53 protein-coding genes (1 of these 53 running past the window's edge) are annotated in these 56,628 nt (G+C 62.8%); 30 read left to right on the top strand and 23 right to left on the bottom strand.

The window, feature by feature from the left end; all coding sequences use genetic code 11:
- Window positions 1-115: 115 nt before the first annotated feature.
- The gene (gene holA / locus ABID19_RS10595) at window positions 116-1,162 is read left to right on the top strand and encodes a DNA polymerase III subunit delta (protein ID WP_354490254.1); all 1,047 of its coding nucleotides are present in this window, start codon (window positions 116-118) and stop codon (window positions 1,160-1,162) included.
- Between the two features lie 318 nt (window positions 1,163-1,480).
- Here holA and ABID19_RS10590 read toward each other — a convergent pair whose 3' ends face one another.
- The 5 genes from ABID19_RS10590 to mnmE all read right to left on the bottom strand — a co-directional run bounded on the left by ABID19_RS10590 (window position 1,481) and on the right by mnmE (window position 7,334).
- Complete coding sequence (locus ABID19_RS10590) at window positions 1,481-2,365, bottom strand: ParB/RepB/Spo0J family partition protein (protein WP_352936571.1); 885 nt, start codon at window positions 2,363-2,365, stop codon at window positions 1,481-1,483.
- 50 nt (window positions 2,366-2,415) lie between these two features.
- Window positions 2,416-3,216 (bottom strand): ParA family protein, encoded by an 801-nt coding sequence (locus tag ABID19_RS10585; RefSeq protein ID WP_292406110.1) that lies wholly within the window; start codon window positions 3,214-3,216, stop codon window positions 2,416-2,418.
- Window positions 3,217-3,252: 36 nt separating this feature from the next.
- Window positions 3,253-3,888 (bottom strand): 16S rRNA (guanine(527)-N(7))-methyltransferase RsmG, encoded by a 636-nt coding sequence (gene rsmG, locus ABID19_RS10580; RefSeq protein WP_354490251.1) that lies wholly within the window; start codon window positions 3,886-3,888, stop codon window positions 3,253-3,255.
- Complete coding sequence (gene mnmG, locus ABID19_RS10575; RefSeq protein WP_354490249.1) at window positions 3,885-5,759, bottom strand: tRNA uridine-5-carboxymethylaminomethyl(34) synthesis enzyme MnmG; 1,875 nt, start codon at window positions 5,757-5,759, stop codon at window positions 3,885-3,887. The genes rsmG and mnmG overlap by 4 nt, the downstream gene beginning before the upstream one ends.
- A 246-nt stretch (window positions 5,760-6,005) precedes the next feature.
- Window positions 6,006-7,334, bottom strand: a complete 1,329-nt coding sequence (gene mnmE, locus ABID19_RS10570) for a tRNA uridine-5-carboxymethylaminomethyl(34) synthesis GTPase MnmE (protein WP_354490247.1) — start codon at window positions 7,332-7,334, stop codon at window positions 6,006-6,008.
- Between the two features lie 64 nt (window positions 7,335-7,398).
- On the opposite strand from mnmE, the gene ABID19_RS10565 reads away from it, so the two are divergent.
- Window positions 7,399-9,417 carry a thioredoxin domain-containing protein gene (locus ABID19_RS10565; RefSeq protein WP_354490246.1) on the top strand — a complete coding sequence of 673 codons (2,019 nt, stop codon included), beginning with the start codon at window positions 7,399-7,401 and terminating at the stop codon, window positions 9,415-9,417.
- 219 nt (window positions 9,418-9,636) lie between these two features.
- Here ABID19_RS10565 and rho read toward each other — a convergent pair whose 3' ends face one another.
- The 3 genes from rho to hemE all read right to left on the bottom strand — a co-directional run bounded on the left by rho (window position 9,637) and on the right by hemE (window position 12,639).
- Entirely contained in the window at window positions 9,637-10,902 is a 1,266-nt protein-coding gene (gene rho / locus ABID19_RS10560) for a transcription termination factor Rho (RefSeq protein ID WP_027153631.1), read from the bottom strand.
- 169 nt (window positions 10,903-11,071) lie between these two features.
- Complete coding sequence (gene hemJ / locus ABID19_RS10555) at window positions 11,072-11,614, bottom strand: protoporphyrinogen oxidase HemJ (RefSeq protein WP_352936561.1); 543 nt, start codon at window positions 11,612-11,614, stop codon at window positions 11,072-11,074.
- Complete coding sequence (hemE, locus tag ABID19_RS10550; RefSeq protein WP_352936559.1) at window positions 11,611-12,639, bottom strand: uroporphyrinogen decarboxylase; 1,029 nt, start codon at window positions 12,637-12,639, stop codon at window positions 11,611-11,613. Before hemE ends, hemJ begins: the two co-directional genes overlap by 4 nt.
- Before the next feature lie 743 nt (window positions 12,640-13,382).
- Between hemE and ABID19_RS10545 the strand changes: the two genes are divergently transcribed.
- The 6 genes from ABID19_RS10545 (at window position 13,383) to ABID19_RS10520 (ending at window position 17,733) form a co-directional block, all read left to right on the top strand.
- Window positions 13,383-14,204, top strand: coding sequence for a pyruvate, water dikinase regulatory protein (locus ABID19_RS10545; protein ID WP_352936557.1), 822 nt, complete (start codon window positions 13,383-13,385; stop codon window positions 14,202-14,204).
- 166 nt (window positions 14,205-14,370) lie between these two features.
- Window positions 14,371-14,970 (top strand): Maf-like protein, encoded by a 600-nt coding sequence (locus ABID19_RS10540; RefSeq protein WP_352936555.1) that lies wholly within the window; start codon window positions 14,371-14,373, stop codon window positions 14,968-14,970.
- Window positions 14,963-15,805 (top strand): shikimate dehydrogenase, encoded by an 843-nt coding sequence (locus ABID19_RS10535; protein ID WP_354490244.1) that lies wholly within the window; start codon window positions 14,963-14,965, stop codon window positions 15,803-15,805. Before ABID19_RS10540 ends, ABID19_RS10535 begins: the two co-directional genes overlap by 8 nt.
- 5 nt (window positions 15,806-15,810) lie before the next feature.
- Window positions 15,811-16,413 carry a dephospho-CoA kinase gene (gene coaE / locus ABID19_RS10530; RefSeq protein WP_354490242.1) on the top strand — a complete coding sequence of 201 codons (603 nt, stop codon included), beginning with the start codon at window positions 15,811-15,813 and terminating at the stop codon, window positions 16,411-16,413.
- An 85-nt stretch (window positions 16,414-16,498) separates the two neighbouring features.
- On the top strand, window positions 16,499-17,218 hold the full coding sequence (gene dnaQ, locus ABID19_RS10525; protein ID WP_354490240.1) for a DNA polymerase III subunit epsilon: 720 nt from the start codon (window positions 16,499-16,501) through the stop codon (window positions 17,216-17,218).
- 227 nt (window positions 17,219-17,445) lie between these two features.
- On the top strand, window positions 17,446-17,733 hold the full coding sequence (locus ABID19_RS10520; RefSeq protein ID WP_354490665.1) for a GIY-YIG nuclease family protein: 288 nt from the start codon (window positions 17,446-17,448) through the stop codon (window positions 17,731-17,733).
- 241 nt (window positions 17,734-17,974) lie between these two features.
- Here ABID19_RS10520 and secB read toward each other — a convergent pair whose 3' ends face one another.
- Complete coding sequence (secB, locus tag ABID19_RS10515; RefSeq protein WP_352936549.1) at window positions 17,975-18,475, bottom strand: protein-export chaperone SecB; 501 nt, start codon at window positions 18,473-18,475, stop codon at window positions 17,975-17,977.
- A gap of 237 nt (window positions 18,476-18,712) precedes the next feature.
- A complete protein-coding gene (locus ABID19_RS10510; protein WP_354490664.1) occupies window positions 18,713-19,213 on the bottom strand; it encodes an FxsA family protein in 501 nt (166 codons plus the stop codon).
- 198 nt (window positions 19,214-19,411) lie between these two features.
- On the opposite strand from ABID19_RS10510, the gene ABID19_RS10505 reads away from it, so the two are divergent.
- Genes ABID19_RS10505 through ABID19_RS10490 form a run of 4 tightly spaced genes read left to right on the top strand, consistent with a single transcriptional unit; the run spans window position 19,412 to window position 22,163 of the window.
- Window positions 19,412-20,116: a Tim44/TimA family putative adaptor protein gene (locus tag ABID19_RS10505; protein ID WP_354490238.1), complete on the top strand. Its 705-nt coding sequence runs from the start codon at window positions 19,412-19,414 to the stop codon at window positions 20,114-20,116.
- 22 nt (window positions 20,117-20,138) lie between these two features.
- Complete coding sequence (gene mltA, locus ABID19_RS10500) at window positions 20,139-21,245, top strand: murein transglycosylase A (RefSeq protein WP_354490236.1); 1,107 nt, start codon at window positions 20,139-20,141, stop codon at window positions 21,243-21,245.
- Entirely contained in the window at window positions 21,242-21,784 is a 543-nt protein-coding gene (locus ABID19_RS10495; protein WP_354490235.1) for a Smr/MutS family protein, read from the top strand. Before mltA ends, ABID19_RS10495 begins: the two co-directional genes overlap by 4 nt.
- A 10-nt stretch (window positions 21,785-21,794) precedes the next feature.
- Window positions 21,795-22,163 (top strand): helix-turn-helix domain-containing protein, encoded by a 369-nt coding sequence (locus tag ABID19_RS10490; protein WP_292166609.1) that lies wholly within the window; start codon window positions 21,795-21,797, stop codon window positions 22,161-22,163.
- 6 nt (window positions 22,164-22,169) lie between these two features.
- Here the strand turns inward: ABID19_RS10490 and ABID19_RS10485 are convergent, their stop codons facing one another.
- From ABID19_RS10485 to ABID19_RS10475, 3 genes are all read right to left on the bottom strand, one after another.
- On the bottom strand, window positions 22,170-22,787 hold the full coding sequence (locus ABID19_RS10485) for a transglutaminase-like cysteine peptidase (RefSeq protein WP_354490233.1): 618 nt from the start codon (window positions 22,785-22,787) through the stop codon (window positions 22,170-22,172).
- A gap of 161 nt (window positions 22,788-22,948) precedes the next feature.
- The gene (locus tag ABID19_RS10480) at window positions 22,949-24,226 is read right to left on the bottom strand and encodes a polyhydroxyalkanoate depolymerase (protein WP_354490231.1); all 1,278 of its coding nucleotides are present in this window, start codon (window positions 24,224-24,226) and stop codon (window positions 22,949-22,951) included.
- 270 nt (window positions 24,227-24,496) lie between these two features.
- A complete protein-coding gene (locus ABID19_RS10475; protein ID WP_354490229.1) occupies window positions 24,497-24,856 on the bottom strand; it encodes a septal ring lytic transglycosylase RlpA family protein in 360 nt (119 codons plus the stop codon).
- A gap of 304 nt (window positions 24,857-25,160) precedes the next feature.
- Here ABID19_RS10475 and ABID19_RS10470 point away from each other — a divergent pair, with 304 nt between their 5' ends.
- Window positions 25,161-25,409, top strand: coding sequence for a hypothetical protein (locus ABID19_RS10470; protein ID WP_435528707.1), 249 nt, complete (start codon window positions 25,161-25,163; stop codon window positions 25,407-25,409).
- On the opposite strand, the gene ABID19_RS10465 is transcribed toward ABID19_RS10470, so the two are convergent.
- The 4 genes from ABID19_RS10465 to tauA form a co-directional block, all read right to left on the bottom strand.
- Window positions 25,401-25,589 carry a hypothetical protein gene (locus tag ABID19_RS10465; RefSeq protein ID WP_354490228.1) on the bottom strand — a complete coding sequence of 63 codons (189 nt, stop codon included), beginning with the start codon at window positions 25,587-25,589 and terminating at the stop codon, window positions 25,401-25,403. The two genes, ABID19_RS10470 and ABID19_RS10465, sit on opposite strands and share 9 nt — an antisense overlap.
- A gap of 17 nt (window positions 25,590-25,606) precedes the next feature.
- A complete protein-coding gene (locus tag ABID19_RS10460; RefSeq protein WP_354490226.1) occupies window positions 25,607-26,479 on the bottom strand; it encodes an ABC transporter permease subunit in 873 nt (290 codons plus the stop codon).
- Window positions 26,476-27,243 carry a taurine ABC transporter ATP-binding protein gene (locus ABID19_RS10455; RefSeq protein WP_354490224.1) on the bottom strand — a complete coding sequence of 256 codons (768 nt, stop codon included), beginning with the start codon at window positions 27,241-27,243 and terminating at the stop codon, window positions 26,476-26,478. The genes ABID19_RS10460 and ABID19_RS10455 overlap by 4 nt, the downstream gene beginning before the upstream one ends.
- A gap of 111 nt (window positions 27,244-27,354) precedes the next feature.
- Entirely contained in the window at window positions 27,355-28,368 is a 1,014-nt protein-coding gene (tauA, locus tag ABID19_RS10450) for a taurine ABC transporter substrate-binding protein (RefSeq protein WP_354490223.1), read from the bottom strand.
- A 629-nt stretch (window positions 28,369-28,997) separates the two neighbouring features.
- Between tauA and ABID19_RS10445 the strand changes: the two genes are divergently transcribed.
- The 8 genes from ABID19_RS10445 (at window position 28,998) to ABID19_RS10410 (ending at window position 38,707) form a co-directional block, all read left to right on the top strand.
- Entirely contained in the window at window positions 28,998-29,450 is a 453-nt protein-coding gene (locus ABID19_RS10445) for an RrF2 family transcriptional regulator (protein WP_354490221.1), read from the top strand.
- Between the two features lie 46 nt (window positions 29,451-29,496).
- Window positions 29,497-30,831, top strand: coding sequence for an FAD/NAD(P)-binding protein (locus ABID19_RS10440; RefSeq protein WP_354490220.1), 1,335 nt, complete (start codon window positions 29,497-29,499; stop codon window positions 30,829-30,831).
- Between the two features lie 359 nt (window positions 30,832-31,190).
- Complete coding sequence (locus tag ABID19_RS10435; RefSeq protein ID WP_354490219.1) at window positions 31,191-32,615, top strand: pyridoxal-phosphate dependent enzyme; 1,425 nt, start codon at window positions 31,191-31,193, stop codon at window positions 32,613-32,615.
- Entirely contained in the window at window positions 32,612-33,793 is a 1,182-nt protein-coding gene (locus tag ABID19_RS10430; protein ID WP_354490218.1) for a trans-sulfuration enzyme family protein, read from the top strand. Before ABID19_RS10435 ends, ABID19_RS10430 begins: the two co-directional genes overlap by 4 nt.
- Before the next feature lie 298 nt (window positions 33,794-34,091).
- Window positions 34,092-35,069 carry a GlxA family transcriptional regulator gene (locus ABID19_RS10425; RefSeq protein WP_354490217.1) on the top strand — a complete coding sequence of 326 codons (978 nt, stop codon included), beginning with the start codon at window positions 34,092-34,094 and terminating at the stop codon, window positions 35,067-35,069.
- 294 nt (window positions 35,070-35,363) lie between these two features.
- Complete coding sequence (locus ABID19_RS10420; RefSeq protein WP_354490215.1) at window positions 35,364-36,668, top strand: M24 family metallopeptidase; 1,305 nt, start codon at window positions 35,364-35,366, stop codon at window positions 36,666-36,668.
- Window positions 36,669-37,023: 355 nt separating this feature from the next.
- Window positions 37,024-37,704: an isochorismatase family protein gene (locus ABID19_RS10415; RefSeq protein WP_354490213.1), complete on the top strand. Its 681-nt coding sequence runs from the start codon at window positions 37,024-37,026 to the stop codon at window positions 37,702-37,704.
- A 25-nt stretch (window positions 37,705-37,729) separates the two neighbouring features.
- Window positions 37,730-38,707: an alpha/beta hydrolase gene (locus tag ABID19_RS10410; protein WP_354490211.1), complete on the top strand. Its 978-nt coding sequence runs from the start codon at window positions 37,730-37,732 to the stop codon at window positions 38,705-38,707.
- Window positions 38,708-38,728: 21 nt separating this feature from the next.
- On the opposite strand, the gene msrA is transcribed toward ABID19_RS10410, so the two are convergent.
- The 3 genes from msrA to ABID19_RS10395 all read right to left on the bottom strand — a co-directional run bounded on the left by msrA (window position 38,729) and on the right by ABID19_RS10395 (window position 41,229).
- On the bottom strand, window positions 38,729-39,421 hold the full coding sequence (gene msrA / locus ABID19_RS10405) for a peptide-methionine (S)-S-oxide reductase MsrA (protein ID WP_435528713.1): 693 nt from the start codon (window positions 39,419-39,421) through the stop codon (window positions 38,729-38,731).
- A 201-nt stretch (window positions 39,422-39,622) separates the two neighbouring features.
- Window positions 39,623-39,913 carry a pentapeptide MXKDX repeat protein gene (locus ABID19_RS10400; RefSeq protein ID WP_292624703.1) on the bottom strand — a complete coding sequence of 97 codons (291 nt, stop codon included), beginning with the start codon at window positions 39,911-39,913 and terminating at the stop codon, window positions 39,623-39,625.
- Window positions 39,914-40,158: 245 nt separating this feature from the next.
- On the bottom strand, window positions 40,159-41,229 hold the full coding sequence (locus ABID19_RS10395) for a TadE/TadG family type IV pilus assembly protein (protein ID WP_354490207.1): 1,071 nt from the start codon (window positions 41,227-41,229) through the stop codon (window positions 40,159-40,161).
- 212 nt (window positions 41,230-41,441) lie between these two features.
- Here ABID19_RS10395 and lepA point away from each other — a divergent pair, with 212 nt between their 5' ends.
- A complete protein-coding gene (lepA, locus tag ABID19_RS10390) occupies window positions 41,442-43,247 on the top strand; it encodes a translation elongation factor 4 (protein ID WP_354490205.1) in 1,806 nt (601 codons plus the stop codon).
- Window positions 43,248-43,255: 8 nt separating this feature from the next.
- Here the strand turns inward: lepA and ABID19_RS10385 are convergent, their stop codons facing one another.
- Window positions 43,256-44,959 carry a DGQHR domain-containing protein gene (locus ABID19_RS10385; RefSeq protein WP_354490203.1) on the bottom strand — a complete coding sequence of 568 codons (1,704 nt, stop codon included), beginning with the start codon at window positions 44,957-44,959 and terminating at the stop codon, window positions 43,256-43,258.
- On the bottom strand, window positions 44,922-45,923 hold the full coding sequence (locus tag ABID19_RS10380) for a DNA-methyltransferase (RefSeq protein WP_354490201.1): 1,002 nt from the start codon (window positions 45,921-45,923) through the stop codon (window positions 44,922-44,924). Before ABID19_RS10380 ends, ABID19_RS10385 begins: the two co-directional genes overlap by 38 nt.
- A gap of 331 nt (window positions 45,924-46,254) precedes the next feature.
- Here ABID19_RS10380 and ABID19_RS10375 point away from each other — a divergent pair, with 331 nt between their 5' ends.
- From ABID19_RS10375 to ABID19_RS10345, 7 genes are all read left to right on the top strand, one after another.
- Window positions 46,255-46,881, top strand: coding sequence for a CDGSH iron-sulfur domain-containing protein (locus tag ABID19_RS10375; protein ID WP_354490199.1), 627 nt, complete (start codon window positions 46,255-46,257; stop codon window positions 46,879-46,881).
- A gap of 130 nt (window positions 46,882-47,011) precedes the next feature.
- Window positions 47,012-47,383, top strand: a complete 372-nt coding sequence (locus tag ABID19_RS10370) for an endonuclease domain-containing protein (protein WP_354490198.1) — start codon at window positions 47,012-47,014, stop codon at window positions 47,381-47,383.
- A 239-nt stretch (window positions 47,384-47,622) separates the two neighbouring features.
- Window positions 47,623-49,650, top strand: coding sequence for a hydantoinase/oxoprolinase family protein (locus ABID19_RS10365; protein WP_354490197.1), 2,028 nt, complete (start codon window positions 47,623-47,625; stop codon window positions 49,648-49,650).
- Window positions 49,651-49,904: 254 nt separating this feature from the next.
- Entirely contained in the window at window positions 49,905-52,079 is a 2,175-nt protein-coding gene (locus ABID19_RS10360; RefSeq protein WP_354490195.1) for a malate synthase G, read from the top strand.
- Between the two features lie 325 nt (window positions 52,080-52,404).
- On the top strand, window positions 52,405-52,947 hold the full coding sequence (locus tag ABID19_RS10355; protein ID WP_354490194.1) for a hypothetical protein: 543 nt from the start codon (window positions 52,405-52,407) through the stop codon (window positions 52,945-52,947).
- Between the two features lie 199 nt (window positions 52,948-53,146).
- The gene (locus ABID19_RS10350; RefSeq protein ID WP_354490192.1) at window positions 53,147-53,491 is read left to right on the top strand and encodes a DMT family transporter; all 345 of its coding nucleotides are present in this window, start codon (window positions 53,147-53,149) and stop codon (window positions 53,489-53,491) included.
- Window positions 53,492-53,493: 2 nt separating this feature from the next.
- Window positions 53,494-54,051 carry a TetR/AcrR family transcriptional regulator gene (locus ABID19_RS10345; RefSeq protein WP_354490663.1) on the top strand — a complete coding sequence of 186 codons (558 nt, stop codon included), beginning with the start codon at window positions 53,494-53,496 and terminating at the stop codon, window positions 54,049-54,051.
- Between the two features lie 63 nt (window positions 54,052-54,114).
- On the opposite strand, the gene ABID19_RS10340 is transcribed toward ABID19_RS10345, so the two are convergent.
- Window positions 54,115-55,647, bottom strand: a complete 1,533-nt coding sequence (locus ABID19_RS10340) for a YifB family Mg chelatase-like AAA ATPase (protein ID WP_354490191.1) — start codon at window positions 55,645-55,647, stop codon at window positions 54,115-54,117.
- 365 nt (window positions 55,648-56,012) lie between these two features.
- Between ABID19_RS10340 and ABID19_RS10335 the strand changes: the two genes are divergently transcribed.
- Window positions 56,013-56,628: the 5' portion of a glucokinase gene (locus ABID19_RS10335; RefSeq protein ID WP_354490189.1), read on the top strand. Its footprint extends 404 nt past the window's final position; 616 of the gene's 1,020 nt are visible here — the first part of the coding sequence; it begins with the start codon at window positions 56,013-56,015; its stop codon lies beyond the right edge, outside the window.

Below are 56,628 nucleotides of genomic sequence, written 5' to 3'. Positions count from 1 at the left end.
ACCTAACTTGGCCCACGACCAAACCCGCTGGCTGCCCTGCGCCTAAGTCAAGCCGCACTAGCAGTTTGCCCCAATCTCGTTTCACCCCGCGCCCGCATCATGCTAACCATCCCCCATGGCACAGAAGAAAGGTTACGAGGTCGATTCGTGGTTGGCGCGGCCGGATCCGCGCATCTCGATCGTCCTGCTTTACGGGCCCGACCGCGGGCTCGTCGCCGAGCGGGCGAAGGCCTTTGCCGGCAAAACCGGTCTGCCCCTCGACGATCCGTTCTCGGTGGTCAGGTTGGACGGTTCGGAAGTCGATCGCGACGAGGGCCGCCTGCTCGACGAGGCGCGAACCGTGCCGATGTTTTCAGACAGGCGCCTGCTCTGGGTGCGCAATGCCTCCGGCCAGAAGGCGCTTGCCGACGACGTCAAGGCGCTGGCATCAGAACCCGCGCAGGATGCGATCATACTCATTGAAGCCGGCGACTTGAAGAAAGGCGTCGGCCTGCGCGCCATCGTCGAGGCGGCCGACATTGCCATGGCGCTGCCGTGCTACGCCGACGAGGCCCGCGACATCGACACGGTCATCGATGATGAATTGCGCAAGGCCGGCATGTCGATGACGCTGGAGGCCAGGCAGGCGCTGCGCCGCAACCTCGGTGGCGACCGGCTGGCCTCGCGCGGCGAAGTCGAGAAGCTGGTGCTTTACGCCCATGGCCAGACCGAGATCGGCCTCGACGACGTCAAGGCCACATCGGGCGACGTTTCCGGTCTCTCCTTCGACGATGCCGTCGATGCCTTGCTAGAAGGCAAGGTCGGCGACTTCGACATGGCCTTTACCCGCCACTGCCAGTCCGGTGGCCAGGCCTTTCTGGTGCTTTCTTCGGCGATGCGGCAGCTGCAGGCGATCCAGGCGATGCGCGGGCAGATGGACACCGGCGGCCGCAACGCCGCTTCGGTCGTCGCCGCGGCGCGCCCGCCGGTGTTTTTCACGCGGCGCAAACTGGTGGAGAGAGCGCTCGAACGCTGGAACAGCGAGGCGTTGGGCCGCGCGCTCAACCGCCTGCAGACCGCCGTGCTGCAAACCCGCCGGCGGCCGGATCTCTCGGTCGCGCTGGCGCGACAGGCGCTACTTGGCATTGCCGTGGAAAGTGCAAGGCTGGCGCAACGCGGATGATCTCCCCCCTCGAGGGGGAGATGTCGCCGAAGGCGACAGAGGGGGTCGCCGCGCGTGGAACGCAGACATCTTCTTCGCCTCCGCAAGGTGCCGGCGCTTAATGTGAGACGACCCCTTCTGGCCTGCCGGCCATCTCCCCCTCGAGGGGGGAGATCAGCAGCCTCAGCGATTTCGCCACTCACCAGCGCGCTGAAAAAGGAAGGGCCGGCATTCGCCAGCCCTTCGTTGTATTCCCAGGGCGAAGATGTCCGCCTCGGCCGTGCTTAATCCTAAGCCAGAAGATTATTTGCCGGCTAAGAACATGCGTGCCGCAAGCACCTACCGCTCCTGCTTCAGCCTTCGGCACAATTCATCGAGCTGATCCAATGTCCGGTAGGCAACGCGCAGCACGCCGCCGCGCTCCTTGTGCTCGACCGTGACGATCATGCCGATCGTGTCGGTCATCAGTTTTTCCAGCGCCAGCGTGTCGGCATCCTTTTGCGCCGGCTCCGCAGCCTGCCGCTTTACGGTTGGAGCGCCCGCTGGCATCTGCGCCAGCGCTTCGGCCTGGCGCACCGAAAGCCCCTCCTCGACGATCCGCTTGGCCAAGCCCGCCGGATCCTCTGCCGTCACCAATGTGCGGGCATGACCGGCCGACAGCGCGCCATCCACCAGCATGTCGCGAATCACGTCCGGCAGCTTCAGCAGCCTCAGCGTGTTGGCGACATGGCTGCGGCTCTTGCCGATCACCTGGCCGAGATCGGCCTGGGTGTAGCCGTGGTCGTCGATCAGCTGCTGGTAACCGAGCGCCTCTTCGACCGGATTGAGGTCGGTGCGCTGGACGTTTTCGATGATCGCCAGCTCAAGTGCGGTGCGATCGTTGACGTCGCGCACGATGATCGGGATCTCGCTCAGCCCGGCGCGCTGCGCAGCGCGCCAGCGCCGTTCGCCGGCGATGATCTCATAGCGGCCAGCTTGCGTCGGCGAGGGCCGCGCCACCACCGGCTGCACCACGCCATGCTCGCGGATCGACTGGGCAAGATCGGTCAGATCGGCGTCACCGAAATGCCGGCGCGGATTTTTAGGGTTCGGGCTCAGGAACTCGATCGGCACCTTGCCGTCGGCGTTCATGCCCTGCTTTTCCACTGCTGCCGGACGGTCGATTTCGCCGATCAGCGCGGCCAGTCCCCGCCCCAGTCTTTTTCTTGAAAGGTCTTCGCTCATCGTCTGTCCAGATCGTTTCGGTGTCGAATCAGCTTCTGCAAGTCGTTACCCTAGGCGGCGCGCAATTTGCGCTCGCGGCGGATCACCTCGGAGGCAAGCTGCAGATAGGCCTGGCTGCCGGAGCATTTGAGGTCGTAGAGGATCGCCGGCTTGCCATAGGATGGCGCTTCGGAGACACGCACATTGCGCGGGATGACGGTTTCATAGACCTTGTCGCCCATATGCGCCCGTACATCCTGCACCACCTGGTTGGCGAGGTTGTTGCGACCGTCGTACATGGTCAGCACGATGCCCTGGATGATCAGATCGGGATTGATCGAGCGGCGCACCTGCTCGACCGTCTCCAGCAACTGGCTCAAGCCTTCAAGCGCGAAGAATTCACACTGCAGCGGAACAAGAACAGAATCGGCCGCCGCCATTGAATTCAAAGTCAAAAGATTGAGCGACGGCGGGCAGTCTATCAGCACATAGCCGAAGGGCGCACCGCGCTCGCTCGCGGCACGTAGCGCATTGCGCAGCTTGAGCACCCGGTCGGGTGCGGAAGCGATCTCCATTTCGATGCCGAGCAAATCGAGCGTCGAGGGCACGATCGACAAGCCCGGCACAGCAGTCGGGATCGCCGCCGCCTCCAGTTCCAGCTCGCCGGTCAGCACGTCATAGGACGAGACGGTACGGTCCTTGCGGTCGATGCCAAGGCCCGTCGAGGCATTGCCTTGCGGATCGAGGTCGACGATCAGCACCTTTTCGCCGATCGCCGCCAGCGCCGTGGCCAGATTGATGGCCGTCGTCGTCTTGCCGACGCCGCCCTTCTGGTTGGCTACGGTGATGATTCGGGGGCCGTTCTTCATCATGGGTCTATGCCAGAAATTCATTCCGAGGTCGCCGATCTAAGTCAGTTGGCGCAAATCAGACAGTTCGAGGATGACGCCATGAGCGTCGGTCGCGCTGGCATGTTCTACCAGATCGAATGACCATCGTTGAGCGCTTTCTGCCACTTCGGCGCGGTAATCCCGGCCTTTGTGGAACAGGCCGCACGCGCCCGCCGTCAGCCACGGCGCCGACAGGTCGAGTAGGGTCGAAAGCGGTGCGAGCGCCCTGGCGGTGACGATTTGAGGTGTCGAAACAAGCGGATAGGCATCGTCGATCCGCCGCGCGACGACTCTTGCGGGGAGGTTGAATTGCCCGACAACCGCTTGCAGGAACGACGCTTTTTTCCGATTGCTTTCAACCAGATCGATGCTGGCGCCGTCACGCTCGGCAAGCAGAAAGGCAAGAACAAGGCCAGGAAAACCGCCGCCTGAGCCGAGATCGACCCAGCGCTTCGCCTCCGGTCTGATTCGCGCAAGCTGCGCGCTGTCAAGGATGTGGCGGCGCCAGACATCGTCCTGCGTCGATTGCGCGGCGAGGTTTATCCGGCGGTTCCATTTCTGGAAGACCGTCTCGAACGCGACCAGGCGTTCGAATGTTTCACGTGAAACCGGGCCGGCAGCCTCCTGCAGGCTCACCCATGAGGCAGCGCTCACGCAACATTCCTTCGCGCAGCAGCTTCGGCGTTGCGGACATGTGCGACGATGATCGCCAGCGCCGCCGGCGTCATGCCTTCCATGCGCTGTGCGTCGGCAATAGAACGCGGCTGGCGCGCCAGCATCTTCTGCTTTAGCTCGTTGGACAGGCCCGGAACCGTCGCAAAATCGAGCGAAGCGGGGATCAGTCGGCTTTCCTCATGCCTGATCTGCGTGACATCCACCTGCTGGCGATCAAGATAGACCGAATATTTCGCCTCCGTTTCTAGGCGTTCGGCCGTTTTGGTGTCGATTGAGCCAAACTCCGGGGCTATCCGGGTCAACCAAGCCACATCCACACCGGGATAAGCCAGCAACTCATAGGCGGAGCGGCGGACGCCGTCCCTGTTAATCTCGAGCCCATGGCGCGCCGCTTCGTTGGGGGTCATGGTCGTGCCCAGCGCAAGGTTTCTCGCCTTTTCAAGCTCCTGCACTACGTCGCTAAACCGTTGCATTCGCTCTGGCGAAGCGATGCCGAGCTTCATGGCCAGCGGCGTCAGCCGCTCATCGGCATTGTCGGCCCGCAGCGACAGCCGGAACTCGGCCCGCGAGGTGAACATCCGATAGGGTTCGGCGATGCCGCGGCTGGTCAAATCGTCGACCATCACCCCGATATAGGCCTCGGTGCGGCTGAGCACGATCTGGTCGCTCGCCGACGCCTGCCGCGCAGCGTTGAGGCCGGCCAGCAGCCCTTGCGCGCCGGCCTCCTCGTAGCCTGTGGTGCCGTTGATCTGTCCGGCCAGGAAAAGGCCAGCGATTCGCTTGGTTTCCAGCGTCGGCTTGAGCTCGCGCGGATCTACGTGGTCATATTCGATGGCATAGCCAGGCTGCAGCATGGTTGCGCGTTCGAGGCCCGGGATGGTCTTCAGGATATCGAGCTGCACATCCTCCGGCAGCGAGGTCGAAATGCCGTTCGGATAAACGGTATCGTCGTCCAGCCCTTCCGGCTCCAAAAAGATCTGGTGGCCTTCGCGGTCGCCAAATTTGACGATCTTGTCCTCGATGGACGGGCAGTAACGCGGCCCCACCCCTTCGATCGAGCCGGAATACATCGCGGAGCGGCTCAGATTGGCGCGGATCAGCTCATGTGTGGCCGGAGTCGTACGCGTGATGCCGCAATGGATCTGCGGGTTGGCGATGCGGTCGGTCATCAATGAGAACGGCACCGGCTCGTCATCCGCAGCCTGGCTCTCAAGCGACGCCCAATCGATCGTCCGCCCATCCAGCCGCGGCGGCGTGCCGGTCTTGAGCCGTCCCAGCTTGAAGCCGGCGCGGCTCATCGTCGCCGACAGGCCGAGGCTGGCCTGCTCGTTCATGCGGCCGGCGACGATCTTCTTCTCGCCGATATGGATCAGCCCGCGCAGGAAAGTGCCGGTGGTCAGCACCACGGCGCCGCAGGCAAGCCGGCGGCCATCCGCCAGCAGCACGGCTGCTATGCGCCCATTGTCGATTTCGAAATCCAGAACCTCGCCCTCGACCACATCGAGACCGGCCTGCTCGCGAATCGCCGCTTGCATGGCAAGCCGGTAAAGCTTTCTGTCGGCCTGCGTCCGCGGCCCGCGCACTGCCGGTCCCTTGCGGCGGTTGAGCAGACGGAACTGGATGCCGGCCGCATCGGCGACGCGCCCCATCAACCCGTCCATGGCGTCGATCTCGCGAACCAAATGGCCCTTGCCTAGCCCGCCGATCGCCGGATTGCAGGACATGACGCCGATCGTGTCGAAGCGCAGTGTCACCAGCGCCGTTTTGGCACCGGCGCGCGCGGCAGCGCTGGCCGCCTCGCAACCAGCATGGCCGCCACCTACCACAACCACATCATAGTGATCGCTCATTTACAGAATCCCGAATTCAAGTGGACCGACACATGTCGCCGAGAGCCGGCGCTGTCAAGGACGCTCGACGAATCGTTTCACGTGAAACAGCGCAACTGATGCGTTGGCACAGTGATTGACGAGCGACTCACAGATTCGAGATTGGCGGTCTCCTCCTGCTCGTCAACGTTTCACGTGAATCACCACGGCGCCTGCCTCCCTAGCGTTTCACACCACCCGGCGCTGGCCAGCGATGTTTCACGTGAGTCATTTCCCGATACAGAACTGCGAGAAGATGACGTCGAGCATGTCCTCCACATCAACCGCGCCGACAATCCGGCCAAGCCGATCTGCTGCGAGCCGCAACTCTTCCGCCCGCAGCTCCTGCCCGCGCCCATCCTCAGTCAAGGCTGCCAGCAGGAAGCGTTTCGTCTCGTTGAGGAGCTCGACGTGCCGCAGCCGCGACGGGAGGACATCGCCGGCCTTGCCGATCTGCGCCGCTGCGCGACGGCCGATTTCCGCCAGCAATTCCGCCAGCCCGGTGCCGTTCCTGGTCGAGATGACCGCGTCGTAGCGTGTCGCGGGCGCGAGCGATTCCTCCTGCATCAAATCGACCTTCGTCCCGATCCTCAATGTCGGGATATCGTCCGGTATGGCGCCGATCGGGGTCGGGTCGACCATATCCTCTAGCAGAAGGAGCAAATCGGCGGTTCCGGCCTTGCTCCTTGCCCTTTCGATGCCGATGGCCTCGATCCTGCCGGGCGTCTCGCGCAGGCCGGCGGTATCGGTCACTCTTACCCGCATCCCATCCAGGTCCAGCACCACTTCGAGTAGATCGCGGGTCGTGCCCGGCTCCTCCGTGACGATCGCTGCCTCGCGCCGGGCCAGCGCGTTGAACAGGCTCGACTTGCCGGCATTCGGTGCGCCGAGGATGACGACCTCGAACCCGTCGCGGATGATTTCGGCGGCCCGGAACCCTTGAATATGGCGCTCGATCTCGTCGATCATCGCCCGGAGGTCCGACCACACCGTCTCTGCAACGGAACCCGGCACATCGTCTTCATCGGCAAAATCGATCTCTGCCTCGATCATCGCCCGCGCATGGATGAGCCGCCGGCGCCAGCCCTGGTAGAGCTCGCTTTGCGCGCCTTCGGCATTCTGCACGGCGAAGCGCCGCTGCGCCTCCGTCTCGGCATTGACGAGATCGGCCAGCGCCTCGGTCTCTACCAGGTCGACCTTGCCGTTAAGAAAGGCGCGGCGGGTGAATTCACCCGCCTCGGCATGCCTGACGCCGTCGAAGCCGGTGATCGTCTCAAGCATCTTCGCCACCACGGCCCGCCCGCCATGGACATGGAACTCCGCGATGTCCTCACCGGTGAAGCTGTTCGGCCCGGCAAAGAAAATAACCAGGCCGTGGTCGAGCACCGATCCATCCGACGCCCTGAACTTGCGATAGGCCGCAACACGGTTCTTAATCATCGAACCCGCGATCGTTTCGACGACGAATCGACTTTGCGGGCCGGAGATCCGGATCACGGCAACGCCGGCGGGCAGGCGGCCGCTCGACAGGGCAACGATGGAACCACCTGAAATCATTTGCCGACCCAGCCCAACCGCCCTAGCTTCGCTTACTCATTGACAATTCGCCGAGTGCCCGACCGTGACATTACCCGCGCAAAATCTACTTGCCGATGAAGCCAGCCCCTATCTGCAGCAGCATAGCGGCAATCCGGTGCATTGGCGGGCGTGGTCGCCGGCGTCGCTCGCCGAAGCAAAGGCGCTGGAGCGGCCAATCCTGCTCTCGGTCGGCTACGCCGCCTGCCACTGGTGCCATGTCATGGCCCACGAAAGCTTCGAGAATGACGACGTCGCCGCCGTCATGAACCGTCTCTTCGTCAATATCAAGGTCGATCGCGAGGAGCGGCCTGATATCGACCAGATCTATATGGCCGCACTGTCCTCGATGGGCGAGCAGGGCGGATGGCCGCTGACCATGTTCCTGACGCCGGACGGAAAGCCTTTCTGGGGCGGCACGTATTTTCCGCGCGAGACACGCTACGGCCGGCCGGGTTTCGTCCAGGTGCTGGAGGCGGTCGACAAGGCGTGGCGGGAGAAGAAAGAAAGCGTTAACCAAAGCGCCGACGGCCTGACCACGCATGTCGAGGCGCGGCTGGCGGGCACGCATGCCAAGGCCGTGCTCGACCGCGACACGCTCGCGAACCTTGCCCAAGGCATCGACGGCATGATCGACAGGGATCTCGGCGGCCTGCGCGGCGCGCCTAAATTCCCCAATGCGCCTTTCATGCAGACGCTTTGGCTGTCGTGGCTGCGCGACGGTAGCACATCGCACTGCGATGCCGTTCTACTCAGCCTCGAAAAGATGCTGGCAGGCGGGATCTACGACCATATCGGCGGCGGGCTGAGCCGCTATTCGACCGATGCCGAATGGCTGGTGCCACATTTCGAAAAGATGCTCTACGACAATGCGCAGCTCATCCGGCTTTGCAATTGGGCCTATGCGGCGTCGGGCAATGATTTGTTCCGGATACGAATCGAAGAGAGCGTCGACTGGCTTCTGCGCGAGATGCGCGTCGACGGCAACGCTTTCGCCGCTAGCCTCGACGCCGACAGCGAAGGCGAGGAGGGGTTGTTCTACACCTGGAGCAAGGATGAGATAGAAACCGCTCTCGGAGACGAATCACCCTTGTTTTTCAAGTACTTCACGCTTTCCGGCCCGCATGGCTGGGAGGGCAAGCCAATCATCCACCAGACGCAAGCCCAGCAAACTCAAAGCGTGGCCGATCGCGATCGGCTCACTCAGTTGAAAGAGAAACTGCTGGCAACCCGGGAGCAGCGCGTCAGACCCGGGCGGGACGGAAAAATCCTGACCGACTGGAACGGCTTGGTCATCGTGGCTCTCGCCGAAGCAGGGCGCGCCCTGAAACGGATCGACTGGATCGAGGCGGCAGAACAGGCCTTCGCTGCCATTACCAGGGCTGGTCGAGACAGCCGTCTGCCGCATTCGATGCTTGGCGCAAAGAAGCTGTTCCCGGCGCTGTCGAGCGACTACGCCGCCATGGCCAATGCCGCGATCTCATTGTTCGAGGCTACCGGCACATCGAGTTACGCCGAGCTGGCTGGCCAATTCATCGCGCAGCTCGACCGATGGCACCGCGACGGTGACGACACCGGCTACTATCTCACCGCTTCGGACAGCAGCGATGTGCCGATCCGCATCAGGGGCGATGTCGACGAGGCCATTCCATCAGCCACCGGCCAGATCATCGAGGCCATGGTCCGATTGTCCTCCCTCTCCGGCGATCTCGAATTGCAGGAAAAGACCTGGAAAATCGCCGAACACGCGGCCGGACGTGCGGCGCACCAAGCCTATGGCCAGGCGGGCGTCGTCAACGCTTGCGCCCTGGCAATCGAGCCGTTGAAACTGGTGCTGGTGGATGACCCGGAGAATCCTGGGCTTGTTCCGGTTGCGAATCGAAATCCGGACCCGCGCCGGATCGACATTATCGTGCCGATCGGCGCAGAAGCGAATCGACCGACGCTGCCTGGCGGTATCCTGCCGCCAACCGATAAGCCCGGCTCCTGGTTGTGCACGGGGCAGGTCTGCCTGCCGGTGGTGACGAGCGCTGAGGAACTCGAGCGCCTGTTACATCGTCAGTAGGCGCAAAGGTGCTCAGAACCGGGAACGCTGGAGGGACGGCGCCCCCCTCTGTCCTGCCGGACATCTCCCCCACTTTGGGGGGGAGATCGGCAGCTTCGCCGACAGCGTCCCTTTTGCAAAGTTGATGGTTGGCGAAATCAGTCATGACGGCCAATCTTCCTTGTGGGGGAGATGTCCGGCAGGACAGAGGGGGCGCGAAGGATCGCCGCGCCCTACCTCTTACGTATTCATCGAATCGAAGAAATCCGCATTCGTCTTGGTCTGCTTCAGCTTGTCGATGAGGAACTCGATCGCGTCGGTGGTTCCCATCGGCGCCAGGATGCGGCGCAGCACGAAGATCTTCTGCAGGTCCTGGCGGGCGACCAGCAGGTCTTCCTTGCGGGTGCCGGACTTGAGGATGTCCATGGCCGGGTAGATGCGCTTGTCCGCCACTTTGCGGTCGAGCACGATTTCCGAGTTGCCGGTGCCCTTGAACTCTTCGAAGATGACTTCGTCCATGCGGCTGCCGGTGTCGATCAGCGCGGTGGCGATGATGGTCAGCGAACCGCCTTCCTCGATGTTGCGGGCGGCGCCGAAGAAGCGCTTCGGCCGCTGCAGGGCATTGGCGTCGACACCGCCGGTCAGCACCTTGCCGGATGACGGGACCACGGTGTTGTAGGCGCGGCCGAGGCGGGTGATCGAGTCCAGCAGGATGACGACGTCACGCCCGTGCTCGACCAGGCGCTTGGCCTTCTCGATCACCATTTCGGCGACCTGGACGTGGCGCACCGCCGGCTCGTCGAAGGTCGAGGAGACGACCTCGCCCTTCACCGAGCGCTGCATGTCGGTGACTTCTTCCGGCCGCTCGTCGATCAAGAGCACGATCAGGTAGCATTCGGGATGGTTGGTGGTGATCGAATGGGCGATGTTCTGCAACAGCACTGTCTTGCCGGTGCGCGGCTGCGCCACGATCAGGGCGCGCTGGCCTTTGCCGAGCGGCGCCACCAGGTCGATGACGCGGGCCGAGATGTCCTTCGAGGTCGGAACGTCCATTTCCATCTTCAGCCGCGAGGTCGGGTAAAGCGGCGTCAGATTGTCGAAATGGATCTTGTGACGGATCTTTTCCGGGTCGTCGAAATTGATCGTATTGACCTTGAGCAGGGCGAAATAGCGCTCGCCCTCCTTCGGGCTGCGGATCGGGCCTTCGACCGTATCGCCTGTCTTCAGCGAGAAGCGGCGGATCTGCGACGGCGAAATATAGATGTCGTCCGGACCCGGCAGGTAATTGGCGTTGGCAGAGCGCAGGAAGCCAAAACCGTCCTGCAGCACTTCGACCACGCCGTCACCGATGATCTCGATATCCTGCGTCGCCAGCCTCTTCAGGATGGCGAACATCAGCTCCTGCTTGCGCATGACGCTGGCGTTCTCGACCTCGAGCGATTCGGCGTAAGCGATCAGCTCTGGCGGTTTCTTGTTCTTGAACTCTGTGAGTTTCATTTCTTGCATCATTAGACGGACTCTGAGTGAGTAAGTATGGGGAAAATATCGGCGGGATGCGACAAATGCCGGGCGCGGCCGAAGCGATGAATGGGGCGGCGCATGACGGGAAGGAAGACCCGTCTTTTATCGTCGGCCGATTGAAAGAGCAAGCCGCCTTTTGCAGGTCGTCGAGGCCTCAGAAAGGCTTTACGATAACCAGCACGACGATGACGATCATCAGCAATGTGGGGATCTCGTTGACGATCCGCCAGTGCTTCGCGGGCTTTTCGTTGCGGTCCTCGGCAAATCTACGAACCGCGCCGGCCAGATAGCCATGAACGGCTGAGAGGCCGAGCACCGCGGCGATCTTGGCATGCAGCCAGCCGCCCTGAAAACCGAAGCCTTTCCAGGCAAGCCACAGGCCAAACGCCCAAGTGATGACCATGGCCGGATTGATGATGCCGCGCAGCAGCCGGCGCTCCATCACCTTGAAGGTTTCCGACTGGATCGAGCCTTTCTCGGCATCGGCATGGTAGACCAGCAGCCGCGGCAGATAGAGCATGCCCGCCATCCAGGAAATGACTGCGATGACGTGGATCGCCTTTGCCCAGGGATAAAAATCGTCAGGCCCAAACAAGAACAGCAGCCCAGCCAAAACGAGGAAAATGGCAATTGCAGATGCCGCGCGGCGCATTGCGCCAGTGCCACCTTCCACAGTGCCTTTTCCCATCATCGTCATGATGCGCTCCGCACCAATTTCAGCATCGCCTCGACATGGGCGATCGGCGTCTCCGGCGTGATGCCATGGCCGAGATTGAAGATCAGCGGCCCATTACCCAGTGCTTTCAGAATTGCGTCGATGCCGTCGGCTAGAGCCTTGCCGCCGGCCACCAGCCGCAACGGATCGAGATTGCCCTGCACGGCGCCGCCGTGCTGCAGTTCCTTGGCTGTCGTCAACGGCACGGTCCAGTCGAGCCCCAGCCCCGTCACGCCGGTCTTCTGGCGATAGCTCAAGTAATGGGTGCCGGCGCCCTTGGGAAAGCCGATGATCGGAACGTCGGGATGGACGGCCCGGACCTGCCTGACGATCTCGGCCACCGGCCTGACGCAAAAGGCCTCGAAAGAAACGTCGTCGAGCACGCCCGACCAGGAGTCAAATATCTGCACCACATCGGCGCCGGCCTCGATCTGGCGGATCAGGTAGGCGGCCGAGTGGTCGGCAAGCAATTTCAGCAGCTGCAAGAAAGCCGCCGGCTCGCGATAGGCGAACAGCCGCGCCGGCGCCTGGTCAGGCGTGCCATGGCCGGCGATCATATAGGTCGCCACCGTCCACGGCGCGCCGCAGAAGCCAATCAGCGTCGTCTCGTCAGGCAGTTTTGCCCGTAATCGCCTGACCGTCTCATAGACCGGTTCGAGATTCACGTGAAACGTTTCGCCGTCGAGAGCCGCAATCTCGGTGGCCAAGATCGGCGTCAACAGCGGCCCGCGCCCTTCCTCGAAGCGCACGTCGCGGCCCAGCGCATGCGGCACGACAAGGATATCGGAAAACAGGATCGAGGCATCGAAGCCGAAGCGTTCGATCGGCTGCAGCGTCACCTCTACCGCAAGATCGGGACTATAGCAGAGATCGAGGAACGACCCGGCCCTCCTGCGCGTCTCCCGATATTCCGGCAGATAGCGTCCGGCCTGGCGCATCATCCAGAGCGGCGGCGGAAACACCGCTTCGCCCTTCAACACGTCCAGCATGATCCGGTTTTCAGGCATCCAGCGCTCGCTTTTCCGGTATGGTGACCTTCGTCATCCCAGGGCGGAGCAGGAGCGAAGCGACGTGGCGGAGACCCTGGGATCCATGCCGTGACATCAGCCTAAGAATGCGGCGGTTCAGAATAAAAGCGCTCTGTCCCGCCGGCATCAAAGGTTCTGCATCGCAGCAGCGCTCCGATGTCACGGCATGGATCCCAGGGTCTCCGCTCCGCTTCGCGTTCGCTACGCCCTGGGATGACGAAGGCATGGTGGCCTGCGGCCAATCGCAAATGCTGGAGATTGGCGGCTGAAGGCCGATCGGCAGCGACCATTCATGATCTCTCTTAGGCCCAGTCAAAGAGTCAAACCTCTGCCTCTCCAGGCTTCTCTATAATTAAATATTCTATTTCTAGGAATCTTATGATTCTAAGAGTCTGTTGGTATCGGTGGTTGTCTCCTGTCCCGCTTTGCCCCGGAAAAGGCCAGCCAGCATATTGTCGCGTGCTTCCTCTGCCGGATAGGAGGGGATTGGGGACAGTTGAAAATTTCCGACTGGAGTCAATGCCTTGCCGCCCGCGCAAAGAAAATCGGTCTGTGGATAGGGCGGAGTCGAAAAAGCCCGTCCCCGGATTTGTCCCCAACCGCCCGACGAAGCCGACAGCGCATCGAATTGTGGACAAACCGGCATCTGATACAGTCGCCCCGAACCGGCCGATCTTCCGACCGACCTTATCCACATCGGCCCACAGCTTGGAACGAACCCTGTGAACAAACCCCAGAGCTTCTTTCACCTCCACCTGATTTCCGATGCCACCGGTGAAACGCTGCTGGCGGCCGGCCGCGCAGCTTCCGCGCAATACAAGGATGCGCGCGCCATCGAGCATATCTATCCGCTCATCCGCACCGAGAAGCAGGTGACGAAAGTGTTCGAGGACATCGAGGAGGAACCGGGCATCATCCTTTATACGGTGGTCGACCAGAACCTCGCCCGCGGCATCGACGAACGCTGCGCGGCTATGGGCCTGCCTTGCGTTTCCGTGCTGGAACCGGTGCTGACCGTCTTCCAGTCCTATCTCGGCACGCCGGCCGGGCGCCGCGTCGGCGCCCAGCATGTTCTCGACGCCGAATATTTTCGCCGCATCGATGCGCTCAACTTCACCATGGAGCATGATGACGGCCAGCTGCCCGCCAATATGGATGACGCCGACATTGTGCTCGTCGGCATTTCGCGCACCTCGAAGACGCCGACCAGCATCTATCTCGCCAATCGCGGCATCAAGACCGCCAACATCCCGATCGTGCTCGGCGTGCCGGTGCCGGAAAGCCTGGTCAACGCCAGGACGCCGCTGATCGTCGGGCTGATTGCCACCGCGGAACGCATATCGCAGGTCCGCCAGAACCGCATCCTCGGCAATACCAGCGCCTACGAGCCGACGGACTATGTCGACCGGGCTGCGATTACTGAGGAACTCGCCTACGCCCGCCAGATCTGCACCCGGCACGGCTGGCCGATGATCGACGTCAGCCGCCGCTCGATCGAGGAGACGGCGGCGGCGATCGTTGCCCTGCGGGGAAAGACGCGCTAGGGCGTCGATATTCAGGTGATGCCGGCCTGCAAATCGCGGCTTCCTGCGCTTCCGGTGCTCACGTACGAAAGTACGCTCCGCTCCGGTTCTCGGAAGCCACCATTTTCGACTCGGCCTGACCTGAATCTCAACACCCTAGTCGGTGCCAGAAACCGGACGAAAAACCATGACCGAGAAAATCACCCTTGCCTCAGGCAGTCCGTTCCGTAAGGCGATGCTCGTCAATGCCGGCGTTGCCATCGAGGCGGTCCCGGCGGACGTCGATGAGCGCGCGCTTGAGGCGCCCCTGCAGGGCAGCGGTATTTCGCCCGAGGACGTCGCCCTGGTGCTCGCCGAGGCCAAGGCCACGGAGGTCAGCGAGCGAAAGCCCGGCGCCCTGGTGCTCGGCTGCGACCAGACGCTGTCACTCGGCGACGAGGTGTTCCACAAGCCGGCCGACATGGAAGCCGCGCGCCGACATCTCTTGGCGTTGTCGGGCAAGACCCATCAGCTCAACAGCGCCGTGGTGCTGGCCCGCGACGGCGCGGTTCTGTGGCGGCATGTCGGCATTGCCAGCCTGACCATGCGCAAGCTAGATCCGGCCTTCATCGGTCGCCATCTGGCGCGCGTCGGCGTCAAGGCGCTGTCCAGCGTCGGCGCCTACCAGATCGAAGGCGAAGGCATCCAGCTGTTCGAAAGAATAGAGGGCGACTATTTCACCATTGTCGGCCTGCCGCTTCTGCCCGTTCTGGCCAAGCTGCGTGACCTCGGAGCCATCGATGGCTGAGGCATCGAAAAAGGCTTTCGTCACCGGCCATCCGGTCGCCCATTCCCGGTCGCCCAATATCCACTCCTATTGGCTGGCGACATACGGGATCGACGGCAGCTACCGGGCTATCGACGTCGCGCCAGGCGATTTTGCCGAATTCGTCAACACGCTCGAGGCGAATGGCTACCGTGGCGGCAACGTCACCATCCCGCACAAGGAGGCCGCCTTCGCGCTGGCAACGCACCGCGACGATGCGGCCGAAGAGATCGGCGCAGTCAACACGCTGTGGTTCGAGGGCGGAACTTTGTGGGGCGGCAACACCGACGGCCATGGCTTTGCCGCCAATCTGGACGAGCATGCGCCCGGCTGGGCAGACAATGGCCCGGCCGTGGTGCTCGGCGCCGGCGGCGCCTCCCGCGCGGTCATCCAGGCGCTGATCGAGCGCGGCATCAGCGACATCCGGATCGTCAACCGGACGCTTGCGAGGGCGCAGGAACTGCGAGACCGTTTCGGCGCCGGGATCTCGGCCCACGGCATAGCTGCGACCGGCGAGCTGCTTGCCGATGCCGGCCTGCTGGTCAACACGTCGGCGCTCGGCATGCACGGCAATGAAGGCCTGTCAGCCGACCCGGCCAGGCTGCCGGACCATGCCATCGTCACCGACATTATTTATGTGCCTCTGGAAACGCCATTGCTGGCCGCAGCCAAAGCGCGGGGCCTGAGGACCGTCGACGGGCTCGGCATGCTGCTGCACCAGGCGGTGCCAGGCTTCGAGCGCTGGTTCGGCATCAGGCCGGAGGTCACTGCCGAATTGCGGCAGATGATCGTCGCTGATCTCGGTGCCAAGGAGTAGAAGGCATGATCGTGCTCGGTCTCACCGGATCGATCGGCATGGGCAAGTCGACCACGGCAAAGATGTTTGCCGAGGCGGGTGTGCCCGTCCACGATTCGGACGAGGCGGTGCATCGCCTCTACGCCGGCAAGGCGGCCCCGCTGGTGGAGGCGGCTTTTCCCGGAACCACCAAATCCGGTTCGGTCGATCGCACAAAACTGGCCGAGCGGGTGCTCGGCGATGCTGCCGCGCTGAAACGGCTGGAAGCGATCATCCACCCGCTGGTCCGCGCCGACGCCGACGCCTTCCTGGCCGGCAATCGCGCCGCCGGCGCGTCGCTTGTCGTTCTCGATATCCCGCTTTTGTTCGAAACCGGCGGCCGCGACCGCGTCGACAAGGTCGTGGTCGTCACCGCCTCGCCCGAAATCCAGCGTGCCCGCGTGCTGGCGCGGCCGGGCATGAGCGAGGAGAAACTAGCGTCGATCCTGGCCAGGCAGGTTCCCGACGCCGAAAAGCGCAGCCAAGCCGATTTTGTCATCGACACCGGACAGGGTTTTGATGCGGCACGCGCGGCGGTCAATGCGATCGTTGCCGAACTAGCCGGGGATAAGGCAGCTAGGCCCGATTAAGAGGCTTGCAGCCGACATTACCTGTTGCCATTTTGTTCCCATCATGATTCGGCTAAAATGACGCCGGAACAAACGGACTGATTCGATGCGTGAGATCATCTTCGACACGGAAACCACCGGACTCGATTTCCGCGATGACCGCGTCATCGAGCTTGGCTGCATCGAGCTGGTCAATCGGTTCCCGACCGGCCGCACCTTCCACCACTACATCAATCCGCAGGGACGACCGATTCATGCAGAGGCGCAGGCGGTTCATGGCATCAGCGCCGCCGATCTCATGGGCAAGCCCACCTTTAGCGACATCGCCGAGGAATTCCTCGCCTTCATCGACGGCGCCAAGCTTGTCGCTCACAACGCCACTTTCGACATCGCCTTCCTCAATGTCGAGTTTGGTCGGCTGGGCCATCCTGTCGTTGACCCCGGTCTTGTCGTCGACACGCTGGCGCTGGCGCGCCGCAAGCATCCGATGGGGCCGAATTCGCTGGACGCGCTCTGCCGGCGTTACGGGATCGACAATGCCCGTCGCACCAAGCACGGCGCGCTGCTCGATTCTGAATTGCTGGCCGAGGTCTATATCGAGCTCATCGGCGGTAAGCAGGCCGCGCTGATCCTCGACAGTGCCACGGCGCCGGCCGGCGGCAGGAGAAACGTCGACGATATCGACATCAGCATCGGCGTGCGGCCGATAGCGCTGCCGTCTCGTCTGACCGATGCAGATCGCACCGCGCACGCCAGCATGGTCGGCACGCTGGGCGAAAAGGCGCTCTGGTTGCGCGTCGCCCCGGAAGCAAGTTCCGCGGCATAGCGATTTTGAAGGGTTGGAAGCTGATCGGCGTGCGGACGTTGATGGTTCAGTTCCTGGCAAATCGCAAATCCTCGAGATTAGCTGAAACACCCCTCCCTTCGTCATCCCAGGGCGGAGCGACGCGAAGCGGAGCGCAGACCCTGGGATCCATGCCGTTACATCTGCCGAAGAATGCAGCGGCTCAGAACGACGCTTGTCTCCGCAACGGCGCCAGCTACCCTTCAATCATGACCGGCTATGCCTATATGACCGCAAGCCAGAAGCGCGGCACGATCTACATCGGCGTCACCAATGATCTCGGCCGCCGCATGCCGGAGCACAAATCCGGCGCAGGCTCGCGCTTCACCAGTCGCTACGGTGTGCAGCGTCTGGTCTGGTACGAGGAGCATTTCGACATTCGCGACGCCATCCAGCGCGAGAATTCGCTGAAGCGCTGGCCGCGCCAATGGAAGATAGAGCTGATAGAGAAGACCAATCCGGAGTGGTTCGAGCTTTTTCGCGGAACGGGATGGTAGCATTCGGTTCTGGTCGGTAGGAGCACTGCCGCGAGGTAACGGCATGGATCCCAGGGTCTGCGCCGCGTCGCTTCGCTCCTTGCTCCGCCCTGGGATGACGAAGGAAGGGGTGGTTCTGCTAATCTCGAACGTTGGCGATTTGCCGTTGAGACTGGCCACTGAAAGGAACGGCCTTCCAACTCGTCCCAACAAAAAGCCCGGCGCGAAGCCGGGCTTTTCAAACGCTACCGAGCAAGCCCTCTCAGCTCGCCTGCACTTTGCCGGCGGCTTGGTCCTCGGCCAGCTTCTGCTGGAACATTTGCGCGAAATCGATCGGGTCGAGCATCAGGGGCGGGAAGCCGCCATTGCGCGTCGCCTCGGCAATGATCTGCCTGGCGAACGGGAACAAGAGCCGCGGGCATTCGATGAACAGCAGCGGCAGCATATGCTCCTGCGGGAAGCCGCTGATGGCGAACACGCCGCCATAGACCAGCTCGACGTTGAACAGCACTTCCTGATCGAAGGACGCCTTGGCGTTCAGGGTCAAATTGACGTCGAACTGCTTGTCCGAAAGCGGGTTGGCGTTGACATTGACGTTGATGGCAATGCCGGGGGCCTTGTCGCGGCCGCGCAGCGAGTTCGGCGCGCCGGGGCTTTCGAAGGAAAGATCCTTCACATATTGGGCGAGCACGTTGAGGGAAGGCTGCGCCGCGTTGCCGTTGCCATTGGCCGCGCCGGTCGGCGCGTCGTCTTTGCTGGCCATAAGCCTTGTCCTTTTGCCTGGGCAGCGTTGCTGACCGGATTGAAATCGGGCGTTCGCTACCATGGTCGGCATGACAAGACAAGGTTTGCCGACCCTCCCCTTCGCCGCTCTTAGTGCAGTCGCCCAAAGCATGCGCTCGGGCGTGACCCGAAGGTGCGCAGCGGTTTTGGGACAACGACAAGCATAAAACGAAGGCTTAAAGCGCTTCGATTTGAATCCGCTTCAACGCGACGCGCTTCAGTCGTCCTTGAGGCGGCGCCATGGAGAATTGTGATCCGGTCCGCGCCCGTGATCGTCGCCGCGCGAATAATCGCCGTCGTCAAGATCGATGGTCTTGTCGCGCGGCCTCGCCCGGAACCCGCCGGTGCCGAAATTGGTCGCGAGCACGATGCGGCCTTTCAACAGGCGCCAGGCAAGGTCGCGCACCGGCGGCAGGAACAGCAGAATGCCGAAAATGTCTGTTATGAAGCCGGGAATGATGAGCAGGATCGCCGCCAGAACGATCATGGCGCCATGCGCGAGCTGGCGGCTGGGATCGTGACCGGCATCCATCTCGGCACGGACCCGCGCCATGACGCCGAAACCCTGATATCGCAGCAACATCGCGCCGGCGATGCTCGACGCCAGCACCAGGCCGACCGTCGCCAGGGCGCCGACCTGGCGGCCGACGACCACGAAGCCGGCGATCTCCAGCAGCGGAAGTGCGAGTATGAACAGGGGAAGCAGCGAAATACGCAAATCTTGACCGATCGTTTCCATGTTTTGCCGGCCGGCGAGCAATCGCCGCTGGCACTTGACCTTTTAGATAGGTATGCCTGCCTTTGATTTGAATGATTGCACCTTGCGTTCTATATGCTTTGAATGTTGAACGCTATGCGACCGCGGCCATTGTTAGGCCGGTGGTCCGGCCGGAGTAGGGATTGATTGGCGGAAGATATGGGATTCTTCGACTTCGGCACGATTTTCTTTCTGATTGCGGCGGTTGTGATCTTTTTCCAGCTGCGCAATGTGCTCGGCCGCCGCACCGGCAGCGAGCGCCCGCCCTTCGACCCCTATACGGCGAGCCGAACGCGCGAGGACGCAGCCCAGAAATCCGAGAATGTGGTCTCGCTGCCGCGCAAGCGGGCGCCGGGAGAGCCGGCCATCGACGCCTATGCGGCGATCGACGCCTTTGCCAAGCCGGACACCGATCTCAACAAGGGCTTGCGCACGATCAAGGACAATGATCCGTCATTCGACCCCAAGACCTTCGTCGACGGCGCCAAGATGGCCTATGAAATGATCGTCATGGCCTATGCCGATGGCGACCGCAAGACGCTCAAGAACCTGTTGTCGCGCGAGGTCTATGACGGCTTTGTCGCGGCCATCGGCGACCGCGAGGCGAAATCGGAAAAGATCCAGTCTTCCTTCGTCGGCATCGACAAGGCTGACATCGTTTCCGCCGAGATGAAGGGCGGCGAGGCGCATATCACGCTGCGCATCGTCAGCGAGCTGATTTCGGCGACGCGCGACAAGGCCGGCGCCGTCATCGATGGCGATCCCGAGACCGTCGCCGAAGTCAAGGATGTCTGGACCTTCGCCCGCGATACGCGCTCGCGCGATCCGAACTGGAAGCTCGTCGCCACCGAAGAAGAAGACTGAACTGACGGCGGCGGGGGCTGTCGTGTCGCTTTCTCAGGCCTTCAGCGAAAAATCCTTTGACGATCTGCCCGGCTGGGACGAGGACGACCATCTGGCTGCGTTCGCTGCTTTCAGGCGTTCGGCCTTTCATGTCCTGACAAAACCCTATCGTTCCGGCGGGCTCGGCGTCGCCTTCGATGCCTTCACTGAAGCCTACGCTGCAGCCCGTACGGTTGCGCCAGCCGACCGAGCGCAAGCCCGTGCTTTCTTCGAGCATCATTTCGTTCCGGCACGCGTAGGGGCGGAAAGCGGTGGCGCCGGCCTGGTAACCGGCTTCTATGAACCCGTGGTCGACGCTTCACCGGTGCGAACCGAACGGTTTACGGTGCCGCTGCTGTCGCGCCCGGCCGATCTCGTCGATATCGACGACGCCAACCGGCCGCCCGGCATGGACCCGTATCTCGCCTTCGGCCGCGACACGCCTGACGGACCGGTCGAATATTTCGACCGTGGCGAGATCGAGCGCGGCGCGCTTGCAGACAGGAGCCTGGAAATCGCCTGGCTCGCCGACAAGGTCGACGCCTTCTTCATCCATGTGCAGGGTTCTGCCCGGCTCACCATGACCGACGGACGGCTTTGCCGTGTCACCTATGCCGCCAAATCCGGCCAGCGCTTTACCGGACCGGGCAGGATCCTGAGTGAGCTAGGCGAAATCCCGCTGCAAGCGGTGACCATGCAGTCGATCCGCGCCTGGTTCAAGGCGCATCCGGCCCGCGTCTACGAGATCCTGTGGCGCAACCGCTCCTATATTTTCTTCCGCGAGGCGGCAGTTGACGACCCGGCACTCGGGCCCATCGCGGCCGCAAAGGTGCCGCTGACGCCGGGCCGTTCCGTCGCCGTCGACCGTCTGCTCCATACATTCGGCACGCCGTTCTACATCGACGCGCCGTCGCTGAGCGCCTTCGACGGAAAGCCGTTCCGGCGTTTGATGATCGCGCAGGACACCGGCTCGGCCATCACCGGCCCGGCCCGCGGCGATTTGTTCGCCGGAACGGGACATGCGGCCGGCGAGATCGCCGGCGTCGTCCGCAATCCTGCCGACTTCTATGCGCTGCTGCCGCGTCGGCTTGTTCCGGGAGCGAGGCGATGACCCGGCGCATCGACAGGCTGAGCGAGGACGACCGGGTCCTGTGGAACCTGGTGGCGCGAACGGCCAAGCCGCTGAAGGGCAGGACCGCCGTCACCAGTCCCGACATCGGCCCTGAAATCGGCCCTGAAATTGGCGATGATACGAAGCCGCCGCGTGCCCAGGCCATGGCTCCGGCTGCGGCTGCGAAAGCAAAGACGCAGCACGTTTCGCATGCGCTCGACGAACCGACGCTGGAGAAGCTCTCGAAGGGGCGGTTGCCGATCGAAGGCCGCGTCGACCTGCACGGCCTGACCCAGGACGAGGCCTATTCGTTACTGTTCTCCTTCCTCCACCGGGCGCATGCCGGCGGCATCCGCTATGTGCTGGTCATTACCGGCAAGGGTTCCTCGTCGGGCGGCGACGGTGTGTTGCGCCGCGCCGTGCCGGCCTGGCTGGCGACCCCGGCATTCAGGCCGCTCGTCTCCAGCCACGACCATGCCGCCCGCAACCATGGCGGCTCGGGCGCGCTCTATGTCCGCCTGCGAAGGGCGCGCGCATGAGGACGAACTTGTGACCCCGTTCGGCGAAAAGCTTCGCGCGCTGCGAAGTGAACGCGGCGTCAGCCAAAAGGCCATGGCCGAGGCGATCGGTGTCAGTGCCGCCTATCTGTCGGCGCTGGAGCATGGCCGCCGCGGCGCGCCGACCTGGACGCTGATCCAGAAGATCATCGGCTATTTCAATGTCATATGGGACGATGCGGAGGAACTCGCGCGGCTGGCCGAGACCTCGCACCCGCGGGTGAAGCTCGACACGTCGGGCCTTACTCCCGCCGCCACCGAGCTCGCCAATCTTCTGGCCGAAAACATCGAAAAACTCGACGAAGCCGAGCTTCGCCGCATCACAGCATCGATCCGTGCCGCGCTGAAGCAGCCAAAGTGATAACCGCTACTGGACCGCGCCGACCAGAACCTGCTGGCCGTCACGGATCGAGACCCAGCGGCCGGTATTGTCGATCGCCTGCCGCTTGAGGAAGCGGTAGCCGGTCCGGTCCCATGAGCGGACCTTTTCGTCCAGATTGTCGAGGATGTAGTCGCCCTTGCTCGTGCGCACCGTCAGCACTGCATGGCCCTCGCCGTCGGGCTTGCGCACCACGGTCATCAGAAGATCGGCGTACGACACGCCCAAGCGGTTCAATTCGCGACGCTTCTCCAGGACATAGTCCTCACAGTCGCCAACACCCTTGGCCGGATAGGCCCAGACCTCGTCCTTGCCGTAGATGTCGAAGTCGCTTATCGGCTTGACCGAGGCGTTGACCTTGGCGTTGACGCTGAGCATCTTGCGCCAGAGCGAGCCGGTCATGGTGGCGGGAGAGAGATCGCCCGGGCGGATCGAGCATTCTGCCGGATTGGTCTTGCAGAAATCGTAATGGCCGATCGGCTGCGATGTCGGGCCGCCGGTTGCCATTGGTCCGGCCGCCGAAGCCGCCGTCGACCAGCCTGCCGCAAGTACCAGCCCTGCGAGTGCGCACACGCGCACCTTTCTCGCCATTGGTGAGGAAATCATTGTCCCCCTCGTCCCTTGTTGTTAACGAAACGTTAAGGGCGATTAACAGTCCCGTCAATTATACGAACGGCCAGATTTGCGACATGGTTACCGGCACGGCCGAAAGCGCGGCTATTGTGCAACAGGTCGATTTGAGCGGCTGCTACCATCCGGGCCTCATCTTACTTTTTGGCGGTGCGGACCAGCTTCGGCTTCACTGCAACGCGGGTCTGGCGGCCATAGCTGGTGATGAAGTCGACGATGCGTGGCACGATTTCGGAGCGGAAGCGCGAGCCGTTGAAGACGCCGTAATGGCCGACCGCCGGCTGCATGTAGTGGGCGTGCCTGTCGGCGGGGATGTTGACGCACAGATCGTGCGCGGCCTGGGTCTGGCCGAGGCCGGAAATGTCGTCGTTCTCGCCCTCGACCGTGAACAGGGCGACATTGCGGATCGCTGAGGGATCGACGGCCACGCCGCGATGCGTCATTTCGCCCTTGGGCAAGGCATGGCGGACAAACACGGTGTCGACCGTCTGCAGGTAGAATTCCGCCGTCAGATCCATCACCGCCATATATTCGTCGTAGAAGTCGCGGTGCTTCTCGGCACTGTCGCCATCATGCTTCACCAGATGCATGAAGAAGTCCTTGTGGGCGATGATGTGGCGGTCGAGGTTCATGCTCATGAAGCCCGAAAGCTGCAGGAAACCGGGATAGACCTCGCGGCCGAAACCCGGCACCGGCCATGGCGCCTGCATGATGACGTTGTCGCGGAACCAGTCGATGCCCTTTTCCTCGGCCAGAAGATTGACCGCGGTCGGATTGCGGCGGGTGTCGATCGGCCCGCCCATCAGCGTCATCGTCGAGGGAACGAACGGGTCGCCGCGCGTTTCCATCAGCGCCACTGCCGCCAGCACCGGCACCGAGGGCTGGCACACCGCCATGACATGAGTGTCGGGCCCCAGCGCGTGCAGCATGTCGATGATGTAGTCGATATAGTCGTCGAGGTCGAAGCTGCCGTCGCTGAGCGGCACCATGCGGGCGTCGACCCAGTCGGTGATGTGCACGTCGGCATGGGGCAGCATCGCCTCGACCGTGCCGCGCAGCAGCGTCGCATAATGGCCCGACATCGGCGCCACGATCAGCAGCTTCGGATCGGGCCGGCGGCCGGCGGGAACCGCCCGCTCGAAACGGAGCAGATTGCAGAAGGGCCGCGACCACACTGTCTTTTCGGTGACCTCGACGCTTTTCCAGTCGACCACAGTCTTCGCCAGGCCGAATTGCGGCTTGCTGTAGCGGCGCGTCGTGCGCTCGAACAATTCGGCCGTTGCCGCGACCGAGCGGCCCCAGGACGTGTGCGAAAGCGGATTGAGCGGATTGGTGTAGAGCATCCGCACCGCATCGGCATAGAGGCGGGCCGGCTGCAGGGCGGCGTGGTTCAATTCGTAAAGCTGGTAGAACATCGAGAACCCCGCTGCTGCGACCAAAGGGACGACGGCAGCGCCGAGCCTTAGATGTCTCGCGCGGACGTTAACAACAAATTGCTGCGATGCAATACGTCAAGTGACGTGATTTATGCTTATCCTTTCGTCCAAGGCGTTGAAAATCGGCGTTGAACGGTGCGAGCCGGCTTATTGTGCGACTGCGAAGGCGCGGGGGAAGGCACGGGCAATCGCTTCAGGTTCGCGGCCATCCGGCTGCGAGGCCGGACAGCACGTCTCAAACGCCAGGTTTCATACGCGGGCCGTGCACACAGAGGTATGGCCCGAGCCGATGAAGCCGAGCCGCCTGGCGGCGCCCTTCGACAGGTCGATCACGCGGCCCTTGATGAACGGGCCGCGGTCGTTGATGCGCACGACGACGCTGCGGCCGTTGTTGCGGTTGGTGACCTTCAGCTTTGTACCGAAAGGCAAGGTGCGGTGCGCGGCGGTCAGCGCCGACGGGTTCATCCGCTCGCCCGAAGCGGTCTTCGAATGCAGCGCGTACCAGGAGGCGCGGCCGCATTGAGCGGCGGCAGGGGAGGTGGATGCGCCGACCATCAGGCCAGCCGCGATCGTCGCCGCGACAAGCGCGGTCTGGTTGGACTTCTTCATTTGTGGGAAACGGGCTCCGTTGACAGACCCGAAGCCGTTAGGGCGAAATGAGGCGGCAAATGCGGCAGCGATCTGGCGGTTCCATGGCAACGTTACACGTTTGGAGTCGGTGCGAAACAATCTGTCAGAGGGTTTCTGTGAGACTAGTGCGGAACTTTGATGATGTTTGCGCTGATGTTCGAGATGTCTTCGGCAAGATCAGGCGTCAAGGTACAAGATCAGGTGAGCGTGATAGGATCTCTTCCTTTCATTCTTGCATCGCGGTCATGGCGCAATCGACGATCGACTTGGAAAGGAAGTTCCGGTGACGAGATTGATCAAGAATCTGCTGGCGCTGATTGTGATCGCCATCGGTGCGCTGTGGTCGCTGCAAGGCATCGGCCTCATCGGCGGCAGCTTCATGACCGGCCAGTCGCAATGGCTCTATATCGGCATTGTCACCGCGCTGGTCGGCTGGTGGGATTGGCCTGGGCGAACCCGCGCGGCTGAGCCAACGCGTGCTGAATGTCTAGTTGCAGGATCAGATGAGATAGCGCGGCGCCGTTCACTGTGACCAATACTGCCAGGCCCAGTAGAAGCCTTCGTCTCGCGGCGGCAGGCGGCTGCGCTCGGCGTCCAATTGGACAGGGACTGGCGATCTGGGCTCGTCCTCGGCCGGCTGTTTGTCTCTGGCCTGGATCAGGCGAAGCCGGCTGCCAAGAAAGGCAAACAGCGTTGCGGTGGAATGGTCCATCACTGTCTCTCCTTTGTTCACTCCCGTCCTGCCCATGGAACGAGCGCGCGCTCGAGCCTGCGGATGATGAATTCGAGCACGAAGGCGATGGCCGCGATCACCAGGATACCCATCACCACCACGTCGGTGACGAGGAACTGGGCGGCCGACTGGATCATGAAGCCAAGCCCGCGCGTCGCCGCCACCAGCTCGGCGGCGACCAGCGTCGACCAGCCGGCGCCAAGCGCGATGCGCAGGCCGGTCAGGATCGAGGGCAGGGCGCTGGGCAGGATCACATGCCGTATGACCTGCGCCCGCGTCGCGCCAAGCGAACGGGCCGCGTTGACGCGTTCCTGCGAGACGCCTCGAACGCTAGATGCCGTCGACAGCGCGACCGGCGCCAGCATGGCGATGGCGATCACCAGGATCTTTGACGGCTCGCCGATGCCGAACCAGATGATGACCAGCGGCAGATAGGCGAGCGGCGGGATCGGCCGCAGGAATTCCAGCAGCGGATCGAAGATGCCCCGACCTATCACGCTGGTGCCGATGGCCAACCCGACGGGGACGCCGACGATGACGGCCGCCACCAGCGCCGCGAACACGCGGCCCAGGCTGGCGGCGATATGCTGGACGAGCGTCGCGTCCACAAAACCGTCGCGGGCGACGGCAATGAACTTGGTCCAGACGGCGGCAGGCGACGGAAGAAAGACCGGCGACACAAGTTGCAGGCGAGCCGACAGCGCCCATGCCGCCAGCACGGCCAGAATGGTGACAGCGCTGACCACGCGCGCCGAAACCCGGCCCCGTTTTGGCCGCGGCCGCGACCACGGCACCGACAAGGCGTCGGTCTCGTCGGCCTTGGCGCCGGTATTGGCAATTGGCCGTTCCGTGTAGGAGGAGACGGTCATGCCGCCTCTCCCTCGAAGATCGCGTCGGTCAGCTCGCCGCGGGACGCCGCGAAGGCCGGATCGGCCTTGATGGTGCGGATGGGCTCGCCGGCCGCATAGCGCCGGCTGAAGGCGGTTTCGAACGTTCGCACCACCCGGCCCGGCCCGGGCGCCAGCACCACGATGCGGGTGGCGAGCACCAGCGCTTCCTCTATGCCATGCGTGACCATCAGCACGCCGACATGGCTTGCGGTCCACAGATCGAGCAGCGTCGTCTGCATGCGCTCGCGCGTCAGCGCGTCGAGCGCGCCCAGCGGCTCGTCGAGCAGCAGGAATTGCGGTTCGGCGGCGAGTGCCCGGGCCAGCCCGACGCGCTGGCGCATGCCGCCGGAAAGCTCCCAGATATGCTTGTCGCCGGCGCCCTCGAGCTTCACCAGCCTGAGCAGCTCGTCGGCGCGCCGCGCCCGCTGGTCCGGCCGCACACCGCGCAGCCTAAGAGCAAAGGCGACATTTTCCCGTGCGCTCAGCCACGGAAACAGCGCATCGTTCTGGAACACGACGGCCCGGTCCGAGCCGGGCGCGGTGATCGGCCTGCCGCCGATCGTGGCGCTGCCGCGCACCGGCTCGACCAGACCGGCGGCAACATTGAGCAGTGAGGTCTTGCCGCAGCCGGAGCGACCGACCAGAACGACGAAGTCGTGCTTGGCGACATCGATCGACACGCGCTCGACGGCCGGCCGGCCGTCATAATGGACAGAGACTTTGTCGAGCACGAGATGCGTCATGTGGCCTCGCAGAACCTTTGAAGAGAATCCGCCTGCCCCGAAGCCGCTCCTCGTCAGCGGTTCGGGGCAGAGCACGCGGCGTCAGGGAAGGAGAACCGCGCGCGTTTGGCGTCAGTGCGAGGCAAGCGCCTCGCTGACATATTTCGACGACACATATTTCGAGTAGTCCGGCAGCACGGCGTCGACCTTGCCCTGCTCCTTGAGGAAGGCGGATGTCGCCTCGACCGCCTTGACCGTGCCGCCGCCGAGGAATTTTTCCGAGGCCTGCTCTCCGAGCGTCGGGAAGACATAGCCCTTGAGCAGCAGCGGCACGTCGTCCAGCTTGGCGCCGGTGAGCTTGGCGATCTTTGCCGCTTGTGCCGACGACACCGACCAGGCGTCCGGCTTGGCCAGGAACTCGGCATAGGCCGCACCAGTCACCTTGACGAAGTCGCGCACCGCTTCCGGATTCTTCTCGGCAAAATCGGTGCGCACGATCCAGGCGTCGAATGTCGGCGCGCCCCAGGCGGCGACCTGCGAGGAGTCCAGCACGACCTTGCCGGACGTCTTGATCTGGCCGAGCGCCGGATCCCAGACATAGGCCGCGTCGATGTCGCCCCGCGCCCAGGCCGCTGCGATCTCCGGCGGCCTGAGATTGAGGATTTCGACCGACTTCGGATCGACGCCCTCATGCTTCAGTGCGGCAAGCAGGCTGTAATGCGTCGTCGAGACGAAGGGCACGGCCACTTTCTTGCCGGCTAGGTCGGCGACCTTTTCGATGCCGGCGCCGTTGCGGGCGACAAGCGCCTCGGATTCGCCGATCAGGCCGACGATGAAAATGGTCTGGATGGGAAGCTCGCGGCTGGCGGCCGCCGCCAGCGGGCTCGATCCGACATAGCCGATATCGACCGAACCGGAAGCGACGGCGGCGATCACGTCGGCGCCGGAATCGAACTTCCGCCAGTCGATGGCCGCCTTGGTCGTACTCTCATAGACGCCGTCTGCCTGCGGCACTTTTGAGGGTTCGACCACCGTCTGGTAGCCGATGGTAATCTTGAGGTCTTGCGCCTCGGCCGGGCCGAGGAAGGCAGCGCCTGCCAGAGCTGCCGACGACAGGAGAACGATGCGCCGTGAAATGATGGACATGAAAAGGCTCCTTGAAAGAGAAAACCGGACTGCTCTTCATAGTCAGCTAATTCTATGGTTCTTGTAGAGTAAAATCCTTCCAACGGCGGCGGATTTGGTGGAAAAAAGCTGTCGGCGACGGGCCGGCGAAGCGGATAGAGCGGCTGCGGCGGGTCGCCGCAACAGGTGGCATCAGAGACCTTGCAGATCGGACTTTGATGCTGACCGGTCGCCACCGGCCACAACCGCACGCACGGGAATTCCCCATCAGCCCACCGTCTTAAAAATCCATGCCTCAAACGGCCGACGAATTGGAACCTGATTCCCTGTCTCCGCGGGTAACTATAGTATTCTTATGGACATTAGGGAGTGACGAGATGAACGACGATACCCGGACCCCTGCGATCGCTCGTGGCGTCGGGCCACATGCTCCGATGCATGCGAGCCGTGTTTCTGTGTCCTCGGCGTCACAAGCCTGGACCAAAATCGCTGCCACGGCTTGAAAAACAAGCAAAATCAACAGCAACTGGCTTGTATATCATGTCACTAGAAATTATGTGTCATGCAAGCTTGGACGCGGCGGGGACGCACGCCAGGCGTTTCGCAACTGATGGCCTTGCGCCATCGCATGACAGAGAAACGTTCGGTCTATGCTCACGAAAAAGGGCAAGTACGGCCTCAAGGCGCTCGTACATCTTGCGCGGCTGCCGGTTGGACAGCTCGCCTTCGTTGGCGATATCGCCACCGGAAACAACATCCCGAAGAAGTTTCTCGACGCCATCCTCGGCGAATTGCGCAATGCCGGTTTCGTTCAGAGCCGCAAGGGCAAGGAGGGCGGCTATCGCTTGGCGCGGCCGGCGGATGAAATCAAGATCGGCCATGTCGTACGCGTGCTCGACGGACCACTCGCCCCCATTCCTTGCGCCAGCCGCACCCAGTATCAGCGCTGCGAAGACTGCAACGAGGCGACATGCCAAGTCCGACACCTGATGCTGGAGGTCCGGCAGGCGATCGCCGAGGTGCTGGACCAGCGCAGCCTCGCCGAGATGCGCGATTTCGCCAGCGACGAAGACCTTTCGGCTGCGTTGAAAATCCAGGCCTGAACCAACAACGCCGGAACCAATCGTTCCCAAGGCAATTGGTGCGCGCATGACCGGGCGCACCAATTCAATCATCATTGTCGGTGGCGGCGCCAGCGGCGTCATCCTTGCCGCACATCTGTTGAAATCGCCCAATCCCGATCTCCGCATAACCCTGATCGAAAAGCGCCCGCATTTCGGTCAGGGCATCGCCTACTCCACGCTGCTGTCGGCGCATGTGCTGAATGTCAGCGCGGCCGGCATGAGCGCCTATGCCGACGACCCCGGCAATTTCTGGCGCTGGCTGCTTGAACGCGGCCTGGCAACCCCAGAGCAGGCGCCGGTCTATGCGCCGCGTAGCGTCTATGCCCGCTACCTGAAGGAACTGCTGGACGAGCTCGAGGCCCGCGAGACGGGTCGTCTTCGCCTGATCCGCGAGGAGAGCCTGTCGATTTCACCAACCGCCTCCGGGGTCGAGGTGACGCTGGCCAACGGCACCAGCGTCGTCGCCCACCTTGCCGTGCTGGCGACTGGACATGACGAGGAGCCGGGCGCTGGCCAAGGCCACGCGATCAGGATGGGATCGGAAGCCGACACCACGCTCGACCCCGAAGCCCGAGTCCTGGTGCTGGGCACCGGCTTGAGCATGGTCGATGCCTTCCTGTCGCTCCAACAGCGCGGCCATCGCGGCGATATCGTCGCGTTGTCCAGGCGCGGCCTGCTGCCTTCGCCGCACCGGAAGGGCAATCCGATCAAGCTTGACGTTGCCGACATTCCGCTCGGCACCCAGCTTTCCTATTTCGTCGGCTGGTTCCGCGACCTGATCCGGGAAAACCAGAAAGCCGGCATCGACTGGCGCGACGTCGTCGATGGTCTGAGGCCCTTCAACCAGAAGATCTGGCAGAACTGGCCGTCTTCCGCCAAGCGCCGCTTCGTCGAGCACACCAAGGCATGGTGGGATATCCACCGCCATCGCATGGCACCGGAAGTCTACGCCCGCGTTACCGAGGCGGTCCAGTCGGGCCGCATCCGGCTTGTCGCCGGGCGCGTCGTCAACATCGCCGCCGGCGATGGGTTCACCGTGCAGATCCAGTCGCGCCACACGCAGCGTCTCGAAACGATCGATGTCGCCCGCATCTACGATTGCAGCGGCATCGCCAGAGACATCTCGACCACCTCGAACAGTGTGGTGCGGTCGCTGGTCGAGCGCGGCCTGGCCCGGCCGGATCCGCTGCGCCTCGGCCTCGACGTATCAGCCAATTGCGAGGTCATTGCCAGCGACGGCACCGTCTCGGCCAAGATCCTCGCCGTCGGACCGCTGACACGCGGCACCTTCTTCGAGATCGACGCCATTCCGGATATTCGCGTCCAATGTGCGCGGCTGGGGAAACGGTTGCTGGGTTAACTATTGAGATCGGCGCTCTACGGCGCCCCCCTCTGGCCTGCCGGCCATCTCCCCCTCAAGGGGGAGATTGGACTTCGCATCTGCCTTCGCCAATCTCCAGCGTTGAAGAAAAGGTGAGACGTTGAAACTGCCGATCTCCCCCCTTGAGGGGGAGATGTCCGGCAGGACAGAGGGGGGCGCTGTCCCGCCGCCATGCAGCGATTAGCTTGACGGTGCGGTTGTGGCCACAAACTGGAATCCCATTCCTCGTCTGGCCAATGGATTAGCACGATCTATCTTCTTTCCGACTGCAAACGGCTGGAAAAGACGATAGGCTGCCAGCCTGCCCAAGGCGGTCGCTTGACCATGGAGCATCTGATATGAGCAAGCACAAGATCGTGGCACGGGACGATGAACTGTCCCGCCTGCGTCCGCCCTATGCATCGGTTCTTGACCTGATCGGGCAGACGCCGGTCGTCGAGCTGACCAAATTCGACATCGGCAAATGCCGGCTGTTCATCAAGCTCGAAAGCCAGAATCCCGGCGGCTCGATCAAGGACCGCATTGCGCTGTCGATGATCGCCGCCGCCGAAAAACAGGGCAGACTGAAGCACGGCGGCACCATCGTCGAGGCCACCGCCGGCAATACCGGTCTCGGCCTCGCCCAGGTCGGCATCCCCAAGGGCTACCGCATCATCCTCGTCGTGCCCGACAAGATGTCGCGCGAGAAAATCCAGCATCTGCGCGCGCTCGGCGCCGAAGTGCGCATGACCCGTTCCGATGTCGGCAAGGGCCATGCCGAATACTATCAGGACATGGCGGAGAAGATCGCCGCCGAGCTGCCCGGCGCCTTCTATGCCAACCAGTTCGCCAACCCGGCCAATCCGCTGGCCCACGAAACCACGACCGGCCCGGAAATCTTTCAACAGCTTGATGGCGATGTTGACGCGGTGGTCGTCGGCGTCGGCTCGGGCGGCACGCTTACCGGTCTTGGCCGCTATTTCGCTCAAGTCTCGCCGAAGACCGAAATGATTCTCGCCGATCCTGTCGGCTCGGTGCTGGCGCCGTTGATCAAGACCGGCAAGATGGAAGAGGCCGGAAGCTGGACCGTGGAGGGCATCGGCGAGGATTTCGTCCCGCCCAATGCCGATCTGTCGCTGGTCAAGAAGGCCTATTCGATCACCGACAAGCAGAGCATGCTGGCCGTCCGCGACCTGTTGTCAAAAGAAGGCATCCTCGCCGGCTCGTCCTCGGGAACGCTGCTTTCGACCGCCCTTCGCTATTGCCGCGAGCAGACCGTGCCGAAACGGGTGGTCACCTTCGTCTGCGACAGCGGCAACAAATATCTGTCGAAGGTGTTCGACGACTTCTGGCTGGCCGAGCAGGGCCTTGCCGAGCAGGAGCAGCATGGCGACCTGCGCGATCTGGTGATGCGCTCGCATCGCACCGGCGACACCGTGTATGTCGGCCCTGACGAAAGCCTGCTCAACGCCTATGGCCGCATGCGCCGCTCTGACGTTTCGCAACTGCCGGTGCTCGACGATGGCAAACTGGTCGGCATCATCGACGAAAGCGATATCCTCGCCCAGGTCGAAGGCCCCTATGACAGCCGCTGGGACCGTTTCAAGGCCCCGGTCCGTACCGCGATGACCTCTACCCTCCACACGCTGCAGGCCAGCCAGACGCTGGACGCGCTGCTGCCGGTGTTCGACCGCAACGAAGTCGCCATCGTCTTCGACGGCGACGAGTTCATCGGCCTGATAACCCGCATCGACCTGATCAACCATCTGAGGCGCGCCCGATGACCATCAAAGCAACCGTATCGGGCAGGAACCGTCTTGCCTTCTCGACGCGCACGATCCATGGCGGCCAGAGCCACGACCCGACGACCGGCGCGGTGATGGTGCCGATCTATGCGACCTCGACCTATGGCCAGCAGAGCCCGGGCGTGCACAAGGGTTTTGAATATGCCCGCAGCCAGAACCCGACCCGCTTCGCCTTCGAGCGCGCGGTAGCCGACCTAGAAAGCGGAACCAATGCCTTCGCCTTCGCTTCGGGGCTGGCGGCGATCGCCACCATTTTCGAGCTGCTCGATTCCGGCGCGCATGTCGTCGCCACCGACGACATCTATGGCGGCACCTTCCGGCTGCTGGAACGGGTGCGCAAGCGCTCGGCCAACCTTCAGGTCGACTTCGTCGACTTCACCAATCTTGCCGCGGTCGAGGCGGCGATCCGCCCGGAAACCAAGATGCTCTGGGTGGAGACGCCGACCAACCCGCTGCTGCGTGTCGTCGATCTCGAGGCGGTCGCGGCACTGGCCAGGCGCAAAGGTGTGCTCTCGGTTGCCGATAACACCTTCTGCAGCCCCTTTCTGCAGCGGCCGCTGGAGCTCGGCATCGACATATCGGTCCATTCGACGACCAAGTATCTCAACGGCCATTCCGACATGGTCGGCGGCGTCGCCGTGGTCGGCGACAACAAGGACCTGGCGGACCGGCTAAAGTTCCTGCAGAACGCCATCGGCGCCATTTCAGGGCCGTTCGACAGTTTTCTGGCGCTGCGCGGCCTCAAGACGCTGGCGCTCAGGATGGAGCGCCATTCGTCGAACGGCCAGAAGATCGCGCATTGGCTGGAAAGCCGCCCCGACATCCGCCGCGTCATCTATCCCGGTCTCCCCAGCCACCCGCAGCACGCAATCGCCAGGCGGCAGATGCATGCCTTCGGCGGCATGATCACGGTCGAGCTCGACCGCGACCTCGCCGGCACCAAACGCTTCCTCGAACACACGCAACTGTTCACCCTAGCCGAAAGCCTCGGCGGCGTCGAAAGCCTGATTGAGCACCCCGCGCTGATGACGCATGGCTCGATCCCGGCGCAAAAGCGCGCCGAGATCGGGATTTCCGATTCGCTGGTGCGGCTGTCGGCGGGGATCGAGGATGGTGACGATCTGATTGCGGATCTGGATCAGGCGTTGGGGGGCTAGAAGGCGCCAATTGACTGTCGAAGCTGGCGCCGCCCCTCATCGCCTGCCGGGCACTTCTCCCCGTATAGTGACGGGGAGAAGGAGCTGGCCGCGGCCGCGGCGCGATCCTTGCGACGCTGGCGATTGGCGAAACCGGCGATGAGAGTGCCCCTCTCCCCGTCACTATACGGGGAGAGGATGCCGGCAGGCAGGTGAGGGGCGGCGCAGACGCCTCCCGACATGGATCCGCCACCACTCGGTTGACCCAGGCCGCATCTGCCTGAATTGTAGCGACCCGATCCTCCTGGCCCCGGAAGCTATGAACAACCGACAACGCAACCAACCGACGGCAAGCGACGCCCCGCTCACCTTTGCAGTCCTCGTCTTCCCCGGCTTTCCGATGATGGCGTTCAGCTCGGTGATCGAGCCGTTGCGCGCTGCCAACGTGTTGGCCAAGAAGGAATGCTACCGCTGGATCATCGTCGGCGCTGCCGAAGGGCCGGTCGAGGCCTCGAACGGCGTCGTCATTCAGCCTGGCTTTTTCGCCGGTGATGCACCGAAGGTCGACCGTATCGTCGTCTGCTCGGGCGGCGATGCCGACCATCTCGTCGCCGAGGACGCGGTGAGCTGGATCCGCAAAAGCCTGCGCGGCGGCGCCCATATCGGCGCGGTGGCGGATGCGGCGTTCTTCCTCGCCCGCGCCGGCCTGCTCGACGGCCATGCCTGCACCTTGCACTGGACCAGCCAGGCGGCCTTCACCGAGGCGTTCCCGGACATTGAGCTGAGGCGCGATCTCTACGTCATCGACCGCAAGCGCTTCACCTCGGCCGGCGGCGTCGGCAGCCTCGACATGATGCTGGAGATCATCACATCGGACTATGGCGCCGAACTTGCGGCCGGCGTCGCCGAATGGTTCGTGCACAGCCCGCTGCGCTCCAGCGTCGACCGCAAGCTGATGCCGCTGCGCCTGCGCACCGGCGTCCAGAACGAGCTGGTGCTGTCGGCCATCGCCATCATGGAGGACGCAGTGGAGGAGCGACTCGGCATGGCGGCGCTGGCGGAAAAGCTCGGTGTTTCCTCAGACAAGCTCGAACGAAACTTCCGCTCCGAGCTCAGCATCTCGCCCAACGGCTATTACCGACGCCTGCGGCTGAAGCGCGCCGCCGATCTCTTGGCGCATTCGACGCTGATGGTGCGCGACGTGGCGCTCGCCTGCGGCTTCGCCTCGATGTCGAGCTTCGCCCGGGCATTTCGGGAGGAGCATGGGCATGCGCCGAAGGTGGCGCGCAGGCATTAGGTCTTTTCGGATGTTGGCGGGACAGCGCCCCCCTCTGCCCTACCGGGCATCTCCCCCTCAAGGGGGGAGATTGGCAGCTTCGATGCTCCGCTCTTCTTGCGACGGTGGAAATTTACGAAAGCGGCGATGACGGCCGATCTCCCCCCTTGAGGGGGAGATGTCCGGCAGGACAGAGGGGGGCGCCGTAGAGCGCCACGTAACGGCCCCACGCGGCATCTGGCACAACACCTGCGGGATTCCGCACAGCCTCTTCGCGGCGCGCAGCTATGTTCAGGGCCTTCCAGGAGGCATCCTATGAGCATCGTCGTTTTCGACCCCGACAGCACCGAAGACGTGGACTTCAAGGACCGCATGCGCCACCCCGCGACGGCCGACCCTGCCGGCGGCATGTGGCTGTCCGATACCGAGCCGTCCTTTATCGACGCGGATGCACTTCGCAAAGGCCGGCTGGCCAAGCTGCGCGCCTGGATGCGCGAGGCCGGCTATGGCGGCGTCGTACTGTTCGATCCCTACAACCAGCGCTACGCCACCGGCTCGCGCAACATGTTCGGCTATTTCCTGCGCAACTCGACGCGCTACTTCTTCATCCCGACCGTTGGGCCGATTGTGCTGTTCGAGTACCCGCAGAGCTACCATGTCTCCATGGTGCTCGACACGATCGACGAGGCGCGCCCGTCCAAGCTGGTGTGGTCTTCGGTGTCGGGCCGTGACGACGAAACCGCAGGTCCATTCGCCGACGAGATGGCCGAATTGCTCAAGGCCCATGGCGGCGGCTCAATGAAGCTCGGCCTCGACCGCTGCGGCCATCTGCAGGCGCTGGCGCTGGAAAAGCGCGGCTGCGAGGTCCGGGATTGCCAGGGCGAGATCCTGGCGGTGCGCGCGGTCAAGACGCCGGAGGAAGTAAAATGCCTGCAGGTGTCGATGGCCGGCGCCGAGGCCGCTGTCTACGCGGTGCGCGAGGCGATCAAGCCCGGTGTTTCCGAAAACGATCTGTTCGCCATCATGTATCACGAGGTGATCCGCCAGGGCGGCGAGTTCATCGAAACGCGGCTGCTGACCTCGGGCCAGCGCACCAACCCGTGGTTCAACGAAGCGAGCGGCCGCAAGATCAGGCCGGGCGAACTTTTGGCGCTGGATACCGATACGATCGGCTGCTACGGCTACTATTCGGACTTCTCGCGCACCTTCCGCTGCGGGCCGGGCAAGCCGACGGATTATCAGAAATCGCTCTACCGCATGGCGCACGACCAGGTTCAGCACAACATCTCGATCGTCAAGCCGGGCATGGCGTTCCGCGAGATCGCCGAAAAGGCCTGGAAGATCCCGGACCGTTTCGTCGACCAGCGCTATACCTCTGTCATGCACGGCGTCGGCATGCATGGCGAGACGCCGTTCATCGCACACGCCATGGACTACGAGACCTATGGCCGCGACGGACACATCGTGCCCGGCATGGTGGTCAGCGTCGAAAGCTATATCGGCGAGAAAGGCGGACGCGAGGGTGTCAAGCTCGAGGACGAGATCCTGGTCACCGAAACCGGCACCGAGCTTTTGTCGCGCTTTCCCTACGAGGACGATTTCCTGGAGAAACAAGTTTGACGCTCGTTCCCTCGCGCAGAAGTTTTGATAGCCGGACGCGTTTGACCGGTCGCATGCTTTGGCGACTGTCGCAAACACCCTTCGCTTCGTCATCCTGGGGCGGAGCAAGGAGCGCAGCGACGCGGCGCAGACCCCAGGATCCATGCCGTGACTTCAGAGCGCTGCTGCGGTGCGGAATTCTGTTCTGCCGCACTCCTCGGCAGCCGTCACGGCATGGATCCCAGGGTCTCCGCGACGGAGCTGCGCTCCTGCTTCGCCCTGGGATGACGAAGTTTGGGAGGCTTCGGTCAATCCCCAACGTTTGCGGTAGCCCACCGAAAGGAACAGCGTTGGCCGGGAAGCCAGGTGCGGTCGCATGAAGCGCCCGATCTCGATCGAGCCCGGCACGACGGCCGCGGTCTTCGTCGACCTCCAGGAGGAGCATCGGCAGGACAAGCGCTATCTGGTCGAGGGTTTTGGCGACATTCTCGCTAACGTCCAGCGCCTGCAGGCAACGGCGCGGGCCAACGATGTGCTGCTCTACCATTCGGCCTATATCGTCGATCTCACCAGGGAGGCGCGGCGGTTCCATCCGGTCGATGCCAATGGCAGGTCGGCTTTCTCCGACAAGGACGATCCGCTGACGGCGATCTGTCCGGAAGTGGCCCCCGTCGCCGGCGAGATGATGCTGGTCAAGACCGAGGCCAGCGCCTTCGGTGCGGGTCCTGCCGCCGGCCGGCTCAAGGCCAGAGGGATCGAGTGGCTGATCGTTGCCGGCGTGTGGACCGAGGCCTGCATCGACGCCACCGTCAGGGATGCGGTAGCGCTCGGCTTTCGCGTGCTCTTGGTCAAGGATGCCTGCGGCAGCGGCAGCACGGCGATGCATCAGACCGCCATCCTCAACCTTGCCAACCGGCTCTATGGCGGCGCCGTGACCACGACCGAAGGCGCTTGCCGATTGGTGGCAGGCGAGACGGTCGATGCATGGCAGGTCGTGGGCTCGGTGCCTTTGCGCTTTACCTATGAAAACGCGGCCCAGCTCTACGACGAGCTCTGACTTCCAGCGGATTTGGTGGGACGCGATGGCGATGGTCAGCGATGCCGCAAAGCCCGAGACAGCAAAGCGCGGAAAATATGCGACGCTGCTCGACCCGGCGCTGTGGACCTATATCGACCGGGTCAACGCATGGTATCCGCCCGGCACGGACCTGCCGGTCGACAAGCTGCGGTCGGTCTATGACGCGATGTGCCGGGCATTCCACGCAGGCACTCCCGCAGGCGTCGAAGCCAGCGACGGCGCGGTTGCCGCCGACGATCATGCGATCCCGATCCGGCACTACCAGATGGCGGGCAGGGCGCCGCAGGCGATGGTCGTCTATTATCACGGCGGCGGCTTCGTGCTCGGCGGGCTCGACAGCCATGACGACATCTGCGCCGAGATCTGCGCCGGCACCGGCTTTGCCGTGCTGTCCGTCGACTACCGGCTGGCGCCCGAACATCTGCATCCGGCCGCTTTCGACGATGCGCTGGCGGTGTTCGAATGGGCGGCTGACACAGCTGGCCTGCCGATCGTGCTGTGCGGCGAAAGCGCCGGCGGCAATCTTGCCGCCGCAGTCGCGCATGCGGCGCGCCGCCATCCTCGCCCTGCAATCGGCCAGGTGCTGATCTATCCCGAGTTGGGCGGAGACGAAAGCGCCGGCTCCTATGTCGAACACGCCGAAGCGCCGCTGCTGACGCTCAGCGACATCGAATTCTACCGCCAGGTCCGCTCCGGCAAGGCACAGTCACCGGACGACCCGACCTTCTCACCGCTGCGCGACGCCGACTTCTCCGGCCTGCCGCCGACTGTCGTCATATCAGCGCAATGCGATCCGCTGTCGTCGGACGGCGAAGCCTATCGCGACCGCATCCTTGCCGCCGGCGGCCGCGCCTGGTGGCACGAGGAACCGCGCCTCGTGCACAGTTTCCTGCGCGCCCGCAAGACCGTGCCACGGGCCGGCGAAGCCTTTTCGCGCATCGTCGCCGCCATCGCCACGCTCGGCAAGGGCGAGTGGCTGTAGTGAGCCTGTTCCGCCTCGCACTCAGCTCTTGTTGGCGGCCATCACCAGCACCGGCTTGTCGCTGTAGAGATCCGGAAAGAGCTTCTTCAAATTCTCGACCTTGGGCAGGTCATTGTAGACGATGTAGGGATAGGTCGGGTTCAGCGTCAAAAAGTCCTGGTGATAGTCTTCGGCCGGATAGAACGGTTTTCCGCTCTCCAGCGTGGTCACGATCGGCTCTGGAAACACCTTGGCCTTGTCGAGCTGGGCGATGTAGCTCTCGGCGATCTTTTTCTGGGCGTCGCTTTCGGCAAAGATCGTCGACCGGTATTGGGGGCCGCGGTCCGGACCCTGGTAGTTCAGCTGTGTCGGGTTGTGCGCGACCGAGAAATACACCTGCAGCAGCTGGCCGTAGGTCACCTCTGATGGCTCGTAGGTGATCTCGACGGCTTCGGCATGGCCGGTCCGGCCGGTGCCGACCGTCTCGTAGACGGCGGTGTCCTTGTCGCCGCCGGCATAGCCGGAGACGGCGCTGGTCACGCCTTTGACGTGCTGGAACACGCCTTGCACGCCCCAGAAGCAACCGCCGGCGAAGACCGCTTTTTCGGTGCCGGCGGCGGGCTTCTCGTCCATCGCCGGCGGCGGGATCACCACCGCCGCCTCGGCCGAGATTGCCGGCGTCTGCCACAAGGCGGCGCCCGTCGCCGCGAGCATCATCGCCGCAAGCGCACTCATGACGAAGCGCGTCGACCGCCTCGCAACCGGTTCTCGAATGCCATTCATGTCTGATCTCCCATGACGGTGTTGAGACTATAGAACATTTGGGTCCGCCAGCGTCTCACATTGCCGTGCATATGGGCCGTGAGTGCTGCGCCGGCGCAGGGTTGCCCGCGCCGGGCCGCCAAGACTGGACAGGGATTGCCGAGGCTGACAGATCTACTTGGCCGTGCCCATTGCGTCGCAGGCCTTCGTTGCCTCGTCCTTCTTCATCGCGTCGGTTTCCATGGCTGCCTTGTCCATGCAGTCCTTCATCTTTTCGGCGGCCATCGGATCGGCCGGCTTCATCGCGTCGGTAGCCATGGCATCGGCGGGCTTCATGGCGTCCGTAGCCATCGGGTCGGCGGGTTTCATCGCATCCTCGGCGCGGGCGATGCCACCGGCGAAAAGCGCCGTCGAGCAAAGCGCGAAGGCAAGCGCCGGCAGCGTCAGGCGGGTGAAGTCGGTCATGGTGGTCTCCTCTGGGTTGGTGGCGCGCCGGAAATGGCGATCCCATCAGCTCTTCGCCGGGGCCGGAGACTTCGTTACAGGCCTCACCGCTTCGTGATCGTTCTTTGCTTTCTTACCAGGGCGGGGAATGCAAGTGGCGCCGCCTTCGCACGCCCTGAAATGACGTCACCCGTTGCCACAAGCAAAAACACCGCCCGGCGGAAGCCGAGCGGTGTTGTCGGTGCGACGCGAAACCTGCCGGTGGCCTATTGCGTAAGCACTGTTTCCGAAGGCCGCTGATTAAAACCGCACTTGCCGGTCACGGTGTAGAAGAAGTCGGCGTTCTCGACAGGTGCCGGCACGGCCGATCCGCCGTCTTCCCAGGCCTGCTTGCTGGGTTGGCCGCACGGCACGGCGGTGAATATGTCCACCGTCTCGCCTTTTGCGACTTCGACGCTGTCGATGTACAACCGGTCCGACGTCTTCGAATCATTGGACTTGAGCACGGCTGGCTGACGCGGCCTTGCCGTGGAGGCCGATGGCACGTCCATCTGCAAATACAGCGTATCCATCTGGCTGACATCGATCACCGCGCCGGGTCCGTCCGCGGGGGTCATAGTGTTGGTGCAGGTGGTCACGTATTTCTTGCCATTTTTGTCAGTCTGTTTGATCGCGCCGGACGGCAAGTTGGAGAAGTTGTCCACCTTGCCGGTCTTGCATTCCTGCTTCTGGACCTGCGTCTCCGTCGTTCCGTTGACCGTGTACACGGTGGCCGTGCCGTAGCCTTTCGGATCGCCATGATTGTTGTACGTGTAGGTGATCTTCATCAGCGGATTGGCGTTCTTCTCGCCGAATTTCGTGCCATAGAGCGTCATTGTCTTGCCCCAGTAGCCCGACACCAGGTCCACCTTGAACGTGGCCTCCAGCAGCGCCGGCCTCTTGCGCACCGCCGAGGCAACCCCGACCTGCACCGTTGGGATACGGGCGATCTGCATGAAATTGGTCGGCATGGCAAAACGGGCCGAAGCATTGATGGTGGCGGTGCCGTCGGCGGCGACGGCGAAGCCGTCGAGCTTGGCGGCGCCTTGCCCGCTATTGGCGGCGAATGACTCCTGCAGCTTCACCTGACGGTCCGCCAATGACGTGTCCGTCGGCAGCGTCGTGATCGACAGGGTCGCGGCATCGAGCGCGTTCTGCATCGATGCCCTGGTCGTAACGGCCGAGTTGTAGTCGAGCGAAAAGCCTAGTGTGGCAATCATCGGGATAAGTGCGATGGCGAGTATCGGCGCGAAGGAGCCGCTCCCGGAATCGAGAAAATGGCGTCCGGCTTGCAACATGTCCTGGTTCCCCCAAACGGTGACGGGGTGTGCCCTATCACGCAGGGCGCGAACTATGCTCTAACGGGATGGATCAAAGTTTAACGACTTTGCTCCCGCGGCCGGCAGGACAAGCGCTTCAGACCAATGCTGGCGTCCAATGCATGCGCAGCGACTGGCCGCACGCCCCGCCGCTTGCCCGGGCAAGCCGCCCCTGCTAAAGCCGCCCCATCATGACAACGCCGATCAAGAACATCCGCAATTTCTCCATCGTCGCCCATATCGACCATGGCAAATCCACGCTTGCCGACCGGCTGATCCAGTCCACCGGCGGGCTGGAGCTGCGCGACATGAAGGAGCAGGTGCTGGACTCGATGGATATCGAGCGCGAGCGCGGCATCACCATCAAGGCGCAGACCGTCAGGTTGAAATACCGCGCCAGCAATGGCGAGGACTATATCCTTAACCTGATCGACACGCCCGGACATGTCGACTTCGCCTACGAAGTGTCGCGGTCGTTGGCCGCCTGCGAGGGCTCGCTGCTGGTCGTCGACGCCTCGCAAGGCGTCGAGGCGCAGACGCTGGCCAATGTCTACCAGGCCATCGACAACAACCACGAGATCGTCGTGGTGCTGAACAAGGTCGACCTGCCGGCGGCCGAGCCCGAGCGCATCCGCGAGCAGGTCGAGGAGGTGATCGGCATCGACGCCTCCAACGCCGTGCTGATCTCGGCCAAGACAGGCCTCGGCATTCCCGACGTGCTCGAAGCCATCGTCAACGATTTGCCGCCGCCGCGCGAGGGCGATATCGCTGCCCCGCTGAAGGCGATGCTGGTCGACAGCTGGTACGACGCCTATCTCGGCGTCATCGTGCTGGTCCGCATCATCGACGGCGTGCTGAAGAAGGGCCAGACCATCCGCATGATGGGCACCGGCGCCAAGTATCTGGTCGAGCGCACCGGCGTCTTCACCCCCGCCCGCATCAATGTCGACGAGCTCGGCCCCGGCGAGTTCGGCTTCTTCACCGGCTCGATCAAGGAAGTGGCCGACACCCGCGTCGGCGACACCATCACCGAAGACAAGCGCCAGACGGCACAGGCCCTGCCCGGCTTCAAGCCGGCGCAGCCGGTGGTGTTCTGCGGCCTGTTTCCGGTCGACGCCGCCGATTTCGAGGATCTGCGCGCCGCGGTCGGCAAACTGCGCCTCAACGACGCTTCTTTCTCGTTTGAAATGGAAACAAGTGCGGCGCTCGGCTTCGGCTATCGCTGCGGCTTCCTTGGCCTGCTTCATCTGGAAATTATCCAGGAGCGGCTGGAGCGCGAGTTCAACCTCGACCTCATCGCCACCGCGCCCTCGGTCGTCTACCGGCTGCTGTTGAACGACGGCACGACCAAGGAATTGCACAACCCGGCCGACATGCCCGACGTGGTCAAGATCCGGGCCATCGAGGAGCCTTGGATCCGCGCCACCGTCCTGACGCCGGACGAGTATCTCGGCGGCATCCTAAAACTCTGCCAGGACCGGCGCGGCATCCAGGCCGATCTGTCCTATGTCGGCAAGCGCGCCATGCTGACCTACGATCTTCCGCTCAACGAAGTCGTCTTCGACTTCTATGATCGCCTAAAATCGATCTCCAAGGGCTACGCCTCCTTCGACTATCATTTGACCGACTACAAGGAAGGCGACCTGGTGAAGATGTCGATCCTGGTCAATGAGGAGCCGGTCGACGCGCTGTCGATGCTGGTCCACCGCACGGCGGCGGAAAAGCGCGGCCGGCTGATGTGCGAGAAGCTGAAGGAGCTGATCCCGAACCATCTGTTCAAGATTCCGATCCAGGCCGCTATCGGCGGCAAGGTTATCGCCCGCGAGACCATCTCGGCGCTGCGCAAGGACGTCACGGCCAAGTGCTACGGCGGCGACGTCTCGCGCAAGCGCAAGCTGCTCGACAAGCAGAAAGAGGGCAAGAAGCGGATGCGCCAGTTCGGCAAGGTGGATATCCCGCAGGAGGCTTTTATCCAGGCGCTGAAGATGGGCGATTAAACAGCGTTCTATCCAAAGTGTTTATCATATATCTTAAGGGCGAGCTGTTTATATTGACTTGAATGATATTGTTTAAAAGGAAATTTGCTTAGATCTGTCAATTTTGACTTGTAGTAATCGAAAGTACCTGTCTTCTTATTTTCTATAAGAATCCGAAGGCATATCAGGAAGCTATTGATCACCGTCGTGTTCAGCATGCGCCCATCGACAGATTTGTCAGTCGTCCACTTATCCTTTGGCAAAGACGATCTCGCTGCAGATAGAAACATGTCTATCTGAGAGATACAAAAAGAAACGTATGCGCTAAGCATATCGTAGTTATTTTCGGGGATCATTTTTTCTTTATCAGCTTGATTCCACAAGAAGAAAAGCGAGTCCGTTCCGGAGGGTTTAACGAGAGGCTTTAACGCATAGCTCACAATCGAAGTGGTTTTGAGCTTGTCCTTGTCAAAGAAATAGCGCTCAATCTGTGAAGATAGCGGTCCGCCACTCTGGTCCAGTGCCTCCAGCACTCTTGTGGCAATAGATTCGGCCGAGAAGGGTTCCAAGATAGCTGCGATAGCTTGCCTGAGACTTGATTTAGCATTTGTCTGCGTGGAGTTTATTTCGAGAAAAAGCTTAGCCTCGAACTTCTCCTTCTCGTCGGCATTCGCGGTATTCGGGTATATGATCCCTGTTACCAATAAATTTTGCTTATTACGCAGCTTGGCGATCTCTGGATCATCAGTAACAGAGTCGTGATAGGCATAAGTTCGATGTTGGCCATCTATAATGCCGATTGAGTTAATCCGATCAGGAATTTGAACTATCACTGGTTCGGTTTTATTTATGACGGCATGGTCTGCCGTTTTTCCATTGCTGTCCGTTATGTGACAGTCGTGAGGCAACGTGACGATGATGTTATTGACGAACACTCTCCTGTGCGTTTTCAAGTATTTTCGCGTAGAATCAATTTTCGTTTTGGATATCATCCTCTGATAGAGGTTATACGATCCGCGCCATCCTCCATTGCGTAGCACATAGGCACAACGCAATAAGACACGAGGGGCTGCGTAAAAGGAAACTACCTTATAACCCTTGCTGAAATTCGAACTAGATTCGGGCAGCAGTGAGCCAGGGTAACTCTCGGTCTTTTTGCCTACACCGATTTTTCCACCTTGACCTATGTCCTGTTCCTTAAGTCCTAGAAAATCTAGAAGTTCAGGCGCAGCCGACTTTCGAATGCAGTCAGAGAGATTTTTGAAGTACCGCAGGTCAGGATAGTCTAGATAGGTCGGGTTTGGGACGTTCTGTTTCAGCAACGGGTCAATTTCGTTAAGCGAGCAATATACCACAACCACCTTGACCTCAGACGCATCGTAACTGGCAAGTAATTTCTGTGTTAAATCGGCGCTTAAAGCGGAATAGAAATTTACAAAATTCTCATGCGAGGCGTCGATTTTATCATAAATGATCTTCTTGGGTTTTAGATGTGCAGATATATTCGCGGCTGTGGTGTATTCCAAGCAAATCAGGATGTTTTCAAATACGCATACGTCGTCGAAATCCGTCTTTTGGCCTTCATAGGTAAACTCTTTGTCTGAGAGGTCCGACACGCGAGCGAAGCCACTTTTGACAAAGACGCTGCGAACCATCTTACGATGGTCGGCTTTTGTCTTTTTTGCCTTGATTTCGTCAGGTGTCAGTTTTGGTTTTGGTTTTGCCTTCTTCATTTACCCCTCCCGAAGAAGTCGTTCGCTCCAACCACTCTTTAGGAGGTGTCGCGACCTTCTCGCCTTTTTTCGGCAGTCTGATTGACTTGCCGGCCGGTCGCAATTCGAGATCCCCGGTCTCGTACCTGAGAATACGGTCTTGGGCGATCTGAACATACTGATCGCTTTGTTCAATCCCGATCCCTACACGGCCGTGTTTAATAGCTGCAATGACGCTGGTCCCCGCACCAACGAAGGGATCCAGAACTTTGTCTCCGTGATCAGTCAGGGCAAGCACGCAACGTTCTGCGAGTTCGCTAGGAAACTGGCAGGGATGGAGAGTCTTCTCGGGATGGTTGGCTTTCACGTTTGGTATATTCCAAACTGGGTTATGGAGAAACGCATCCTCCGGCGAGAATTCCCAAAAATCTGAAGGATTTTTGCCAAGTGGGTTGCCGCTCGGTTGATTAGCCTTTTCCGGCCGCTTATTTCCATGCCTTTTGCCTGGATACAACTGCGGAACCCTTACAGGGTCGAGGTGAAATTTATATCTTTCTGACTTGGAGAACCAAAGCAGCGTTTCGTATCGACCGGAAAAGCGTTGATTTGCATGAAGGCCAAAATTAAAGTGCCATATTATACGGTTTCTTAGCTGAAATCCTTCGTCAATAAACATCTTGTAAAAGAAGAGATCCAGAGGGAAAACCTGACCGTTATTAACATAGTTGCCAACTTGCCAGCATACACTTCCATCGTCTCTAATTTTTTGGCATACCTTTTTTACCACAGGTTTAAGCCACTCGACATACTCTTCAAGAGAGCGACGCTTATCCTTCTCGTACTCCTTCCCTATATTGTAAGGCGGAGAAGTGACAACCAGCTGAAACGAGTTATCCTCTAATTCGTCCAATTTCGTCAGTGCATCACCATGGGTGATCGACGAGAGCCGTTGAGCGTCGCTGAAGGCAAAAATTCTCTGGTTCATGCGTAATTCCAACGACGAATCGGTTGGAGCAAAATGACACAAAGCAAATCAGGAGGCTACTTCAGTTGTTCCTATCTAACTTGCTTATAAACCATCCAGATGGGCGCTCGTTGTGGCCGCCGTCAGCTCTCGACTCCTCTCTGCTTTCCGCCGTCTGCTATGTTCCGGCCGAATCGACAATGGCAACAGCGGCGGCGAAACCGAGGAGATTGATCTGGTGCCGTAGCGAGGCGCTCCCCTTCTCCTCTTGTGGGAGAAGGCAAGAGCCGCACTGCCAGCTTGACGCCGTGCTGACCTCCGCCATAGCGTAGTCCGACAGGAGACCCCACCCATGGCAGGCACGGTCGAAGGCGAAAAAATCGATGTCGGCTTTTCCGGCCGGCGCTGCATCCATTCGCGCAACTGCGTGCTTGGCGATCCGCATGTCTTCGTGCCCAACGCGCCTGGCCAGTGGATCCATCCCGAGGCGGCCAGCGTCGAGAAGATCGTGGCGATTGCCGAAAGCTGCCCGTCGGGCGCCATCAGCTATGTCAGGAAGGATGGCGGCCCGCAGGAAAAGCCACCGGTGGTCAACACCGTGCGCATCCGCGAAAACGGCCCGCTAGCGCTGCATGCCGAAATCGTGCTCGGCGGCGAAACGTTTTATCGCGCCACGCTCTGCCGCTGCGGCGCTTCGGAGAACAAGCCGTTCTGCGACGGCAGCCACAACAAATCAGGCTTTGCCGCCACCGGCGAGCCGGCGCTGAAGGACACGCCGGCGCTGGAGGCTCGGAATGGCCCGCTGACGGTGACGCCGACGACCAACGGCCCGCTCAAGCTCGAGGGCAATCTCGAAATCGTCACCGGCACCGGCCACACGGTCGACCGCACGCAACGCACCTTCCTCTGCCGCTGCGGCCATTCCGCTAACAAGCCGTTCTGCGATGGTAGCCACAAGCGGGAGGGGTTTGTCGGGTAGGCGGCCAAGCTGCCAATCTCCCCCCTCGTGGGGGAGATGTCCGGTCCACCCTCCGCAGCTGCAGCGCAGCTGCTGCGGAGGACGGGCAGGACAGAGGGGGGCGCCGAAGAGCGCTAATTTCAGCAGCACAATGCCTCACACGCCATTGCCGCCAAAACATCGCGCAAACGCCAGATCGATGCGCAAGGTCATGACACCAGCCGAGTTGAAGCTCTGGAACGAGCTTCGCGCGCACCGATTGATGGGGCTTGGCTTCCGCCGACAATTTCCGATCGCCGGCTATATCGTCGACTTCGCTTGCCCGGAAAAGAAACTGATCGTCGAGGTCGACGGCTCCCAGCATGCGCAAGGCGATGCTGTTGTGGGCGACGCGGCAAGGACACTACGTCTGGAGCAGGATGGCTGGACCGTCCTGCGCTTCTGGAATGACGACATCATCCACGACATCGACAATGTCTGCCAGCATATTGTGATTGCGGCTGGGCTTGGAAGCGCGTCCTGAATAAAGCGGCGGAAGGAACTGTGATCGCGGCAAGGCCGGCGGGACAGCGCCCCCTCTGTCCTGCCCGTCCTCCGCAGCAGCTGCGCTGCAGCTGCGGAGGGTGGACCGGACATCTCCCCCACGAGGGGGGAGATTGGCCGTCACCACGGTCATCGCCCTTGGCCCAGCGCTCGTGGCTTTATCCTCCGGTCCGTATCGGCTAAGGGGCGGAGACGAAAATCCCCGGACCTGCCAAAAATATGACCGCCAAGACCAAATCCTCCCCCCTGTTCCTCGGCATCGACACCGGCGGCACCTATACCGACGCCGTGCTGTGGTCGGAAGCCGGCGGGCCAAGTGGCAAGGTGCTCGCCAAGGCTAAGGCGCTGACCACCCGCCACGATCTGGCGGTCGGCATATCGGGCGCGGTCGACGCGGTGCTGCAAAAAGCCGGCACCGACCCGGCCGCGATAAAACTGGTGTCGATGTCGACGACGCTCGCCACCAACGCGCTGGTCGAGGGCCAGGGCGGGCGCGTGGCGCTGGTGATGATCGGTTTTTCCGAGGGCGACCTTGCCCGCGACGGGCTGAAGGCGGCACTCGGCACCGACCCGGTGGTGTTCTGCCCCGGCGGCCATGATGTCCACGGCAATGCGGCAAAGCTCGATTTGTCCGGGCTGGAGGCGGCGCTACCGGAGCTCGGCGCCTCGGTGTCCGGCTTTGCCGTCTGCGCCTATTTCGCCACCCGCAACCCGGCGCATGAGCTCGCCGCCCGCGACCTGATCCGCGAAAAGACCGGCCTGCCGGTCACCGCCAGCCACGAGCTTTCGGCCAAGCTCGGCGGACCGCGCCGCGCGCTGACGACGCTGCTCAACGCCCGGCTGATCTCGATGATCGACCGGCTGGTGGCGGCGACCGAGGGTTTTCTTGGCCAGCGCGGCATCGCCGCACCGCTGATGGTGGTGCGCGGCGACGGCGCCCTGGTTTCGGCGGCCTTTGCCCGCCAGCGGCCGATCGAGACGATTCTTTCCGGCCCGGCCGCCAGCCTTGTCGGCGCCCGCCACATGACCGGCCTCGACAATGCTGTCGTATCCGACATCGGCGGCACCACCACCGATGTCGCCGTGCTCGACCAGGGCCGTCCCAGGCTCGATCCGGAGGGCGCCACCGTCGGCGGTTTCCGCACCATGGTCGAGGCGGTGGCCATGCGCACTTTTGGGTTGGGCGGCGATTCCGAAGTGGCGCTGGAGGACGGCGCGCTGAACCCGAGAATCCTGCTCGGGCCGCGCCGCCTGGTGCCGCTGGCGCTGGCCGGCATGATACATGGCGAAGCCGTCACATCGGAACTCGAACGCCAGCTCCGCGCGCCGAACCCCGGCCGCATGGATGGCCGCCTGGCTGTCAGGACCGGTGTGCCGGAGCGGCTGGCTGCCGGCCTGACCGGCGCCGAAGCCAAGCTTTATGAGCTGATCGGCGCTGTGCCACTCGCCGTCGACCGGCTTTTGACCTCGAACGCGCAGAACGCCACCTTGAACCGGCTGGTGTCGCGCGGGCTGGTGCATGTCGCCGGCTTCACGCCGTCGGACGCCGCCCATGTGCTGGGCAAGCAGGCCAATTGGGATGCCGCCGCGGCCCGTCTTGGTGCCGAACTGTTCGCCCGCAGACGCGACGGGCGGGGACAGTCTATCGCCGCCTCGCCGGAGGCGATATCGGAACGGGTGCTGACCACGCTGACCCGCCTGTCGGCGGAAGTCATCCTCGAAACCGCCTTTGCCGAGGACGGGCTGGATGGCGCCGCCACCGTGGCGCACGCGCTGGTGCAGCGCGCCGTCGATTCCCATCCCGGCATCGCCCGCCTCAGCGTCGCGCTCGACCGGCCGGTCATCGGCCTCGGCGCCTCAGCACCGCTGCATTATGCCGGCCTCGCCGAGCTGGTCGGCAATGACTGCGTCGTGCCTAGGGATACCGATGTCGCCAATGCGCTCGGCGCCGTCGTTGGCCAGGTCCGCGTCTCGGCCGAGGCGCGGGTCAGCCAGCCCAAGGAAGGGCTGTTTCGCGTCGCATCGGGCGAAACCGTGCGCGATTTTCGCGACGAGGCGGCGGCGATCGCGGCGGCAGAAACCGACGTGCGCGCCATTGCCGCCGGGCGGGCAAAGGACGCCGGCACCGACAGCGCCGAGATCGAGGTCGCCAGCGAATTCCGCGTCTCCACCGTCGAAGGCCAGCGCATGTTCATCGAGGCGCATGTCGTGGCGGTGGCCTCGGGAAGGCCAAGGATTGCGGTGTGAGCGCGTAATCTCCCCCCTCGAGGGGGAGATGTCGCCGAAGGCGACAGAGGGGGTCGCCGCGCGTGGAGCGCGACTTCCTTCTGTCGCAGGAGGCCGAGCCCGGTCGGACCGACCCCCTCTGGCCTGCCGGCCATCTCCCCCTCGAGGGGGGAGATGGCCCCCAAAATACCTCCCCTTCACCCTAAGCTGAATTGACCGTGCTACCCTGACATGCCAAAGGCCCGGCCAAAGCCTTTCATCTTGGAGAAGCCCTGATGACCGATCGCGTCGAAATCGCCGGATTGCGGATTGCCCGCGAGCTTTATGATTTCGTCGTGAACGAGGCGCTGCGGGGCACCGGCATTGCCGCCAACGCCTTTTGGACCGGCTTCTCGGCCATCGTGCACGAGCTTTCGCCGAAGAACCGGGCGCTGCTGGAAAAGCGCGACGCCCTGCAGGACCAGATCGACCGCTGGTATCGCGACAATGGCGCGCCCAGCGACATGGAAGCCTACAAGGCGTTCCTCAAGGAGATCGGCTATCTCGTGCCTGAAGGGCCGGCCTTCTCCGTCGCGACGGAAAATGTCGACCCGGAGATTTCGGTGGTTGCCGGGCCGCAGCTGGTGGTGCCGGTGATGAATGCGCGCTATGCGCTGAACGCCGCCAATGCGCGCTGGGGCTCGCTCTATGACGCGCTCTACGGCACCGACGCCATTCCCGAGACCGACGGCGCCGAGAAGGGCGGGAGGTTCAATCCCGTGCGCGGCGCCAAGGTCATTGCCTGGGCGAAGAGTTTTCTCGACGAGTCGGTGCCGGTTACCTCGGGCAAATGGGCAGGGGTGAACGGGCTTTCGGTTGCCAACGGCATGTTGCGGCTGGGCGAAGGCGCCGGCGCCACCACGCTTGCCGACCCAAAACAGTTTGCCGGCTATCGCGGCGACGCCGCCAATCCCGAAGCTGTCCTAGTCACCAGGAACGGCCTGCATATCGAGATTGTGATCGACCGCACCAACCAGATCGGCCGCACCGATCCGGCCGGCATCGCCGATGTCGTGCTGGAATCGGCGCTGACCACCATCCAGGACTGCGAGGATTCGGTCGCGGCTGTCGATGCGCCGGACAAGGTCGTGGTTTATCGCAACTGGCTCGGCCTGATGAAGGGCGACCTTGCCGAAGAGATCACCAAGGGCGGCGAGACGTTTACGCGGAAACTCAACCCCGACCGGTCGTACACCGCGCCCGATGGCAGCACGCTGACGTTGCCCGGCCGCTCGCTGATGCTGGTCAGGAATGTCGGCCACCTCATGACCAATCCCGCGATATTGGACCGCGACGGCAACGAGGTGCCTGAAGGCATTCTGGATGCGGCGATGACGGCGCTGATCGCGCTGCATGATGTCGGGCCGAACGGACGCAGGCAAAATTCGCGCGCGGGCTCGATGTATGTCGTAAAACCCAAGATGCACGGGCCGGAGGAAGTCGCCTTCGCCGTAGAGATCTTCGACCGCGTCGAGGCGCTGCTGGAGATGCCAGCGAATACCATCAAGATGGGCATCATGGACGAGGAGCGGCGCACCACCGTCAACCTGAAGGAGGCGATCCGCGCCGCCAAAGACCGCGTCGTCTTCATCAACACCGGCTTCCTCGACCGCACCGGCGACGAGATCCACACCTCGATGGAAGCCGGTCCGATGATCCGCAAGGGCGACATGAAGCAGGCCGCCTGGATCGCCGCCTACGAAGCTTGGAACGTCGACACCGGGCTCGAATGCGGGCTGGCCGGCCACGCCCAGATCGGCAAGGGCATGTGGGCGATGCCCGATCTTATGGCGTCGATGCTGGCGGAGAAGATCGCTCACCCCAAGGCCGGCGCCAACACCGCCTGGGTGCCATCGCCGACCGCGGCGACGCTGCACGCCACCCACTATCACAAGGTCGATGTGCATGCCGTCCAGGCGGCGCTGAAGAGCCGGCCCAAGGCAAAGCTCGACGACATATTGTCGGTGCCGGTAGCGGTGCGGCCGAACTGGTCTCAGGCCGACATCCAGAAGGAGCTCGACAACAATGCGCAAGGCATTCTGGGTTATGTCGTGCGCTGGATCGACCAGGGCGTCGGCTGCTCGAAAGTGCCTGATATCAACGATGTCGGCCTGATGGAGGACCGCGCCACGCTGCGCATTTCCTCGCAGCACATCGCCAACTGGCTGCACCATGGCGTCTGCACCTCGGACCAGGTGATGGAGACGATGAAGCGCATGGCAGCGATCGTCGACCGCCAGAACGAAGGCGACCCGCTCTACCAGCCGATGGCGCCCGACTTCGACAAGTCCATCGCCTTCCTCGCCGCCTGCGACCTCGTCTTCAAGGGCCGGGTTCAGCCCAATGGCTACACCGAGCCGGTGTTGCATGCCCGACGGCTGGAGCTGAAGGCGAAGGAAAGGGCGGGATAACAAGCCGCCGCTGCAAAGCGCTGACCTCACGTCGGACGTTTCCAGGTGGGGTAGAAATTCTGCGCCTATCCGCGCTCAGGTCGAACGCGCGTTGCAGCCCGCTCCGGAGCATCTGGGGGAGGCATGCCGGGATATTCAACGCAGAGAATGCGCGAATTGATGGAGCAGAACTTCAGCATGAATCACGCGACAGATATTAGGAATCGCTAAAACGTCGTTGTCCCGGAGCATGCGATCTGGTAGGATTTTACCACCGACAAACGGCTCTGGGAGGGCCGTGCGTCCGACATCATGCACAAGATCAACTCAAAACCGGAGAACGGCCATGAAACGGCTTCTGACGGTCGCTGCCCTTGTGGCGGCGGGCAGTTTGCTTGCCATGCAAGGCGCAGCCGCCGCCGACGCTGCGATGATCAAGAGCGCAGAATCCGCCGCACCCCCCGCTGTGGCAAGCGGCGCTGCGATCCACGCTATGGATGAGAAGGGCGCAATGCGCACATTGCGCGAGGGCACAAACGGCTTCTGGTGCATGCCGGACAACCCGGCCACGCCTGGCCCGGATCCAATGTGTGGCGATGCCAACGCGATGGAATGGGCGATGGCGTGGATCGGAAAAAAGGAACCGCCCAAGGGCAAGGTCGGCTTCATGTATATGCTGGCCGGCGGCACCGACGGCAGCAACACCGATCCCTACGCGACGAAGCCCGAGGAAGGCAACAACTGGGTGGAGACTGGCCCGCACGTGATGATCGTCAACGCAACGGATATGATGCAGGGCTATCCGACGGACGCCAAGCCTGACACGTCCAGGCCATATGTGATGTGGGCGGGCACGCCCTACGCACATCTCATGATCCCGGTTAAGTAGCTGCCGCGGAAACGATTGGCGATAGCTGCGTAGCTCGCCGGCCGGCCGCTTCGGGCCCGCCGGCAAGGCGGATCCGGCCCGCGGCATTGGCCGCCGGCGACGGCTCGGACTTTGACGGGAAAATGAAAGGAGTATCTTTGAAACATACCGTATGTTTGGTATGTTAGTGGAAGTCTGACTCACCTGGAAAGCTCCCGCCATGACTCCTGTCATTGTCTCCTACGGCGCGCTCGCGCTCGCCATCGTCGCCGAGGTAATCGGCACGGCCTTCCTGCAGAAATCCGAGCAGTTCACTAGGCTTGCGCCGACCCTCGTCATGGCGGTCTTCTACGCCGGATCGTTCTTCTTCCTGTCCCAGGCGCTCAAGATGGTGCCGCTTGGCGTCGCCTATGCCATCTGGGCTGGCCTCGGCATCGTGCTGACAGCATTCGTCAGCGTGCTCGTGTTTCGTCAGACGCTCGACCTGCCGGCGATGATCGGGATCGGCATGATCGTCGCCGGCGTCATCGTCGTGAACGCCTTCTCGAACTCGGCGGCACATTGACCGTGGAGAACGCTCACAAGCGCAAGAAGCAGCCCGAGATCGTCCGGCGCGCTTTGTTGGACCACGCCGCCAGGCTCGCCGCGGCTCAGGGCCTTGCCGCGGTCACGGTCCAGGCTGTGGCCGATGCCGCCGGCGTGACCAAGGGCGGCTTCATTCATCATTTCCCCAGCAAGCAGGCGCTCATCGACGCCGTATTCCAGGAACTGCTGGACGCGATCGACCGCGAGCTGGACGAACGCATTGCCGCCGACCCTGAGCCCTACGGCTCGTTTACGCGCGCCTATGTCGAAGCTGTCTTTCGAGTCGGGGTGGAGGGCGGTGGCGGTCCATGGGCTCCGTTGTCCATCCTGATGCTGACCGACGCCGATCTGCGCGCATTGTGGGTCGACTGGTTCCAGGCCCGCTTCGAGCGGCACCGCGCCACCGACAGCGACATGCGCCACGCAGTCGCCAGGCTGGCAGCCGACGGCATCTGGTTGGCCGATCTGGCGACGATGGCCCTTCCCGACAGGCAGCAACTGCGCGCCGAACTCCTTGAGATGACCCGGCGGCCCAGCTGAACCGGTGCATAGACTTGCCGACTGGCTTGGCGGTTAAGCTTTCCGGCGCCCGAACGTTGCCCCCTACGCCGCCTGCGCCATCCGCTCCGAGCTCATGCGGTAGGAAATCGCCTCGGCCAGATGGATGCGGCCGACCGTCTCGCTGGCCTCGAGATCGGCCAGCGTTCGCGCCACTTTCAGCACCCGGTGGTAGGCGCGCGCCGAGAAGCCGAGTTTCTCGCTGGCATCCCTGAGCAGCGACAGGCCGGATGCATCCGGCATGGCGATCTCTTCGATGACCGAGGGCGAGCAATGCGCGTTGGTGGTGGCGGAGGTCGCGCCGAGCCGCTCGAAACGTTCGCGTTGGATCGTGCGGGCGCGCGCCACGCGCAGCGCGACATCGGCACTTTTCTCCGCCCGGTCCGGTCGGATCAGATCACTGGCCGAGACCGCCGGCACTTCGATCCGGAGATCGATGCGGTCGAGCAGCGGGCCGGAAATGCGCGCTTGGTAGTCGGTACGGCAACGGTCGCCGCGCAGGCAGCGATAACCCGGCTCGCCGGCCATGCCGCAGCGGCACGGGTTCATCGCCGCGACTAGCTGGATGCGCGCCGGATAGGTGACGCGATGGTTGGCGCGGGCGATCATGCAGTCGCCGGTCTCCAGCGGCTGGCGCAGTGCATCAAGCGCCTGCGGCGAGAATTCGGGAAACTCGTCGAGGAACAGCACGCCGTGATGGGCAAGCGAGGCCTCGCCTGGCCGCACCCGCAGGCCGCCGCCGACCATCGCCGCCATCGAGGCCGAATGGTGCGGCGCGCGGAACGGCCGCCGGTCGGTCAGTTTGCCTTCGCCGAGCTCACCGGCCACCGAGGCGATCATCGAGACTTCAAGCAACTCCCGGGGCGCCAGCGGCGGCAGGATCGACGGCAGCCGCTGCGCCAGCATCGATTTTCCCGACCCCGGCGGCCCGATCATCAGCAGGTTGTGGCCACCGGCCGCCGCCACTTCCAGTGCCCGCTTGGCGGTTTCCTGGCCTTTGATGTCGGCGAGATCAGGCAGGTCGCGCGCCGAAGCATGGATGCCGGCCTCCGGTCGCGACAGGACCTGCGTGCCGCGAAAATGATTGGCGATGGCGATCAGGCTGCGCGGCGCCAATATGTCGAAATCCTTGCCGGCCCAGGCCGCTTCCGGCCCGCAGGCGAAAGGACAGATCAGCCCCTTGCCCTCGGCATTGGCGCCGATCGCCGCCGGCAGCGCGCCGGCCACCGCGGCGATGGTGCCGTCGAGCGACAATTCGCCAAGCACGACATAGCCGGCCAGCATGTCGCCCGGAATGGCGCCCAATGCCGCCATCAGGCCGAGCGCGATGGGCAGGTCGTAATGGCTGCCTTCCTTGGGCAGGTCGGCCGGGGCCAGATTGACGGTAACCTTCTTCGACGGCATCGACAGGCCCGACGCATGCAGGGCCGCCTGCACCCGCTCGCGGCTTTCGGCCACCGCCTTGTCGGCGAGGCCGACGATGTGCATGTTGACCTTGCCCGGCGCGATCATCACCTGCACGTCGACCGGTACGGCCTCGATGCCCTGGAAAGCCACCGTGCGGACCCGCGCAACCATTTTTCACCCCTGATACGGGCTCGCCCGAAGCCCATGCGATCATGCCGCGAACGGCGTTACCGAAGACAACCACAGATTTCCGGCTTAGGCAAGAACATTACGGGAACAATTGAGCGGGCTCCAGGAAGTTCGCTTGGATCCCGGGCTACGCTCCGCCACGGATTACCTCCGACTTACCGCCCGCTGCAAAATCCGCGATCATGCACGCCTTCGTCCCGGTTCGGTCCGACCTGAAGCCCCAACGGATCTCATCTTGCTCTGAATCCTGGCCGCCTCATTTCGAAAAGCGATTTCCCTTTCCCGGGTCATGCGCTAGTCAACGAACGAACGGCGGAACGTCATTGTGAACCGGGACGAACAAAAGCATGCCAGGCGACGACGATACAGCGCTGCGGTTTCCGATCCTGATCGGCGACATTGGCGGCACCAATGCGCGCTTTTCGATTGTGCTCGACGCGAACTCGGAACCGACCGAACCGCAGATTGTCCAGACGGCCAATTTCAACACGATCGACGACGCCATCCAGGCAGCCGTGCTCGACCGCTCGTCGGTCCGGCCCAACTCGTCTGTACTGGCGGTAGCCGGTCCGGTCGATAGCGACGAGATCCCGCTCACCAACTGCCCGTGGATCGTCAAGCCGAGAAAGATGTTTGCCAGCCTCGGCCTCAGCGACGTCGTGGTGCTCAACGATTTCGAGGCGCAGGCGCTGGCCGTCGTGGCGCTCGGCGAAGAGCACATGGAAAAGATCGGCGGCGATGCGCCGGAGCCAAATGCGGGACGGGTGGTGCTCGGTCCCGGAACCGGGCTTGGCGTCGCCGGCCTGGTTCACGCGCTGAACCATTGGATTCCGGTGCCCGGCGAAGGCGGGCATATGGACATCGGGCCGCGCTCGCCGCGCGATTTCCAGGTCTTTCCGCATATCGAGAAGCTCGAGGGCAGAATCTCCGGCGAACAGATCCTGTCCGGGCGCGGCCTGGTCA

Origin of the sequence: Mesorhizobium robiniae (genome assembly GCF_040545535.1) — a bacterium.
In the GTDB taxonomy this organism is placed as follows: domain Bacteria; phylum Pseudomonadota; class Alphaproteobacteria; order Rhizobiales; family Rhizobiaceae; genus Mesorhizobium; species Mesorhizobium robiniae.
This window is presented reverse-complemented; position numbering and strand designations above follow the sequence as displayed.

Excerpts from the sequence above, each read along its gene's own strand:
- holA (WP_354490254.1), top strand. The coding sequence starts at position 116 with ATGGCACAGAAGAAAGGTTACGAGGTCGATTCGTGGTTGGCGCGGCCG.
- ABID19_RS10590 (WP_352936571.1), bottom strand. The coding sequence starts at position 2,365 with ATGAGCGAAGACCTTTCAAGAAAAAGACTGGGGCGGGGACTGGCCGCG.
- ABID19_RS10585 (WP_292406110.1), bottom strand. The coding sequence starts at position 3,216 with ATGATGAAGAACGGCCCCCGAATCATCACCGTAGCCAACCAGAAGGGC.
- mnmG (WP_354490249.1), bottom strand. The coding sequence starts at position 5,759 with ATGAGCGATCACTATGATGTGGTTGTGGTAGGTGGCGGCCATGCTGGT.
- mnmE (WP_354490247.1), bottom strand. The coding sequence starts at position 7,334 with ATGATTTCAGGTGGTTCCATCGTTGCCCTGTCGAGCGGCCGCCTGCCC.
- rho (WP_027153631.1), bottom strand. The coding sequence starts at position 10,902 with ATGCAAGAAATGAAACTCACAGAGTTCAAGAACAAGAAACCGCCAGAG.
- hemJ (WP_352936561.1), bottom strand. The coding sequence starts at position 11,614 with ATGACGATGATGGGAAAAGGCACTGTGGAAGGTGGCACTGGCGCAATG.
- hemE (WP_352936559.1), bottom strand. The coding sequence starts at position 12,639 with ATGCCTGAAAACCGGATCATGCTGGACGTGTTGAAGGGCGAAGCGGTG.
- ABID19_RS10540 (WP_352936555.1), top strand. The coding sequence starts at position 14,371 with ATGACCGAGAAAATCACCCTTGCCTCAGGCAGTCCGTTCCGTAAGGCG.
- ABID19_RS10535 (WP_354490244.1), top strand. The coding sequence starts at position 14,963 with ATGGCTGAGGCATCGAAAAAGGCTTTCGTCACCGGCCATCCGGTCGCC.
- coaE (WP_354490242.1), top strand. The coding sequence starts at position 15,811 with ATGATCGTGCTCGGTCTCACCGGATCGATCGGCATGGGCAAGTCGACC.
- dnaQ (WP_354490240.1), top strand. The coding sequence starts at position 16,499 with ATGCGTGAGATCATCTTCGACACGGAAACCACCGGACTCGATTTCCGC.
- ABID19_RS10520 (WP_354490665.1), top strand. The coding sequence starts at position 17,446 with ATGACCGGCTATGCCTATATGACCGCAAGCCAGAAGCGCGGCACGATC.
- secB (WP_352936549.1), bottom strand. The coding sequence starts at position 18,475 with ATGGCCAGCAAAGACGACGCGCCGACCGGCGCGGCCAATGGCAACGGC.
- ABID19_RS10505 (WP_354490238.1), top strand. The coding sequence starts at position 19,412 with ATGGGATTCTTCGACTTCGGCACGATTTTCTTTCTGATTGCGGCGGTT.
- ABID19_RS10495 (WP_354490235.1), top strand. The coding sequence starts at position 21,242 with ATGACCCGGCGCATCGACAGGCTGAGCGAGGACGACCGGGTCCTGTGG.
- ABID19_RS10485 (WP_354490233.1), bottom strand. The coding sequence starts at position 22,787 with ATGATTTCCTCACCAATGGCGAGAAAGGTGCGCGTGTGCGCACTCGCA.
- ABID19_RS10480 (WP_354490231.1), bottom strand. The coding sequence starts at position 24,226 with ATGTTCTACCAGCTTTACGAATTGAACCACGCCGCCCTGCAGCCGGCC.
- ABID19_RS10475 (WP_354490229.1), bottom strand. The coding sequence starts at position 24,856 with ATGAAGAAGTCCAACCAGACCGCGCTTGTCGCGGCGACGATCGCGGCT.
- ABID19_RS10465 (WP_354490228.1), bottom strand. The coding sequence starts at position 25,589 with ATGGACCATTCCACCGCAACGCTGTTTGCCTTTCTTGGCAGCCGGCTT.
- ABID19_RS10460 (WP_354490226.1), bottom strand. The coding sequence starts at position 26,479 with ATGACCGTCTCCTCCTACACGGAACGGCCAATTGCCAATACCGGCGCC.
- ABID19_RS10455 (WP_354490224.1), bottom strand. The coding sequence starts at position 27,243 with ATGACGCATCTCGTGCTCGACAAAGTCTCTGTCCATTATGACGGCCGG.
- tauA (WP_354490223.1), bottom strand. The coding sequence starts at position 28,368 with ATGTCCATCATTTCACGGCGCATCGTTCTCCTGTCGTCGGCAGCTCTG.
- ABID19_RS10445 (WP_354490221.1), top strand. The coding sequence starts at position 28,998 with ATGCTCACGAAAAAGGGCAAGTACGGCCTCAAGGCGCTCGTACATCTT.
- ABID19_RS10440 (WP_354490220.1), top strand. The coding sequence starts at position 29,497 with ATGACCGGGCGCACCAATTCAATCATCATTGTCGGTGGCGGCGCCAGC.
- ABID19_RS10435 (WP_354490219.1), top strand. The coding sequence starts at position 31,191 with ATGAGCAAGCACAAGATCGTGGCACGGGACGATGAACTGTCCCGCCTG.
- ABID19_RS10430 (WP_354490218.1), top strand. The coding sequence starts at position 32,612 with ATGACCATCAAAGCAACCGTATCGGGCAGGAACCGTCTTGCCTTCTCG.
- ABID19_RS10425 (WP_354490217.1), top strand. The coding sequence starts at position 34,092 with ATGAACAACCGACAACGCAACCAACCGACGGCAAGCGACGCCCCGCTC.
- ABID19_RS10420 (WP_354490215.1), top strand. The coding sequence starts at position 35,364 with ATGAGCATCGTCGTTTTCGACCCCGACAGCACCGAAGACGTGGACTTC.
- ABID19_RS10415 (WP_354490213.1), top strand. The coding sequence starts at position 37,024 with ATGAAGCGCCCGATCTCGATCGAGCCCGGCACGACGGCCGCGGTCTTC.
- ABID19_RS10410 (WP_354490211.1), top strand. The coding sequence starts at position 37,730 with ATGGCGATGGTCAGCGATGCCGCAAAGCCCGAGACAGCAAAGCGCGGA.
- msrA (WP_435528713.1), bottom strand. The coding sequence starts at position 39,421 with ATGAGTGCGCTTGCGGCGATGATGCTCGCGGCGACGGGCGCCGCCTTG.
- ABID19_RS10400 (WP_292624703.1), bottom strand. The coding sequence starts at position 39,913 with ATGACCGACTTCACCCGCCTGACGCTGCCGGCGCTTGCCTTCGCGCTT.
- ABID19_RS10395 (WP_354490207.1), bottom strand. The coding sequence starts at position 41,229 with ATGTTGCAAGCCGGACGCCATTTTCTCGATTCCGGGAGCGGCTCCTTC.
- lepA (WP_354490205.1), top strand. The coding sequence starts at position 41,442 with ATGACAACGCCGATCAAGAACATCCGCAATTTCTCCATCGTCGCCCAT.
- ABID19_RS10385 (WP_354490203.1), bottom strand. The coding sequence starts at position 44,959 with ATGAAGAAGGCAAAACCAAAACCAAAACTGACACCTGACGAAATCAAG.
- ABID19_RS10380 (WP_354490201.1), bottom strand. The coding sequence starts at position 45,923 with ATGAACCAGAGAATTTTTGCCTTCAGCGACGCTCAACGGCTCTCGTCG.
- ABID19_RS10375 (WP_354490199.1), top strand. The coding sequence starts at position 46,255 with ATGGCAGGCACGGTCGAAGGCGAAAAAATCGATGTCGGCTTTTCCGGC.
- ABID19_RS10370 (WP_354490198.1), top strand. The coding sequence starts at position 47,012 with ATGCCTCACACGCCATTGCCGCCAAAACATCGCGCAAACGCCAGATCG.
- ABID19_RS10365 (WP_354490197.1), top strand. The coding sequence starts at position 47,623 with ATGACCGCCAAGACCAAATCCTCCCCCCTGTTCCTCGGCATCGACACC.
- ABID19_RS10360 (WP_354490195.1), top strand. The coding sequence starts at position 49,905 with ATGACCGATCGCGTCGAAATCGCCGGATTGCGGATTGCCCGCGAGCTT.
- ABID19_RS10355 (WP_354490194.1), top strand. The coding sequence starts at position 52,405 with ATGAAACGGCTTCTGACGGTCGCTGCCCTTGTGGCGGCGGGCAGTTTG.
- ABID19_RS10350 (WP_354490192.1), top strand. The coding sequence starts at position 53,147 with ATGACTCCTGTCATTGTCTCCTACGGCGCGCTCGCGCTCGCCATCGTC.
- ABID19_RS10340 (WP_354490191.1), bottom strand. The coding sequence starts at position 55,647 with ATGGTTGCGCGGGTCCGCACGGTGGCTTTCCAGGGCATCGAGGCCGTA.